General features: G+C 61.3%; 51 protein-coding genes. 24 read left to right on the top strand and 27 right to left on the bottom strand.

What is annotated here, in order from left to right; all coding sequences use genetic code 11:
- The first annotated feature begins 73 nt into the window (after window positions 1-73).
- Together FHL16_RS21615 and FHL16_RS21610 are read left to right on the top strand one after the other, a co-directional pair.
- Complete coding sequence (locus tag FHL16_RS21615; protein WP_077749248.1) at window positions 74-1183, top strand: DUF3182 family protein; 1110 nt, start codon at window positions 74-76, stop codon at window positions 1181-1183.
- Window positions 1173-1931, top strand: coding sequence for an alpha/beta hydrolase family protein (locus FHL16_RS21610; RefSeq protein ID WP_010467301.1), 759 nt, complete (start codon window positions 1173-1175; stop codon window positions 1929-1931). The genes FHL16_RS21615 and FHL16_RS21610 overlap by 11 nt, the downstream gene beginning before the upstream one ends.
- A gap of 65 nt (window positions 1932-1996) precedes the next feature.
- Here the strand turns inward: FHL16_RS21610 and FHL16_RS21605 are convergent, their stop codons facing one another.
- The 5 genes from FHL16_RS21605 to FHL16_RS21585 all read right to left on the bottom strand — a co-directional run bounded on the left by FHL16_RS21605 (window position 1997) and on the right by FHL16_RS21585 (window position 7324).
- Window positions 1997-2998 carry a lysylphosphatidylglycerol synthase domain-containing protein gene (locus FHL16_RS21605; protein ID WP_077749247.1) on the bottom strand — a complete coding sequence of 334 codons (1002 nt, stop codon included), beginning with the start codon at window positions 2996-2998 and terminating at the stop codon, window positions 1997-1999.
- On the bottom strand, window positions 2985-4280 hold the full coding sequence (gene clsB / locus FHL16_RS21600) for a cardiolipin synthase ClsB (RefSeq protein WP_077749246.1): 1296 nt from the start codon (window positions 4278-4280) through the stop codon (window positions 2985-2987). Before clsB ends, FHL16_RS21605 begins: the two co-directional genes overlap by 14 nt.
- A complete protein-coding gene (locus FHL16_RS21595; RefSeq protein WP_077749245.1) occupies window positions 4277-5074 on the bottom strand; it encodes an endonuclease/exonuclease/phosphatase family protein in 798 nt (265 codons plus the stop codon). Before FHL16_RS21595 ends, clsB begins: the two co-directional genes overlap by 4 nt.
- On the bottom strand, window positions 5071-5997 hold the full coding sequence (locus FHL16_RS21590; RefSeq protein WP_010467306.1) for a DUF72 domain-containing protein: 927 nt from the start codon (window positions 5995-5997) through the stop codon (window positions 5071-5073). Before FHL16_RS21590 ends, FHL16_RS21595 begins: the two co-directional genes overlap by 4 nt.
- Window positions 5998-6121: 124 nt before the next feature.
- Complete coding sequence (locus FHL16_RS21585) at window positions 6122-7324, bottom strand: MFS transporter (protein ID WP_077749244.1); 1203 nt, start codon at window positions 7322-7324, stop codon at window positions 6122-6124.
- Window positions 7325-7681: 357 nt separating this feature from the next.
- On the opposite strand from FHL16_RS21585, the gene FHL16_RS21580 reads away from it, so the two are divergent.
- Window positions 7682-9799 carry a mechanosensitive ion channel domain-containing protein gene (locus tag FHL16_RS21580; RefSeq protein WP_010467308.1) on the top strand — a complete coding sequence of 706 codons (2118 nt, stop codon included), beginning with the start codon at window positions 7682-7684 and terminating at the stop codon, window positions 9797-9799.
- Window positions 9800-9896: 97 nt separating this feature from the next.
- Here FHL16_RS21580 and FHL16_RS21575 read toward each other — a convergent pair whose 3' ends face one another.
- Window positions 9897-14222: a DEAD/DEAH box helicase gene (locus tag FHL16_RS21575; protein ID WP_077749243.1), complete on the bottom strand. Its 4326-nt coding sequence runs from the start codon at window positions 14220-14222 to the stop codon at window positions 9897-9899.
- A gap of 308 nt (window positions 14223-14530) precedes the next feature.
- On the opposite strand from FHL16_RS21575, the gene FHL16_RS21570 reads away from it, so the two are divergent.
- Both FHL16_RS21570 and FHL16_RS21565 read left to right on the top strand, forming a co-directional pair.
- The gene (locus FHL16_RS21570; RefSeq protein ID WP_010467310.1) at window positions 14531-15415 is read left to right on the top strand and encodes a sugar nucleotide-binding protein; all 885 of its coding nucleotides are present in this window, start codon (window positions 14531-14533) and stop codon (window positions 15413-15415) included.
- The gene (locus FHL16_RS21565; RefSeq protein ID WP_077749242.1) at window positions 15408-16337 is read left to right on the top strand and encodes an NAD-dependent epimerase/dehydratase family protein; all 930 of its coding nucleotides are present in this window, start codon (window positions 15408-15410) and stop codon (window positions 16335-16337) included. The genes FHL16_RS21570 and FHL16_RS21565 overlap by 8 nt, the downstream gene beginning before the upstream one ends.
- Before the next feature lie 75 nt (window positions 16338-16412).
- Here FHL16_RS21565 and FHL16_RS21560 read toward each other — a convergent pair whose 3' ends face one another.
- The 5 genes from FHL16_RS21560 to FHL16_RS21540 form a co-directional block, all read right to left on the bottom strand.
- On the bottom strand, window positions 16413-17111 hold the full coding sequence (locus tag FHL16_RS21560; protein WP_010467312.1) for an OmpW/AlkL family protein: 699 nt from the start codon (window positions 17109-17111) through the stop codon (window positions 16413-16415).
- Between the two features lie 221 nt (window positions 17112-17332).
- The gene (locus tag FHL16_RS21555; RefSeq protein ID WP_042932995.1) at window positions 17333-17845 is read right to left on the bottom strand and encodes a DUF3299 domain-containing protein; all 513 of its coding nucleotides are present in this window, start codon (window positions 17843-17845) and stop codon (window positions 17333-17335) included.
- A gap of 11 nt (window positions 17846-17856) precedes the next feature.
- Window positions 17857-19122 (bottom strand): ABC transporter permease, encoded by a 1266-nt coding sequence (locus FHL16_RS21550; RefSeq protein WP_077749241.1) that lies wholly within the window; start codon window positions 19120-19122, stop codon window positions 17857-17859.
- 1 nt (window position 19123) lies between these two features.
- Window positions 19124-19834: an ABC transporter ATP-binding protein gene (locus FHL16_RS21545; protein WP_077749240.1), complete on the bottom strand. Its 711-nt coding sequence runs from the start codon at window positions 19832-19834 to the stop codon at window positions 19124-19126.
- A gap of 164 nt (window positions 19835-19998) precedes the next feature.
- Window positions 19999-20577 (bottom strand): DUF2796 domain-containing protein, encoded by a 579-nt coding sequence (locus tag FHL16_RS21540; protein ID WP_077749239.1) that lies wholly within the window; start codon window positions 20575-20577, stop codon window positions 19999-20001.
- Window positions 20578-20712: 135 nt separating this feature from the next.
- On the opposite strand from FHL16_RS21540, the gene FHL16_RS21535 reads away from it, so the two are divergent.
- Complete coding sequence (locus tag FHL16_RS21535; protein WP_010467317.1) at window positions 20713-21060, top strand: hypothetical protein; 348 nt, start codon at window positions 20713-20715, stop codon at window positions 21058-21060.
- Here FHL16_RS21535 and trxA read toward each other — a convergent pair.
- The 3 genes from trxA to FHL16_RS21520 all read right to left on the bottom strand — a co-directional run bounded on the left by trxA (window position 21057) and on the right by FHL16_RS21520 (window position 23233).
- Window positions 21057-21929: a thioredoxin gene (gene trxA / locus FHL16_RS21530; protein WP_077749238.1), complete on the bottom strand. Its 873-nt coding sequence runs from the start codon at window positions 21927-21929 to the stop codon at window positions 21057-21059. The two genes, FHL16_RS21535 and trxA, sit on opposite strands and share 4 nt — an antisense overlap.
- 186 nt (window positions 21930-22115) lie before the next feature.
- Window positions 22116-22772 carry a class I SAM-dependent methyltransferase gene (locus FHL16_RS21525; protein ID WP_077749237.1) on the bottom strand — a complete coding sequence of 219 codons (657 nt, stop codon included), beginning with the start codon at window positions 22770-22772 and terminating at the stop codon, window positions 22116-22118.
- Window positions 22769-23233, bottom strand: a complete 465-nt coding sequence (locus FHL16_RS21520) for a YbaY family lipoprotein (RefSeq protein ID WP_042932997.1) — start codon at window positions 23231-23233, stop codon at window positions 22769-22771. The genes FHL16_RS21525 and FHL16_RS21520 overlap by 4 nt, the downstream gene beginning before the upstream one ends.
- Before the next feature lie 128 nt (window positions 23234-23361).
- Here FHL16_RS21520 and nrdR point away from each other — a divergent pair, with 128 nt between their 5' ends.
- The 12 genes from nrdR (at window position 23362) to FHL16_RS21460 (ending at window position 32170) form a co-directional block, all read left to right on the top strand.
- Window positions 23362-23826 carry a transcriptional regulator NrdR gene (gene nrdR / locus FHL16_RS21515; RefSeq protein ID WP_003228656.1) on the top strand — a complete coding sequence of 155 codons (465 nt, stop codon included), beginning with the start codon at window positions 23362-23364 and terminating at the stop codon, window positions 23824-23826.
- Window positions 23823-24956 (top strand): bifunctional diaminohydroxyphosphoribosylaminopyrimidine deaminase/5-amino-6-(5-phosphoribosylamino)uracil reductase RibD, encoded by a 1134-nt coding sequence (gene ribD / locus FHL16_RS21510; protein WP_077749236.1) that lies wholly within the window; start codon window positions 23823-23825, stop codon window positions 24954-24956. The genes nrdR and ribD overlap by 4 nt, the downstream gene beginning before the upstream one ends.
- 46 nt (window positions 24957-25002) lie before the next feature.
- A complete protein-coding gene (locus tag FHL16_RS21505) occupies window positions 25003-25665 on the top strand; it encodes a riboflavin synthase (protein ID WP_010467322.1) in 663 nt (220 codons plus the stop codon).
- Between the two features lie 16 nt (window positions 25666-25681).
- The gene (gene ribBA, locus FHL16_RS21500) at window positions 25682-26773 is read left to right on the top strand and encodes a bifunctional 3,4-dihydroxy-2-butanone-4-phosphate synthase/GTP cyclohydrolase II (protein ID WP_010467323.1); all 1092 of its coding nucleotides are present in this window, start codon (window positions 25682-25684) and stop codon (window positions 26771-26773) included.
- A gap of 91 nt (window positions 26774-26864) precedes the next feature.
- Window positions 26865-27341, top strand: coding sequence for a 6,7-dimethyl-8-ribityllumazine synthase (ribH, locus tag FHL16_RS21495; RefSeq protein WP_003185938.1), 477 nt, complete (start codon window positions 26865-26867; stop codon window positions 27339-27341).
- The gene (nusB, locus tag FHL16_RS21490; protein WP_077749235.1) at window positions 27338-27838 is read left to right on the top strand and encodes a transcription antitermination factor NusB; all 501 of its coding nucleotides are present in this window, start codon (window positions 27338-27340) and stop codon (window positions 27836-27838) included. The genes ribH and nusB overlap by 4 nt, the downstream gene beginning before the upstream one ends.
- 21 nt (window positions 27839-27859) lie before the next feature.
- Window positions 27860-28825, top strand: a complete 966-nt coding sequence (gene thiL / locus FHL16_RS21485; protein WP_077749234.1) for a thiamine-phosphate kinase — start codon at window positions 27860-27862, stop codon at window positions 28823-28825.
- A complete protein-coding gene (locus FHL16_RS21480; protein ID WP_008033735.1) occupies window positions 28822-29325 on the top strand; it encodes a phosphatidylglycerophosphatase A family protein in 504 nt (167 codons plus the stop codon). Before thiL ends, FHL16_RS21480 begins: the two co-directional genes overlap by 4 nt.
- A 22-nt stretch (window positions 29326-29347) precedes the next feature.
- Entirely contained in the window at window positions 29348-30085 is a 738-nt protein-coding gene (locus tag FHL16_RS21475; RefSeq protein WP_077749233.1) for a substrate-binding periplasmic protein, read from the top strand.
- Window positions 30086-30336: 251 nt separating this feature from the next.
- Complete coding sequence (gene ribA / locus FHL16_RS21470) at window positions 30337-30954, top strand: GTP cyclohydrolase II (RefSeq protein ID WP_027924335.1); 618 nt, start codon at window positions 30337-30339, stop codon at window positions 30952-30954.
- Window positions 30951-31370 (top strand): MFS transporter, encoded by a 420-nt coding sequence (locus tag FHL16_RS21465; protein WP_077749232.1) that lies wholly within the window; start codon window positions 30951-30953, stop codon window positions 31368-31370. The genes ribA and FHL16_RS21465 overlap by 4 nt, the downstream gene beginning before the upstream one ends.
- Complete coding sequence (locus tag FHL16_RS21460) at window positions 31370-32170, top strand: cobalamin-binding protein (protein WP_077749231.1); 801 nt, start codon at window positions 31370-31372, stop codon at window positions 32168-32170. The genes FHL16_RS21465 and FHL16_RS21460 overlap by 1 nt, the downstream gene beginning before the upstream one ends.
- Before the next feature lie 105 nt (window positions 32171-32275).
- Here the strand turns inward: FHL16_RS21460 and FHL16_RS21455 are convergent, their stop codons facing one another.
- The 4 genes from FHL16_RS21455 to FHL16_RS21440 all read right to left on the bottom strand — a co-directional run bounded on the left by FHL16_RS21455 (window position 32276) and on the right by FHL16_RS21440 (window position 37455).
- The gene (locus tag FHL16_RS21455) at window positions 32276-34159 is read right to left on the bottom strand and encodes a TonB-dependent receptor domain-containing protein (RefSeq protein WP_077749230.1); all 1884 of its coding nucleotides are present in this window, start codon (window positions 34157-34159) and stop codon (window positions 32276-32278) included.
- A gap of 163 nt (window positions 34160-34322) precedes the next feature.
- Window positions 34323-36221 (bottom strand): 1-deoxy-D-xylulose-5-phosphate synthase, encoded by a 1899-nt coding sequence (gene dxs, locus FHL16_RS21450; RefSeq protein WP_010467331.1) that lies wholly within the window; start codon window positions 36219-36221, stop codon window positions 34323-34325.
- Window positions 36222-36313: 92 nt separating this feature from the next.
- The gene (locus tag FHL16_RS21445) at window positions 36314-37216 is read right to left on the bottom strand and encodes a polyprenyl synthetase family protein (protein ID WP_010467332.1); all 903 of its coding nucleotides are present in this window, start codon (window positions 37214-37216) and stop codon (window positions 36314-36316) included.
- Complete coding sequence (locus FHL16_RS21440) at window positions 37213-37455, bottom strand: exodeoxyribonuclease VII small subunit (RefSeq protein WP_007894317.1); 243 nt, start codon at window positions 37453-37455, stop codon at window positions 37213-37215. The genes FHL16_RS21445 and FHL16_RS21440 overlap by 4 nt, the downstream gene beginning before the upstream one ends.
- Window positions 37456-37961: 506 nt before the next feature.
- Here FHL16_RS21440 and FHL16_RS21435 point away from each other — a divergent pair.
- The 6 genes from FHL16_RS21435 to FHL16_RS21410 are packed head-to-tail and all read left to right on the top strand — an operon-like array spanning window position 37962 to window position 48140.
- A complete protein-coding gene (locus FHL16_RS21435; protein ID WP_077749229.1) occupies window positions 37962-38753 on the top strand; it encodes a YfaP family protein in 792 nt (263 codons plus the stop codon).
- A 37-nt stretch (window positions 38754-38790) separates the two neighbouring features.
- A complete protein-coding gene (locus tag FHL16_RS21430; protein WP_010467334.1) occupies window positions 38791-40503 on the top strand; it encodes a DUF2138 domain-containing protein in 1713 nt (570 codons plus the stop codon).
- 32 nt (window positions 40504-40535) lie between these two features.
- Window positions 40536-41138 carry a DUF1175 domain-containing protein gene (locus FHL16_RS21425; RefSeq protein ID WP_186353740.1) on the top strand — a complete coding sequence of 201 codons (603 nt, stop codon included), beginning with the start codon at window positions 40536-40538 and terminating at the stop codon, window positions 41136-41138.
- Complete coding sequence (locus FHL16_RS21420; protein WP_077749228.1) at window positions 41135-45700, top strand: alpha-2-macroglobulin family protein; 4566 nt, start codon at window positions 41135-41137, stop codon at window positions 45698-45700. The genes FHL16_RS21425 and FHL16_RS21420 overlap by 4 nt, the downstream gene beginning before the upstream one ends.
- 1 nt (window position 45701) lies before the next feature.
- Window positions 45702-47321 (top strand): DUF2300 domain-containing protein, encoded by a 1620-nt coding sequence (locus FHL16_RS21415; RefSeq protein WP_077749227.1) that lies wholly within the window; start codon window positions 45702-45704, stop codon window positions 47319-47321.
- A 3-nt stretch (window positions 47322-47324) separates the two neighbouring features.
- Window positions 47325-48140 carry a YfaP family protein gene (locus FHL16_RS21410; RefSeq protein ID WP_077749226.1) on the top strand — a complete coding sequence of 272 codons (816 nt, stop codon included), beginning with the start codon at window positions 47325-47327 and terminating at the stop codon, window positions 48138-48140.
- A gap of 407 nt (window positions 48141-48547) precedes the next feature.
- On the opposite strand, the gene FHL16_RS21405 is transcribed toward FHL16_RS21410, so the two are convergent.
- The 9 genes from FHL16_RS21405 to FHL16_RS35090 form a co-directional block, all read right to left on the bottom strand.
- Window positions 48548-49294 (bottom strand): S24 family peptidase, encoded by a 747-nt coding sequence (locus FHL16_RS21405; protein ID WP_077749225.1) that lies wholly within the window; start codon window positions 49292-49294, stop codon window positions 48548-48550.
- 230 nt (window positions 49295-49524) lie between these two features.
- On the bottom strand, window positions 49525-50052 hold the full coding sequence (gene ppa / locus FHL16_RS21400; RefSeq protein ID WP_008052339.1) for an inorganic diphosphatase: 528 nt from the start codon (window positions 50050-50052) through the stop codon (window positions 49525-49527).
- 273 nt (window positions 50053-50325) lie between these two features.
- Window positions 50326-51138, bottom strand: a complete 813-nt coding sequence (locus FHL16_RS21390; RefSeq protein ID WP_010467340.1) for a M90 family metallopeptidase — start codon at window positions 51136-51138, stop codon at window positions 50326-50328.
- 6 nt (window positions 51139-51144) lie between these two features.
- The gene (locus FHL16_RS21385) at window positions 51145-51801 is read right to left on the bottom strand and encodes a DedA family protein (protein WP_010467341.1); all 657 of its coding nucleotides are present in this window, start codon (window positions 51799-51801) and stop codon (window positions 51145-51147) included.
- A gap of 238 nt (window positions 51802-52039) precedes the next feature.
- Window positions 52040-52498 (bottom strand): GNAT family N-acetyltransferase, encoded by a 459-nt coding sequence (locus FHL16_RS21380; protein WP_010467342.1) that lies wholly within the window; start codon window positions 52496-52498, stop codon window positions 52040-52042.
- A gap of 120 nt (window positions 52499-52618) precedes the next feature.
- Window positions 52619-53443, bottom strand: coding sequence for an ethanolamine ammonia-lyase subunit EutC (gene eutC, locus FHL16_RS21375; RefSeq protein ID WP_177346247.1), 825 nt, complete (start codon window positions 53441-53443; stop codon window positions 52619-52621).
- A gap of 8 nt (window positions 53444-53451) precedes the next feature.
- Window positions 53452-54846, bottom strand: a complete 1395-nt coding sequence (locus tag FHL16_RS21370; protein WP_077749223.1) for an ethanolamine ammonia-lyase subunit EutB — start codon at window positions 54844-54846, stop codon at window positions 53452-53454.
- Between the two features lie 51 nt (window positions 54847-54897).
- Window positions 54898-56346, bottom strand: a complete 1449-nt coding sequence (eat, locus tag FHL16_RS21365; protein WP_077749222.1) for an ethanolamine permease — start codon at window positions 56344-56346, stop codon at window positions 54898-54900.
- Window positions 56347-56461: 115 nt separating this feature from the next.
- Window positions 56462-56539: hypothetical protein (locus tag FHL16_RS35090; protein ID WP_369812106.1), on the bottom strand; the 78-nt coding region annotated here is incomplete at its 5' end.

Raw genomic sequence — 56539 nt, 5'->3', positions numbered from 1 at the left:
TATCCAACCCTCAATGGCTTGATCTCTGCACCCCTTCAACTACATTCATCAAAAGCCGATTGAAGGGGGATGCATGACCCCAACAAACCGCAAGAAACTGGTAGTCGCCCACTCAGTCCGCCCCGAGGCGCCCCAGCACGAAGTCGACACCAATCACGCGCTGGCCCGTTGGCTGGCGCACATTCTGGGGCTCAAGTTCGGTGGCAGCTACGACCCCGGACTTCACAACGGCCGAGATCTTTATCTCTTGCCGACCCAGACCCTGGTCGGCGTCGCTGCCGCCCGGGCATTGGGCGTCACCGGGCCGGAAGATCTGTGGGGCGGTTACGTCGACCACGATTTCATCTGCACCAAAGCCATCAGCCACGGGTTGCGCAATAAACATGCGCACGCCCCGCAAGGCTGGTCTCCGTTGTTTTCCGAACGTGTGCGCAACGTCGTGCTCGATGGCCTCAGCGTGTTCTCGCTCGACGATGCGCGGCCGGCCGCAGAGCATTTGCTTTACACCGGCCCGATCCGCATCAAGCCGATTCATGCCTGCGCCGGACGTGGGCAGGAAGTGATCAAAAGCCTCGACCAGTTCGACGTCGTTCTGGCTCGCCCCGATGCCAGGGCACTGTTCAGCGAAGGCGTGGTGCTTGAACAGGATCTCGACAACGTCGTCACCCACAGTGTTGGCCAGAGTTTTATCGGCGATAAGGTGCTGAGTTATTGCGGTGATCAATACTTGACCGAAGACGGTCAGGGCGAGCAGGTTTATGGAGGTTCCAATCTGCTGGTGGTGCAGGGGTATTACGAAGACCTGCTGAAACTGGACCTGCCTGACGATGTGCAACTGGCGATCCGGCAAGCGCAAGTGTTCGACAGCGCCGCGGACGAGGCCTATCCCGGTTTTTACGCCTCGCGCCGCAACTATGACATCGCCCAAGGCCTGGACAGCAGTGGCAAACAGCGCAGCGGCGTGCTCGAACAGTCCTGGCGCATGGGCGGTGCCAGCAGCGCCGAAGTGGCCGCGTTGCAGAGCTTCGTCAACAACCCGGGGATGCGCGCGATTCGCGTGTCTTCAGTGGAAACCTATATCGACCAACCGCTGCCGCCGGACGCCATTGAGGTGTATCGCGGGCCCGCGGAAAACAGTGACTTTCTTCTCAAGTACGTGACGGTCAAATCCTATGACGGCTAGAAGCGAAACCATTCAGATCGACATCGACGATGAACAGATGAGCGGGACCTTTCTGAGCCCCAAATCGAAAGTCCCCGGCGTGTTGTTTGTGCACGGTTGGGGCGGCAGCCAGGAGCGGGACCTGGAGCGGGCCAAAGGCATCGCCGGTCTGGGATGCGTGTGCCTGACGTTCGACTTGCGCGGGCACACCGGCGGCACCGGCATCCCGCTTACTCGCGTAACGCGCGAAGACAACCTGCGCGACCTGCTGGCGGCATACGACCGCTTGCTCGCCCACCCGGCGCTCGACACCTCCGCCATTGCGGTGGTCGGCACCAGTTATGGCGGTTATCTGGCCTCGATACTGACTTCATTGCGCCCTGTGCGCTGGCTGGCGCTGCGGGTGCCGGCGCTGTATCGCGACGATCAATGGCATACGCCCAAGCGTGAACTGGACAAGGCTGATTTGCGCGATTACCGCAACACGCTGGTACGCGCCGACAGCAATCGTGCGCTGCATGCGTGCTCGCAATTCACCGGGGATGTGCTGCTCGTGGAGTCCGAGACCGACGACTATGTGCCTCACGCGACGATCATGAGCTACCGCGCTGCGTGCCAGCAGACGCATTCGCTGACGCACCGGATCATTGACGGCGCCGACCACGCGTTGAGCGAGCCGGTGTCGCAACAGGCCTACACCTCGATCCTGGTGGACTGGATTACCGAGATGGTCGTGGGTGAGCGGTTGAGCATTATTCAGTCGAAATGAGTGGTGGGTTTGCGGACGCTTTCGAAGGCTTGCCCGCGAAAGCGTCATCCGCCTCCCCAACAATCTCAGGAAGGTTTCTTGGCAATCCGCAGCGACTTCGCCTTGGCCTCCACCACCAGATACATCACCAACGTAATCAGCAACGGCAAGATGAAATAGATCGCCCGATAAGCCAGCAATCCCGCCACCAGGCTTCCCCGCGACGCTTCATGTTGCAGCAGTGCCACAAACACCGCCTCCAGGACCCCAAGCCCGGCAGGAATATGGGTAATCACCCCGGCAATCGCACTGATCAGCAACACGCCCAGCACCAATGGGTAATCCAGCTTGTTAGGCAGCAACGTGAAGATCACCGCCGCCATCAGCGACCAGTTCAGCGCTCCGAGGGCCAGTTGCAGCATCGCCATGCGCAAGGACGGCAGGTTGATTTCCACCCCGCGTATCGCCCATTCCCGACGTTTGGAGAACTGGCACGCCGCCAGATATCCCGCGCTCACCAGGAGTAACAACACGCCCACAACTTGCAAGGCACCGCTGCTCAACTTCCAGCCCGGCGGCATTCTGACCAGTCCGCTGCTGAACACGGCGCCCGCAATCACCATGTAGCCGAACCAGTTGGTCGCCAGGCTCAGCCCGAGGATTTTCGCGATGTTGCTTTTGCTCACCCCTAGCCGCGAATACAGGCGATAACGCATGGCAATCCCGCCGACCCACGCGCTCAGGTTCAGGTTGAAGGCGTAGCTGATGATCCCCACCGGCAGGATCTGTTTCCAGGTCAGGTCCTGGCGGATGTAGGTGCGGCCGATCAGATCAAAACAGGCATACACCAGAAAACTCACCAGCGTCAGGCCGGACGCAATGATCAGCGTGCGCACCTTGAAATTGGCCAGGGTGTGGAACACTTCGTCCCATTCGATGCGCTGGGCAAGCATCGTCAACAGCACGATCAGCGCCAGGAAAAACAGCATCGTCAGCGGTTTTTTCCAGCGGCTCCAGCGTGTCTTCTTTTCCGGGGCAGGTGTTGTGCTGCCGTCTTGAGGTGCCGAGTGCGCTTCAACGCGGTTCATGGTGGTCACTCCCGGCCGAATGGGTGAAGGGTTTCAGGCGTGGTTTATGCGCCGGCAGCCAACCGGCCCATGCCGGGAAGTGACGCAGGAAGTGAAACACCAGAAAGCCGACGGTCATGTGCCAGATCCTTCCGCGCGGCGACGTGTCCGCTGACATGGCTTTGCAGTGGTTATTGCTCAGCACTTCAAGGCGTTCGAACAGATCTTGGTTGAAGGCTCGGTCGCGGATCAACACGTTGGCTTCCAGGTTCATCGACAGGCTTAACGGGTCGAGATTGCTTGAGCCGACGGTGCTCCAGTCCTCATCCACCAGCGCGACTTTGCCGTGCAGCGGGCGTTCGCAATATTCGAAGATCTGCACGCCCGACTTGAGCAAATAGTCGTAGGTCATGCGCGCAGCCAGTTTGGCCACCATCATGTCCGGTTGCCCCTGCAGAATCAGGCGCACGTCGACGCCACGACGAGCGGCGTTGCGGATTTCGCGCAGCAAGCGGTAACCCGGAAAGAAATAGGCGTTGGCGATCACGACCCGGCGTTGGGCGCTGCGCAGCACCTGAAGGTAAACCTCTTCGATATCCGTCCGGTGGTCACCGTTGTCGCGGTACACCAGGCGAACCTGGCCGTCGTGGTCGCTGAAGGCCAGTTCCGAGCGTCGCTGCCGGCGGCGTTGCCACCAGTATTTGGCGCGGGCCGGGCGGCCACATTGCAGCAGCGCGAAGTGATGGATATCGGCCACCGCCGGGCCTTGCACTTCAACCGAGTAATCCTGCTTGGCCTCGGGGCCGAAATCGGCCAGATGGTCGGCGGAAAAGTTGATCCCGCCGATGAACGCGATCGTGCCGTCCACCACCACGATCTTGCGGTGCAGACGTCGGAACCAGTTGGTGCGGATCCCCAGAAGCTTGGGCGCCGGATCGAATATTTGCAGGCGAACGCCGGCCTCGCTCAACGTTGCGAGATAGCCGTTGCTCAACTCGCCACAGCCAAACCCGTCGAGGCTGACGGTGACCCGTACACCGCGTTGCGCGGCTTCGACCAGCACTTGCTGCAGCTCGTTGCCGACCTTGTCCTCGAACACAATGAAGGTTTCCAGGAGTATTTCAGTCTTGGCCTGGCGCATGGCTTCGAACACTCGCGGGAAATAGGCTTCGCCGTTTTCCAGCATTTCCACGAGGTTGTTGCCCTGCCAGCCGTATTCGACGTCGACCACGCCGGGCTCACGCACCGGCGGGGTAGTCGGCACGTGTTCAACGGTGGCTTTTTCCATCGGGGCGCTGCTCATAGCTCGATCTCCACCGACAGCGGTGCGTGGTCGGAAAGGTGTGACCAGGGACGTGCCGCCAGCACTTGCGGACGGCTGGCCTTGAGGTTGCGCACATAGATGCGGTCCAGGCGTAGCGCTGGGAGTCGCGCTGGAAAACTGCGCGCCGGTTTGCCGTGGTGCTCGGCGAATACCTCGCGCAGGCCACAGGGCTTGAGCAACGCATCGGCACGCTGGCGCCAGTCGTTGAAGTCGCCGGCGACAATCACCGGGGCGTCGACCGGAAGGTCTTCGAGGCGTCGCGCCAGCAACTTCAGTTGTTCCGTGCGGTGGCTCTCACGCAGCCCCAGATGCACGCAAATGGCGTGCACTTCCAGGCCATCGCCCGGCAGGCGCAGCACGCAATGCAGGATGCCGCGGTTCTCATGGCCGCTGATCGATACGTCGAGGTTGTCATGGCGAATGATCTGGAACTTCGACAGCAGCGCATTACCGTGATCACCCGCCGGGTACACCGCGTTGCGGCCATAGGCAAATTGTGGCCACAGGGTGTCGGCGAGGAATTCGTACTGCGGCATCGTCGGCCAGTTGTCGTACCGCTGCGGATGGTCCTCGTGGGTGCCGTGGACTTCCTGCAAAAACACCACATCGGCAGACACACTGCGCACCGCTTCGCGCAATTCCGGCAGGATGAAACGCCGATTGAGCGCGGTGAACCCCTTGTGGGTGTTGACCGTCAGTACGGTGAAACGGCGCACGGCGGCGAAGACGGGTTGCTGTTCGTCGGTACTGCCGACCGGTTCGGAAATACTCATGACAGCACTCCTTCGGCGACCGGTTCACCTGGACGGGTGGCGAGGTCTTTGTCGAGGTGGAAGTGCTCAAGCAAGCGCCGCGCATCGAAAGGCGCGCGGACTTTGATGTCGTTGTCGAAATAGCAGAACACTTCCCGGGACTTGCGTGCTTTCGGCTTTTGCCCAGGTGCAATCAGCTGCGGATCGGCCGGTTGCTGGCCATGGTTCCAGGCGTCGATCCGTTCGCCCCAGCGTTCCAGCGCCTCAGGGGTGTAGCCGCTGGCGTAGAGTTCTTCGGCACCGTGCAGGCGCAGATAGACGAAATCACTGGTGACGTCTTCGCGGTACGGCCATTTTCCGGCGGTATCGGCGATAACCAAGGCCACGTTGTAGCGCTTGAGCAGGCGCACGAACGCTGGATCAATAAAGCTCTCGTTTCTGATTTCAACGGCGTGGCGCAGGGGCTTTTTCTTGTACGCCTTCATGCTGGCGGGGCCGTGCAGGTGCGAATCGTGCTGGCGGGCGAGGGCGGCTGCTTGCTGGGTGTCGTGGGGTAATTGCTTGAGGAAGCTTTCGAACAACTCGACATCGAATTTGAAGTTGGGCGGAAACTGCCAGAGGATCGGGCCGAGTTTCTCTTTCAGCTCCAGGATCCCGGAGGCAAAGAAATTCGCCAGCGGTGTATGAATGTCCCGCAGACGCTTGATGTGGGTGATGAAACGTGGGGCTTTGACGCTGAACACGAAGTCCGCCGGGGTTTCGGCGTACCACTGGGCGTAACGCTCAGGCCGTTGCAGGGCGTAAAACGATCCATTGATTTCGATGCTGTTGACCGCCCGGGACGCAAATTGCAATTCGCGCTTCTGGGTCAGCCCCTTCGGGTAGAAACCTCCCCGCCAGGGTGTGTAGCGCCAGCCTGAAATGCCAATGTGAATCGCCGCCATGTCGCCTCCCGTCTAATGGTCCTCGGTTGCCTCTGTCTTTTGATGACCGTGGGGCAACCGAGAAAGTTTCGACGGGGCTACGGACGGTGTGCGTTCCGGAAAACCATACCGACCTTCTGTGGGGTTAGTGTCCGGCGACGATGCGGGTCGTGCTTTCGGCGTAGACCGGGCCGAGTCGGTCAAGACGTCCACTCCACGCCGTCAGCGCCAAGGCCGCCAACACCACCAGCCCGCCAATCCAGGCGGTATGGATCAGGCCCATGTGAGCCACGATCAAGCCGCCACCCCACGCGCCACCGGCAATGCCAAGGTTGAAGGCCGCGATGTTCAGCCCCGACGCCACGTCCACCGCATGTGGGGTGTGATGTTCGGCTTGACGCACCACATAGACTTGCAGCCCCGGCACGTTACCGAACGCGACTGCGCCCCAGACCAGCACGGTAGCCAGCGCCAGCCATGGGTTGCCAGCGGTAAAGGTCAACACGAACAGCACCGCCGCGAGCAAGGCAAAGATGATTTTCAGGGCGCTGATCGGGCCGCGCTTGTCCGCCAGTTTGCCGCCCCAGATGTTGCCGACCGCCACCGAGATGCCGTAGACCAGCAACACCAGGCTGACCGTGCTGGCGCTGAAGCCGGAGATGTCCTGGAGAATCGGCGCCAGGAAGGTAAAAGCGATGAACGAGCCGCCGTAACCGACCGCGGTCATGGCGTACACCAGCAGCAGACGTGGCTGCTTGAGCACCTGCAATTGCTGCAACAGCGAAGCCGGTTTGCTGTGGGCGATGTTTTTCGGCACGTAGAGCAGGCTGCCGATAAAGGCGATCACGCCCAAGGCGGACACGGCGAGGAAGGTTTCACGCCAGCCGAAATGCTGACCGATGAAGGTTCCCAGCGGTACGCCGGTGACCAGCGCCACGGTCAGGCCGGTGAACATGATAGCGATCGCACTGGCGGCTTTTTCCTTTGGCACCAGGCTGGTGGCGATGGTCGAGCCAATCGAGAAAAACACCCCGTGGGCGAGGCCGGTGACGATCCGCGCCAGGATCAGCGATTCGTAGCCGGGGGCTTTCCAGGCCAGCAGGTTGCCAAGGGTGAACAGCACCATCAGCGACAACAGCAGCAATTTGCGCGGGACTTTGCCGGTGAGGGCGGTCAGCACCGGGGCGCCAATGGCGACGCCCAGGGCGTAGAGACTGACCAGCAGGCCGGCGGACGGCAGGCTGACGCCGAGGTCGGCGCCGATGGTGGGTAACAGGCCAACGATGACGAACTCGGTCGTCCCGATGGCGAAGGCGCTGAGGGTCAGCGCGAGCAAGGCAATGGGCATGACTGCAACTCCGGTGGGTTTGATTGATGGAGCGCAGTGTCGGGGTTTGGGTTGTGCGGAAAAATAGAGGGGTGGGCATTTGATATTTGCGTGCAGGTCAAATATCTCGCGGGCAAATGAAACCCTGTGGCGAGGGAGCTTGCTCCCGCTCGGCTGCGCAGCAGTCGCAAATGCCATATCGCATGCTGTATCTGAGGAGCCAGGTTTGCAGGTTTTGGGGGGGCGCTTCGCACCCCAGCGGGAACAAGCTCCCTCGCCACAGGGGAACTTGCTGGCCGTTATCTCGGGGTGAAAACCGAACTTGCCCGCCATTTCCCGATCAGTTCCTTACAGACCCTTCCCAAGGAGCTTCCCGTTTTGCTCAAGTTCAAGACCGCGATACTGCTGGGGGCGTTGCTGTTTCTGGGCAGCAACGAGTTGGAAGCCGTCACGCTGCCGGGTGTTCCCGCCGCTGCCGAGGAGCCTGCTACGCCTGAACCGTTGGTCCAGGGCGGCCTGCTCGGGGCCATCAGCTCCAGCATCGACGACGTTCAGGACAAGCTCGACCTCAACGAAGACCTGGTCGATGCCTGGCGCCTGCGGGCGGACCGGGCGGCGAATGAGGTGGACAAACTGGTCAATCGACCTTCTAACCGTTCCGGCTGGAGCGTGATTGGCGACTTCCTGATGTTGTCCGGCGTCTGGCTCGGCAGCTTTGCCTTGCTCACCGTGCTCGGTGGGATACTCGCCAAACGCTTGAACCAGGGCCGCTTTCTGCGAACCCGCCAGCGCAGTCAGGATCTGCTCAATTATGTGTTGCCTTACACGCTACCGGCCCTGATCTGCTTGCCGTTGACCCTTTACGTCAGCCATTTCCTGCCTGCCTCGGTGGGCCGTGCGCTGGCGCTGTGTTTCGCCTACGCCACCAGCAGCGGCATTTTTTCGACCTCGATGCTGCTCTGCGTGATTGTCATGTTCAACACCGGCCACAAGCGCACGGCAGTGCAGATCATCCGCGATTTCTGCCCACGACCGCTGTTCCTGATCGGTTTCCTTGCCGCGCTCAGCGATGCGCTGACCAGCCCGCAGATCGCCCGGCAACTGGGCGGTAACATCACCAGCAGCGCTGCCGTGCTCACCGGTTTTTTCGTCTCGATCATCTTCGGCTTATTGGTGATTCGATTAAGGCGCCCGGTGGCGCATCTGATCCGTAACCGGCCCCTGGCCCAGCGCCTCAAACAGCCATCGCTGCAAGAATCCCTGCGGATCTTTTCCGGGCTCTGGTACTGGCCGATCCTGCTGATGGTGATGGTCTCGGCGATCAACCTGCTCGGCGTCGGCGATGACAATCAGAAGGCGCTGCGCTGTGCGTTGTTCACCACTATCCTGCTGATCGCCACGGTGTTTCTCAGCACGATTTTCCAGCACATGTTCAAGTCGCGCCAGGTTGAAGCGATCCAGCGCAGCAGCGCTTACAAGGAGCGTTTTCTCAGTCTGCTGCATGCGCTGCTACGAATCATCATGGCCGTGGCTTTCATCGAAATCCTTGGGCGGATCTGGGGCGTGTCGCTGTTCGAATTCGCCGAGCAAAACAAGGTAGGGCGGGCGATCAGTGATTCGCTGAGCAGCATGGGGCTGATCTTTCTGGTGACTTGGTTGCTGTGGGTGGTGCTCGATACGGCGATCCAGGAAGCGCTGAAACCGCCGGTCAACAAACGCACGACGCAGCCGAGTACGCGGGTCAAAACCATCCTGCCGCTGCTGCGCAACGCGATCAAAATCATCCTGGTGGTGATCTGCGCAATTACCACCATGGCCAACCTTGGGATCAACGTTGCGCCGTTGCTGGCGGGTGCCGGCGTGGTCGGCCTGGCCATCGGTTTTGGTTCGCAGCAATTGGTGCAGGACGTGATCACCGGGTTGTTCATCATCATCGAAGACACGCTGTCGATCGGCGACTGGGTGGTGCTCGACTCCGGCCATGCCGGGACGGTCGAAGGCCTGACCATCCGCACCTTGCGCCTGCGGGACGGTAAGGGTTTCGTGCACTCGGTGCCGTTCGGGCAGATCAAGGCCGTGACCAACCAATCGCGGCAGTTTGCCTATGCGTTTTTCTCGGTGCAGTTCACCTACGACACCGATGTCGACAAAGCGATCGAACTGATCCGTGAGGCGGGGGATTCGATCCGCGAGGACGCGTTTCTCAAGTACAACCTGCAAGGGCCGCTGGATGTGTTTGGCGTCGACAAAATGGACCTCAACGGCGTGGTGCTGACGGCGCAGTTCCGCACGGTGTCGGGGGGGCAATATGCGGTGAGCCGGGCATTTAACCAACGGTTGAAGAAGCTTGTGGATAACAGCCCGTGCGTGCATTTCGCGCAGACTTATCCACAGCAGGTTTTGATGCCGAGGCAGGCGATGGCCGGGCAGGAAGACGACGGGCCGGCGCCGGAGAATTCGCCGGTGTTGTTACCGGATCAGCCGCGTACTCAATAACACCGCAAACCTTGTAGGCGCGAGGCTTGCCCGCGAAGGGCGCACCGCGGTGTATCAGTAGAACCGTGTCTTCGTTCTTCGCGGGCAAGCCTCGCTCCTACAGGGGATTGTGGCGGATCAGCTTGCTGTGTAATTCAGCAGCCGATTGCTGATCCAGCTCGACCCAGAAAACCTGCTTGCCAGCAATCTCGGCCGCCGCCGGCAACCCATCTCGATACACCAGCCGATTACTCGCCAACGCCGGCACCTTCGCTCCGGGCAGTAACGTCCCGGCAAGGTTCAGCGGATCAACCCCGCACACCGCGATCAAACTCCCGTCATGCGGCCGGCGCCGGACTTCGCGCAGCAATGGAATGGCCTCAGGCAACGCAAATTGCTCGCCAGCCAAACCGCTGACAAACCGTCCACCGCGAATCTCCCCCCTAGCCTCCAGCCGATGGAATGTGCGCAGCAATTCCCGCCAACTCGGCAACCAATCCGCTTCCCGTTCCAGCAAGCGCCAGAACACCACGCCGTAGCGTCTCAGCAACGTCATGGCGATGTGTTCCAGGGTGTCGCTCGGCGTCGGCGTCGGGCGTTTGTTATCCACAACCGGCGCGGCAGGACCGCGTCGCAGCAAGGCCCAGCGCCCGGCATCGTCCATCCCGCCGACAAACGCCCCACGCCCACGTCGGCTGCTGCGGTTCTGTCGCTTGCTGGCCGGGGTGATCAGCGCTCGCAGGCCGGCGAAACTGTCGGCGTTCACCAGTCCGGCGCCGACCAGTTCCTGCAAGGCGATTTCCAGCTCGGTGCGCAGCAGGTGCGCCTCGTGAATCAGCTCATCGAAAAACAGCGCGCCATGTTGGCTGAGTGCTTCGTAGACCTTTTGCGTCTTGGGCGACAGTTCGCTGACCGGGGTCTGCTCGGTCAGGCTGCTCCACAACCCGACCTGGCTGCGCGGTAGCAGCAGAATCGGTGTACTGCGCAACGCCGTGCCGGCCGTCTTGTTGCGCGCGGTCAGGCGGGTCCAGACCAGCTTGCCACTGCGACACAGGTCGTCCAGCCAACTTGCCGAATAGCCTTTGATCCGCATCGGCAGAATGTCGCTGTCCCAGGCTGAAGCGGCAGCGGGATAGCCTTCGAACTGCGCGACGATGGCCGGCAGCACCGCGTTGCCCTGGCCTTGCGTCGCGGCGGACAAGTGCTGCCAGTCGAACAGAAAGCGCATGAAATCCTGCAACGCCACCGGCTCGATTTCCCGTCGTAGACGCTTGACCGTGTAGCGGTGAATCCGCGCCAGCAGGTGCCGCTCACACCATTCGTCCTCAGTGGCGCCAGGGGTGAATTGACCACGCAGCACATAACCTTCGCGCTCCAGTTGCGCCAGCGCTTGGGTGACTTCAATGGCCGGCAATCCCAAAGGTTCGGCAATCGCTTGCAACGGCAGTGGGCCAAACGCACTGAGCCGCGCGCGAATCACTTCCAGCACGGCTTCGTCCGTTTCCCAGACCTCATCAAATCCCGGCAGCGCCTCCAGCGGAGGCAGTAAATCTGCCTGTGGATAAATCGCCCGCAGGCAGGTTAGACGCTCCAACGCCAACCACAGCGATTGCCCGGCATTGAGCTGCAAACGGCTGGTGCGACCGCTTGCAGCGAGGACGTTGAGCCAGTCGAGCCAATGCGCATTGGCCTGTGCCTCGGCATCGGTGATGCACGCCAGGCTCATCAAGGCTTCGTGCATTTCATCGACGCCTGTCGGGGCTGGCCAGGCTTCGTCGCGCACCGCTTGAATCGCTTCGGCATCCAGCGCACCGAGGTCGTCGGTGGACTGCGGGTCGGTCCAGCGCCGGTTGAGCACCGCTTGGGTGCGGCGTTCTTCCAGCGGCGCATCGTCGAGAAAGGTATAGGGGCGGGCGCTGAGGATTTCTGCTGCCAGCGGCGAGGGCGCCGGCAAATCGCGGCTGATCAGTCGGACGTCGCCGCTTTCCATACGCCGCAACAACGCCAGCCAGCCTTCGCTGTCCATGGCCTCGTGCAGGCAATCGTCGAGGGTCTGCTCCACCAGCGGATGCTCGGGCACTTCGCGTTCACCGGCGAGGTTTTCCACGCAGGCAATCTGATCGGGAAACACGCTGGCGATCAGGTCTTCGCTTTTCATGCGCTGGATCTGCGGCGCGACTTTGCGCCCTCCGGTGTAACGCGGCAGCGCCAGTGCGACCCCGGCGTTCCAGCGCCAGCGCACGCCGAACAGCGGCGCATCGAGTATCGCCTGTATCAACAGGTGCTCGGCGGTGTTGCTGTGAACATAGCGCCAGACGTCGTCGAGTTCGAAGCTGTGGCTGGTGGACAGCGACAGCACGATTGCGTCTTCGCTGGCGGCGGCCTGCAATTCGAAGTTGAAGGTGCGGCAGAACCGCTTGCGCAAGGCCAGGCCCCAGGCGCGGTTGATGCGACTGCCGAACGGCGAGTGGATGATCAGTTGCGTGCCGCCGGATTCGTCGAAAAACCGTTCCATCAGCAGCGTGTCTTGCGAGGGCAGGGCGCCCAATGTCAGGCGTGCGCGGGCCAGGTAATCCACCAGTTGCTCGGCGCTGGCGAGGTTCAGGCCGAGGGTGTCGGTCAGCCAGTCGATGGCCGGTTGCAAGTTACCCGGTGTGGCGCCGAGCAGGTCATCGAGCTGCGCTTGCAGGCGCGCGACGGCGAATGACAATTCAGCGCTGCGTCCCGGTGCTTCCCCAAGCCAGAACGGAATGGTCGGCGGCTGGCCCTGAGCATCTTCGACCCGGACCTTGCCGGTTTCGACGCGCAGGATCCGGTACGACGTATTGCCCAACTGGAAGATATCCCCGGCGATGCTTTCCACGGCAAAGTCTTCGTTGACGCTGCCGATGTTCAGCCCCTGAGGCTCCAGCAGCACGCTGTAATCGGCGTTGTCCGGAATCGTTCCGCCGCTGGTCACCGCCGTCAGTTTGCTGCCCCGACGACCGCGCAACGTGCGGGTCACGGCGTCGCGGTGCAGGTAGGCGCTGCGAATCCCCTGGCGACCGTTGTAGCCCTCGGCGAGCATATTCAGCAGCGCCTGGTAATGCTTTTCGTCGAGGTCGGCGTAGGGCGAGGCTTTGCGGAACATCTCCAGTAAGGCCTGCTCCTGCCATTCCTGGCAGCTGACTTCGGCGATGATCTGCTGCGCCAAGACATCCAGCGGCGCCTTGGGAATCTGCAGGGTGTCGAGTTCGCCACGGCGCACGCAGTCGAGCAGGGCGGCGCATTCGATCAAGTCATCGCGGGTGGTGGCGAACAAACGGCCCTTGGGCGTGCCGCCGACCTGGTGCCCGGAGCGGCCGACCCGTTGCAGAAAACCGGCAATCGAGCGCGGCGAGGCGATCTGGCACACCAGGTCGACGTCGCCTATGTCGATCCCCAGCTCCAGCGAGGCCGTGGCGATCAGCACTTGCAGCTCGCCGCGCTTGAGCCGCTGTTCCGCGTCGAGGCGAAACTCCTTGGCCAGGCTGCCGTGGTGCGCGGCGACGGCCTCCTTGCCGAGGCGTTCGCTCAAGTGCCGGCTCAAGCGTTCGGCCAGGCGTCGGGTGTTGACGAAAATCAGCGTGGTGCGGTGTTCGCGGGCAAGGGCAGCGAGGCGGTCGTAGACCCGTTCCCAGACATCGTTGGCCATCACTGCCGAGAGCGGCACTGGCGGCACTTCGATGTCCAGATCCCGTGGGCGGGCGTGGCCGATGTCGATGATTTCGCACTCGCGGTCACGGCCCACAAGGAAGCGCGAGACCGCTTCGATGGGTTTTTGCGTGGCAGACAGGCCTATCCGCATCAGCGGGACCGCGCACAGCGCCTGCAATCGTTCGAGGCTCAAGGCCAGATGGCTGCCGCGTTTGCTGGCGGCGATGGCGTGGATTTCGTCGACGATTACCGTGCGCGTGGTGCCGAGCATCTGCCGGCCGGAGTCGGAACCGAGCAGCACGTAAAGGGATTCCGGGGTGGTCACCAGAATATGCGGCGCTGTTCGGCGCATGGCCGAGCGGTCTTTTTGCGGCGTATCGCCGGTGCGCACGGCGGTGTTGATCTGCAATTCGGGCAGACCCATGACGCGCAATTGCTCGGTGATGCCGGCCAGCGGGTTTTGCAGGTTGATCTGGATGTCGTTGGACAGGGCTTTGAGCGGTGAGACGTAGACCACCAGGGTTTCGTCGGGCAACCCGCCTTCATTTTCCAGGCCGCGATGGACCAGGTCGTCGATGACCGCGAGGAAGGCCGTGAGGGTTTTGCCGGACCCGGTGGGCGCGGCGATCAGGGTCGAGCGGTGCTGGCGGATCAACGGCCACGCCCGGGCCTGGGCGGCGGTGACCGTCGGGAAGGTATTGCTGAACCAGGCGCTGACGGCGGGGTGGAAGCCTGCCAGGGCCGCGTCCGTGGGGATGGGCAGATTCATTGGGTAATTTATGCGGGTGGGGGACTGAAGATGCAAGTACCGCTCAAGACCTTCATTGTTTCCAATGGCCTCATCGCGAGCAGGCTCGCTCCCACATTGGATTTGTGTGCGCCGCAGCCCCCTGTGGGAGCGAGCCTGCTCGCGATGGGGTCGGGACAGGCACCACAAATCCCGGGGATCTACACTTTACGGATGACGGTTGCGCACTAAACCCGCAAAATGCAACGATTCCGGCAACTATCAACGACATCGCCCACGGGCGCTGTCGATAAAGCCATCGTTCCAATCAGACTGGGCCTGCTGACTCTATGCGAATGCGCCTTATGTTACTGGGCGGCGGAAATGCCCTTGGGCAGGCGCTGATTCGCCTCGGTGCGGAGGAAGACATCGGTTTCCTCGCCCCCCGCCCACCGCAAGACGGCTGGGATGCCGCGAGCCTGACGCAACTGCTCGACGACACCCGCCCGGACGCGTTGATCAATCTCGCCTACTACTTCGACTGGTTTCAGGCGGAGACGGTTAGCGAACAGCGTCTGGCCGGGCAGGAGCGGGCGATCGAGCGTCTGGCCGAACTGTGCCAGCATCACAACATCGTGCTGCTGCAACCGTCGAGCTATCGCGTGTTCGACGGCTCCCGGGCGACCGCCTACAGCGAAAAAGACGAACCGGTGCCATTGGGCTTGCGCGGTCAGGCCTTGTGGCGGATCGAACAAAGCGTGCGCGCTACCTGCCCGCAACACGTGCTGTTGCGTTTCGGCTGGCTGCTCGATGACAGCCCCGACGGCACACTCGGGCGCTTCCTCGGTCGCGCCGAACAGCCTGAAGAATTGCTGATGGCCGACGACCGCCGGGGCAACCCGACACCGGTCGACGACGCGGCGCGGGTGATCATTTCGGTACTCAAGCAGCTCGATTGTGCGGCGCCGCTGTGGGGTACCTATCATTACGCCGGGCATGAGGCGACCACGCCGCTGGCGCTGGGGCAGGCGATCCTGACCGAAGCCCGCAGCCTGCATCCGCTGGCCATCGAAGCGCCGACCGCCCAGGCTCACGCCGCGCGCCCGGACGCCGCCGAAGAGCCGCAACACGCGGTGCTGGCCTGCAAGAAAATACTGCACACCTTCGGAATCAAGCCCCGCGCCTGGCGCGCGGCACTCCCGGGCTTACTGGATAGGTTCTATCGCCATGGCTGACGGCCCTGTTTTAATCACCGGCGGCGCCGGTTTCATCGGCTCGCACCTGACCGATGCCTTGCTTGCCAAAGGCCATTCGGTGCGAATTCTTGATGACTTGTCCACCGGCAAACGCAGCAACCTGCCGCTGGACAATCCCAAGGTCGAACTCATTGTGGGTGACGTCGCCGATGCTGCGCTGGTGGCCCAGGCCATGCTCGGTTGCAGCGCCGTGGCGCATCTGGCCGCGGTGGCGTCAGTGCAGGCCTCGGTGGACGATCCGGTGAAGACTCACCGCAGCAATTTCATCGGCTCGCTGAATGTCTGCGAAGCCATGCGTCAGGCTGGCGTCAAGCGAGTGCTGTACGCCTCCAGCGCGGCGGTCTACGGCAACAATGGCGAAGGCGAGTCGATCGATGAAGACACGCCCAAGGCGCCATTGACACCGTATGCGTCGGACAAACTGGCCAGCGAGTATTACTTCGATTTCTACCGTCGCCAGCATGGTCTGGAGCCGGTGATTTTCCGCTTCTTCAACATTTTCGGACCGCGTCAGGATCCATCCTCGCCGTATTCCGGCGTGATCAGTATTTTCAGCGAGCGCGCGCAGAAAGGCCTGCCGATCACCGTGTTTGGCGATGGCGAGCAGACACGCGATTTCGTCTACGTTGAAGATTTGGTGGATTTGTTGGTGCAAGCCATCGAGCAACCGCAGGTCGAAGTCGGCGCGGTCAATGTCGGCTGGAACCAGGCAACTTCTCTCAAGCAAATGCTTGAGACGCTGGAGGTGGTGGTCGGTCAATTGCCCCCGGTGAGTTACGGCCCGGCACGTTCCGGTGACATCCGCCACTCGCGAGCGAACAATCGGCGGTTGCTGGAGCGGTTTACCTACCCTGAGCAGACGCCGATGAATGTTGGCTTGGCGCGGTTGTTGGGACGATAGATCGTTCCCACCACGGAGCGTGGGAACGATCATGAAAAAGGCGCCTTTCGAGGCGCCTTTTTTTTGTGCGTGGGTTTAGAACTTGTAACCCAGGCCAACCATGTAAATGAACGGGTCGACGTCCACATCGACCTTGGCACGAGTGCCCGGCGCCACGGCGTTGTTTTCCACGGTCGCCGTGGTGTCGATGTCGATGTAGCGCACCTGGGCGTTGAGCATGATGTTGTCGGTGATCATATAGTCAGCACCAACCTGAAACGCCATGCCCCAAGAGTTATCCGCCTTGAAATTGCTGAAGCCGTTGGCTTGTGCTTCGCTGCCGACGTGCTCGTCGTAGATCCAGGTGTAGTTGATGCCGGCGCCGACATATGGCTGGAATACAGACTTCGCGTCCAGTGGGTAGTACACAACGCTCAGGGTTGGCGGCAGGTGTTTCAGGGTGCCGAGTTTGCCGTTGGCTGCGCCCAGGGCGGTGCCTTTGATCTTCACGTCATGCTCGAATGGCGAGGCGGCGAGCAGTTCGATCCCCCAGTGGCTGTCGATCATGTAAGCGAAGTTCAGACCCAGTTGCGTGTCGCTGCTCATGGTCGCCTTGCCACCCAGGTCGGCGCCGGCCAGAGGGCCTTGATCGACCTTGACGCTGGAGCTGTCGGCTTTCGGGTTGACGGTGATTGCACCGGCACGAACCAGGATGTCACCGGCTTCGTGGGCGTAAGCGAGCGGGGCTGCGAGCGCGACGGCAAACAGCGAAGCGCTGAGCAAGGACTTGTGCATAGGAGCTCCAAAGGACGTTAAAAATATTCGATGTCCAATGGTACGGAGGCGTCTGATACGGTCTTTTGACTCAGCTCAATGAAACAGTGATGGCCTTGTTTTTGTGGTGCGGCAGATGGCCTCATCGCGAGCAGGCTCGCTCCCACAGAGATTAGGTGATCCCCTGTGGTAGCAAGCCTGCTCGCGATAGCTATCGATCAAGCAATACAGAATCGCCGGATTCACTCCGGCAATTCATACACGTAAATCTTGTCCGCCTCCATTTGATACCCCGCGTCCGCCAACTCGCTGGTCGACGCTTTGACCTGCAACGCGCCCTCGATCCAGTACGGCTGATACAGCTCATCCAGCTTCACGCCCACTTCGCTTTTCACGTGCACGATCTGGTTCGACGGCGGTGGCGGCACATGGATGCAGGCGCCGAAATACGGCACCAGCAAAAACTCCGTGGTGCGACCTTCCTCGCTCACTTCCAGCGGCACGATGTAACCCGGCAAGCGAATGTTCTGCCCGTCGAGGTTTTTCACCACAGGTGCATTGGGCATGTCTTGTCTGGCGGCGGGCGCCGATTCCAGCGCGCTGCTCATCTGCGACAGGTCGTGCAGCGGTGTCATGTTCGGCACTTCCGGTGCGGCGTCCGGCGGGATCATTTCCGACCAGGTCAGCTCTTTCGGCTCGGCCGCCCACAGCGGCAGGGCGACCAGCATCAACAGCGCAAGCAGAGCGCGGGGCATCATTAACGTCCTCATAGTCGGATCGACAGGCCATCGGCCAGGGATTGGCGATACGCGCGCCACGCCGGCACGCTGCCCATCAGCAACGCGGCGATCAGGATGCCACCGAGCAGCGTCCATTCATACTCGCTGGGCCAGGCGAGTGGCAGGTACAAACCGTAATTGGCTTGCACATAGCCTTGGGCCAGGGCGATGCCCACATACAAAAGCCCCAGCCCGGCCATTACGCCGGCCAGCGCCAAGGCAAACGCCTCCAGCACCAGCAACGTCGCAATGTGCCAGGGCCGGGCGCCGACCGAGCGCAGAATCGCCATCTCGCGCCGTCGTTCGTTGAGGCTGGTGAGAATCGCCGTGAGCATGCCGATCAAACCGGTCAGCACCACAAACAGCGACACCACGAACAAGGCTTTTTCCGCCGTGCTCATCAAACTCCACAGCTCTTGCAGCGCCACACCGGGGAGGATCGCCAACATCGGCTCGCCACGGAATTCGTTGATCTCGCGCTGCACGGCGAACGTCGAAATCTTGCTGTTGAGGCCGAGCATGAAGGCGGTGATCGCTTGTGGCGTCAGGTCCATGTTGCGTGCCTGATCGGCGCTGATCCGGCCTTTGCCCTGGGCCGGCACGCCGTTGTGCCAGTCGACGTGAATCGCTTCCATGCCGCCGAGGCTGATGTGCAGCGTGCGGTCCACCGGGGTGCCGGTGCGTTTGAGAATGCCGACTACGGTGAACGGTTTGTCGTCGTGCTTGACCAGGCTGATCACTGCCACGCCGTGGGCCAGAACCAGTTTGTCGCCGAGTTTGTAATGCAGCGCATCGGCCACTTCGGCGCCGAGCACCACTTCGAACGGATCGCTGGCGAAGGCGCGGCCATCGGCCACTTCGAGGTGCTGTTGATGGCCGTATTGGTAGTGCTCGAAGTACGCCTCGGTGGTGCCCATCACGCGATAACCGCGATGGGAATCGCCGAGGGACATCGGGATCGCCCACTTCACTTTCGGGTTGTTGGCGAAGTGTTCGAAGCTGTCCCAACGAATGTTGTTGGTGGCGTTGCCGATGCGGAACACCGAGTACAGCAACAGGTTCACCGAACCGGAACGCGCGCCGACGATCAGGTCGGTGCCGCTGATGGTGCTGGCGAAACTGGCCTTGGCCTCGGTGCGTACCCGCTCCACGGCCAGCAGCAGGCAGACCGACAGGGCGATGGCGAACGCGGTGAGGATCGCGGTGAAGCGACGGTTAGCCAGACTGGCCATGGCTAGACGAAACAAATACATCTCAGACCTCGGACGGGGTGGCGGCGCGATTGAGATCGGCCAGCGACAGGTGGCGATCGAACAGCGGCGCGAGACTCTGGTCATGGCTGACAAACAACAGGCTCGAGCCGGCTTCACGGCATTCGGCGAACAGCAGGCGAATGAAGTTTTCGCGAGCGTCGTAGTCCAGGGCCGAGGTCGGTTCGTCGGCGATCACCAGCTCCGGCTGACCAATCAACGCGCGCGCGGCGGCGACCCGTTGCTGCTGGCCGATGGACAGCGAATCGGCGCGGCGGCTGAGGAGGCTTTCATCCTTCAGACCCAAGTGAGCCAGCAAAGTGGCGGCGGCCTGGTCGACGCTGCCGTGGCGCTGTTTCGCCCGCTCGGCGCGCAGTTTGGAAAAGTGGCAGGGCAACTCGACGTTCTCGCGCACCGAGAGAAACGGCAGCAGGTTGAACTGCTGGAAGATATAGCCGGTGTGATCGACGCGAAAGCGGTCACGCGCGCCGGCGCCGAGTTCGGTCAGCTCCTGGCCCAGCAGGCGGATGCTGCCGCGATCGGGTTTCTGAACGCCCCCAAGCAGGCCAAGCAGGGTGGTCTTGCCACTACCGCTGGGGCCTTTGAGGAACAGGGTTTCGCCGGGCTCCAGGCGAAACGCCGGGATGTCCAGCAGCGGCGGGTGACCGGGCCAGCTGAAGCCCAGGTCGGACAGTTCGATGAGTGCTTGGGTCATAGCGCCGATTTCATGGGTTTTGGGTACTTGTCTCAATGTCACATCCAACACCGATCCCTGTAGGCGCGAGGCTTGCCCGCGAAGAGGCCATCTCATTCAACAGAGATGTTGACTATTAGATGCCTTCGCGGGCAAGCCTCGCTCCTACAGGGGCGGTGGTGAATTCAGAACTTGAGAGCGGCAGCCTTGGCCGTCACTTCAACCCCTTGCTGCCCGCTCGGGCTGATCAGCTGTACCTGAATCTTCTGAGTGGCTGGGAAAGTATTGAAGATATTGGCCAGGTCCAGGGTTTTCAGCGCGCCCGGGGCTGAGCAGGTGAATTGGTAATGGGCGTGGATTTCGCTGTGGTCGTGATGATGTTCGTCTTTGGCATCGTGATCGTCATCAGCATCCGGCTTGTCACCGAACAACGGGCTTTCCAGTTCCTGGGTCGCCACTACGCAACCGGCGGCTTTCGGCAGGTTGAACAGTGCCAACGGTTTCTCAAGCTGCGCACGAGCGGCGGCCACTTTGGCCTTGTCGGCGTCAGTGGTGGCAGCGTGTTCGAAGCCCACCAGGTTCATCGCCGGGCTTTCCAGCTCCAGCTCCAGGGTCTGACCGTCCAGCGCTGCATTCAGGCGAGCGACGCCATGTTCGTGGGCGCTGAGGCTGCCGTGTTCATGGTCATGATCATGTTCTTCAGCCGCGTGGGCGACGGTCAGCGGCAACAGGGCGAACGGCAGAGCGAGCAGCAGACGGCGCATGGCGGGTCTCCGAAAGTAAAATGAAGAGTTTGTTATGTAATCTTATAACGAAAGTGCGGGGGAGTTTGACCGTCTGCTTGGCGTTGCGCAAGTCACATGGGAGCATGCTCGTCAGAAATGTGCAGGAGCAGACTTATGTTGCGTATACGCGGAAGCATCGGCGACTGGCCGGTGGATTTGACGCTGGAGATGGACGACGGCGATTGGGCGCGGCTTGGTGCGCAGTTGCAGGTGGTCAAGCCTGAGGCCAGTGACGCCCCGGCCAAGCCGGTGAATCAGGATGATGCGCTGTGGCAAATCGCCAAGGATTTGCTGCGCAAGGCCGGGCAATTGAGCGGGCCGGATCTGCTGGATCAGTTGGAAGGACTGACCGGCAGCGCGGCGTCGGGCAAGCGCTTGCTGGTGCGTTTGCGTCATTGCGCGGATGTGAAGGTGTCGAGCGGCGGGGATACGCCGCTCTATAGCTGGATCAACGCAGGTTAATAAAGCGCAGCAAACAACTTGCGGCGGTAGGTGGTCACCAACGGGTGATCATTGCCCAGCAGTTCGAACACCTGCAGCAAGGTCTTGTGCGGCAAGCCTTCGCTGTAGCTGCGATTGCGGACGAACAGCTTCAGCAGCGCATCCAGCGCGGCGTCGTACTGCTGGCGGGCCAGTTGCTGGATCGCCAGTTGATACACCGCTTCATCGTCCTGCGGGTTTTTCGCCAGGCGCGCTTTCAGGTCTGCGGCATCCGGCAAATCCTTGGCTTGGCCAAGGAACTGGATTTGCGCCTTGGCGCCGGCCAGTGCCGCTTTGTGCTCGTCGCTTTTCACTGCGTCGAGCACGGTTTGCGCTTCGCCCAGTTCGCCCCGTTCCGTCAGGCAACGGGCGTAGAGGATCAAGGCGGCAGCGTTGGTGTTGTCTTCGCCCAGCAGCACTTTGAGCGCGGCTTCGGCATCGGCGAAACGGCTGTCGTCGAACAGGGCCTGGGCGTGTTCGAATGGATCGGCCGCTGCGGGTGGCGGCATTTGCACATGAGGCTCAAGCATCGCCCGCACGGCGGACTCAGGCTGCGCACCGGCAAAACCGTCCACTGGCTGACCGTCCTTGAACAACACCACGGTCGGCAGGCTGCGAATGCCGAAGCGGGCGACGATGTCCTGTTCGAGATCGCAGTTGACCTTGGCCAGCAGCAATTCGCCCTGGTAGCTCTCGGCAATGGTTTGCAGCAGCGGCATCAGCGATTTGCACGGCGCACACCATTCGGCCCAGAAATCCACCAGCACCGGTTTGTGGAAAGAGTTCTCGATCACCGACTGGTCGAAATCGGCGGTCGTGGCGTCGAAGATGTACGGCGTTTCCTGACTCATGGGGGATCTCGTAAAAGCGTGAATGGGGCAACTATAAGGCTTGGCAGGGTATCGCTGAAAGTGTGGGCGGTCTGACAGGGCGCTTTCGCGGGCAAGTCGGATCGTCGCACCGCTCGTTCCTACAGGCCCACGCCGATTTGAAGACCGACGCCGAACCTGTAGGAGCGAAGCTTGCTCGCGAAGCTTTTAGCCGCGCCGCGCGTGGTAGAGGCTCACATGCCGAAACTCTTCAGGCTCGGCCAGATCCGGCAGGGTCATCGCTTCCAGCATTTCGATACGTTGATAGAGCGGATGCCTGAAATCTCTCACCCGCGAATCCGCCACCAACGCTTCCTGGCCCCGGCTCAAAAACTCATCAAGCAACGGCAGGTTAGCCCGGTCATACAAAACGTCGGCCACCAGAATCAGATCAAACCGATCCGCTTCGGCGAAAAAATCCGTCGAGTAGTTGAGGTGTACGCCATTGAGTTCGGCATTCGCCCGACACGCGGCAATCGCCAGCGGGTCGAGGTCACAGGCCACCACTTCCAGCGCGCCGGCCTTTACTGCCGCAATCCCCGCCACCCCGGAGCCAGCACCGAAATCCAGCACCCGCTTGCCTTCGACCCATTCAGGGAATGCGGCGAGATAGCGGGCAACCGCCAGGCCGCTGGCCCAGCAGAAACTCCAGTAGGGCGGTTCATGCAGAATCCGCCGGGTTTCTTCCGGGCTGAACGCGCGGTCCATGTTATCGCCGTCGATCAGCCAGAGTTTCAGCTCGGTATCGGGCAACGCAACAGGCACAAGCTGCGCATCACCGAGCAATTCACCCAACGCCCGTTGCAGGTCGAGCGGTGCAATCATGGGGCTTTGACGAATTGCAGCTGACCCAAGGCCTGGGTCGTCGGCTGGGTAATGACCTGCGAAGGCAGGTGCAAAATCAACTGGCCGGACTGGCTGGCGCGACCGCGCAATTCAACGCGAACGCCGGCAGGGAACGATTCCGGGTTGAAGCGCAGGTGAAACGGCAGAAGCTGATTGGTGCCGATCAGGCTCGAACTGGCGAGCAATTGTTGCGGGCGGTCCTGGGCATCGATCACCAGCAGCGCCAGTTCAACTTCGGCGCCGGCCGGTATGCCTTGCAGGGTGCCGCTCAATTCACGCTGATAGGCGGGCAGCGGGCCGAGGTTGGCGGACTCCTTGGCTTTTTTCTGCGCGGCCTGTGGGGCTGGCCCTGGTGTTGGCGGCTGGGGCTTGGGCGCATCGCTGCTGCAGGCCACCAGCAGGCTGAAAACACTGAGCAATACGAGTGGTCTTAGGGACATTTGCGGCTCCAGCAAGGTGAAATCCATGGATCAAGCTCTATAGCCAGTCTGTATACCGTAAACCCTATGTCTTGTCTTGCCACGGGGATGCGCTACCATGGCCCTCCCTTTTTTTGTTGCCTGCCACCATGCACTGTCCCTTCTGCGGTGCCAACGACACCAAGGTCATCGACTCGCGTCTGGTCGCCGAGGGCGAACAGGTGCGCCGCCGGCGTGAATGCCTGGCCTGCGGCGAGCGTTTCACGACGTTCGAGACCGCCGAACTGGTGTTGCCGCGCCTGATCAAAACCGACGGTAGCCGTCAGCCCTTCGATGAAGAAAAACTTCGCGCGGGCATGCAGCGTGCGCTGGAGAAGCGCCCGGTGAGTGTCGAGCGCCTCGAATCGTCGCTGGTGCATATCAAACACAAACTGCGCGCCACCGGCGAGCGCGAGGTCAAATCCCTCGTGGTCGGTGAACTGGTGATGGCCGAGCTGCAAAAGCTCGACGAAGTCGCCTACATTCGTTTCGCCTCCGTGTATCGGCGCTTCCAGGACCTCAACGAGTTCCGGGAAGAGATTGATCGCCTGGCCCGTGAGCCGGTGAAAGAATGACCACGTCCCCCGAACAAGCCATCCTCGACGCCCATTACATGGCTCGCGCCCTGGAACTGGCGCGCAAAGGCCATTACACGACACACCCCAACCCTCGCGTTGGCTGCGTGATCGTGCGTGACGGGCAGATTGTCGGCGAAGGCTGGCATGTGCGCACTGGCGAGCCCCACGCTGAAGTCCACGCCCTGCGTGCCGCAGGCGACAAGGCCCGAGGTGCCACCGCTTACGTGACCCTCGAACCGTGCAGCCACCACGGCCACACGCCGCCTTGCGCCGATGCGCTGGTGAATGCCGGCCTCGCCCGGGTTGTCGCAGCGATGCAAGACCCGAACCCGTCGGTGGCCGGTCGCGGCCTGCAGCGCCTGGCCCAGGCCGGCATCGCCATCGAAAGTGGCGTGCTGGAAGGCGAGGCGCGCAAGCTTAATCAAGGCTTCCTCAAACGCATGGAACACGGCTTGCCGTTCGTGCGGGTCAAGTTGGCCATGAGCCTGGACGGTCGCACGGCGATGGAAAGCGGCGAGAGCCAATGGATCACCGGCCCGGCCGCACGTTCGGCGGTGCAACGCCTGCGGGCGCAGGCCAGCGTGGTGCTGACCGGCGCCGACACGGTGCTGGCGGACAACGCCCGCTTGACCGTGCGTGCCGATGAGCTGGGCCTGGACGCCGAGCAAACGGCCCAGGCCATGAGCCGTCCGCCGCTGCGCGTGCTGATCGACGGCCGTCTGCGAGTGCCGCTGGATGCACCGTTTTTCAAGGCCGGGCCGGCATTGGTCGCCACCTGCATGGCGATTGAAGAGCAGTACGCGAACGGCCCGGAATGCCTGATCGTGGCGGGCGACGATGGTTTGGTTGACCTGCGAAAATTGCTGGTCGAACTCGCTGCACGCGGGGTCAACGAAGTGTTGGTTGAGGCAGGCCCGCGTCTGGCCGGGGCTTTTGCCCAGCAAGGTCTGGTGGATGAGTTCCAGATTTTCATCGCCGGCAAGTTCCTCGGCTCCTCGGCTCGGCCGCTGCTGGACTGGCCGATCGCGCAAATGAAGGATGCGCCTGAGCTCAAAATCACCGAAATTCGCGCGGTTGGCGATGACTGGCGAGTCATCGCCATTCCTGCGCCAGCGGCGAGCGTATAATTCCCGGCCTGCGCCACGCGACGGCCCTGTTCTCGAGGAGAACTCCATGTTTACCGGCATCATCGAATCCATCGGCAGTATTCGTGCATTGACCCCAAAAGGCGGTGATGTGCGGGTCCACGTAGAAACTGGCAAGCTTGATTTGAGCGACGTCAAACTGGGCGACAGCATCGCGGTCAACGGCGTGTGCCTGACGGCGGTTGAGCTGCCGGGTAACGGCTTTGCGGCGGACGTCAGTCGCGAAACCCTCGACTGCACCGCCATGAACGACCTGAAAAGCGGCAGCCCGGTGAACCTGGAAAAAGCCCTGACCCCGACCACTCGCCTCGGCGGGCACCTGGTCAGCGGTCACGTCGATGGCGTGGGTGAAGTGGTTTCCCGTACCGAGAATGCGCGCGCCGTGGAATTCCGCATCCGTGCGCCGAAAGACCTGGCCAAGTACATTGCCCATAAAGGTTCGATCACCGTCGACGGCACCAGCCTGACCGTGAACGCGGTCGATGGCGCCGAGTTCATGCTGACGATCATTCCGCACACCCTGAGCGAAACCATCATGGCGTCATACCAGCCAGGTCGCCGGGTAAACCTTGAAGTTGACTTGCTGGCACGTTATCTGGAGCGCCTGTTGCTGGGCGACAAGGCCGCAGAGCCAACCTCCGGAAACATCACCGAAAGCTTTCTGGCCGCCAACGGCTACCTCAAATCCTGACCCAAGGGGGTGCCTTGTGGCGCTCAATAGCATCGAAGAACTGGTTGAAGACATCCGCCAAGGCAAGATGGTCATCCTCATGGATGACGAAGACCGCGAGAACGAAGGCGACCTGATCATGGCCGCCGAGTGCTGCAAGGCCGAACACATCAACTTCATGGCCAAGCACGCCCGTGGCCTGATCTGCATGCCGATGAGCCGCGAGCGTTGCGAGCTGCTCAAGCTGCCCTTGATGGCGCCGCGCAACGGTTCCGGCTTCGGCACCAAGTTCACCGTGTCCATCGAAGCGGCCGAAGGCGTGACCACCGGTATTTCCGCTGCCGACCGCGCACGCACCGTGCAAGCGGCTGCGGCGAAAGACGCCAAGGCTGAAGACATCGTCAGCCCCGGCCACATTTTCCCGCTGATGGCCCAGGCCGGCGGTACCCTGGCCCGCGCTGGCCACACCGAAGCGGCGTGCGACCTGGCGCGCATGGCCGGTTTCGAGCCAAGCGGCGTGATCTGCGAAGTGATGAACGACGACGGCACCATGTCCCGTCGCACCGAGCTCGAAGCCTTCGCGGCCGAACACAACATCAAGATCGGCACCATTGCCGACCTGATTCACTACCGGATGATCCACGAACGTACCGTTCAGCGGATTGCCGAGCAGCCTTTGGACAGCGAACTGGGCCAGTTCAACCTGGTGACCTATCGTGATTCCGTGGAAGGTGACGTGCACATGGCCCTGACCCTGGGCACCGTGTGCGCCGAAGAACCGACCCTGGTTCGCGTACACAACATGGACCCGCTGCGCGACCTGTTGATGGTCAAGCAACCGGGCCGCTGGAGCCTGCGCGCCGCCATGGCTGCGGTGGCCGAGGCCGGCAGCGGCGTGGTGCTGTTGCTCGGTCACCCGCTCGATGGCGACGTATTGCTGGCGCACATCCGTGAAACCGCGGATCAGGCCATCGTGAAAAAACCGACCACCTACAGCATCGTCGGTGCCGGTTCGCAGATCCTCCGGGACCTGGGCGTGCGCAAAATGCGCTTGATGTCTGCGCCAATGAAATTTAATGCGATATCCGGTTTCGATCTGGAAGTTGTAGAATACGTGCCCTCCGAATAATGACCGGTTGTTTCCAGTCCTTGATTCGCGGCTAACACATCACCGAGGGATGCGTAGAAAACGCGTCCCGGCTCTTTAAGAGATCTAACGAATGACCCTGAAGACCATCGAAGGTACCTTCATCGCCCCTAAAGGCCGCTACGCTCTGGTAGTGGGCCGCTTCAACAGCTTCGTCGTTGAAAGCCTGGTCAGCGGTGCAGTTGATGCCCTGGTTCGCCACGGCGTGAGCGAAAGCGACATCACCATCATCCGCGCGCCTGGCGCCTTCGAAATCCCGCTGGTTGCGCAGAAAGTCGCTCAGAAGGGCGAGTACGCGGCAATCATCGCCCTGGGCGCGGTCATTCGTGGCGGTACTCCGCATTTCGAATACGTGGCTGGCGAATGCACCAAGGGCCTGGCCCAGGTGTCCATGGAGTTTGGCGTTCCAGTCGCATTTGGCGTGCTGACCGTTGATTCCATCGAGCAAGCCATCGAACGTTCCGGCACCAAGGCCGGTAACAAAGGCGCCGAAGCTGCCCTGTCCGCTCTGGAAATGGTCAGCCTGCTGGCGCAGTTGGAGGCCAAGTGATTAGCGACGAAAGTGATCGTTTCAACCCGCGCGATCCAAAGCCTGCGGATGCCGGCAAGCCATCGAAAAGCGTCAAGCGTCGCGAAGCCCGTCAGCTCGCGACCCAAGCGCTGTACCAATGGCACATGGCCAAGCAGTCGCTGAACGAGATCGAAGCGCAGTTTCGGGTCGATAACGATTTCAGCGATGTCGATGCCGCGTACTTCCACGACATCCTGCACGGCGTTCCGGCCAACAAGCCTGAAATCGACGCTGCACTGACGCCGTGCCTGGACATCACCATCGAAGAGCTGGACCCGGTTGAACTGGCTGTTCTGCGCCTGTCGACCTGGGAACTGCTCAAGCGCGTCGATGTGCCGTACCGCGTTGTGATCAACGAAGGTATCGAGCTGGCGAAAGTCTTCGGTTCCACCGATGGCCACAAATTCGTCAACGGCGTACTCGACAAGCTGGCCCCGCGTCTGCGTGAAGCTGAAGTGAAGGCGTTCAAGCGCTAATCGGCGCTTGATAGCTGCCACATGGGCGAGTTTGAGCTGATCCGCAATTTCTTCGCCGCCGCGCCTTGTGCGCAAGGCGGCGAAGGCGTTGCCCTCGGGATCGGTGATGACTGCGCCTTGCTCGCTGTTCCCCCCGGGGAGCAGTTGGCCATTTCCACCGACACGCTGGTTACCGGCGTGCATTTCGCAGAGCCTTGCGACCCTTTTCTGCTCGGTCAGCGTTCGCTGGCTGTGGCCGTCAGTGATCTGGCCGCCATGGGCGCCACCCCCGTTGCCTTTACCCTTGCCCTGACCTTGCCGACGGTGACCGTCGATTGGCTGGACGCTTACGCCCGTGGTTTGAACGTCATGGCGCAGCACTGTGGCGTGGCGCTGGTGGGCGGTGATACCACGCGCGGGCCGCTGAGCCTGACCATGACCGTGTTTGGTCGTGTGCCGGCCGGCAAGGCGTTGACCCGCAGCGGTGCGCAGCCCGGCGATTTGCTCTGCGTGGGCGGTGAGTTGGGTAATGCAGCGGGTGCCTTGCCGCTGGTGCTGGGGCAGCGGACGGCTGACGCCGCCATCGCTGATCCATTGCTGGCCCATTACTGGTCGCCGCGGCCGCAGCTGGCGTTGGGCCAGGCACTACGCGGCAAAGCCACGTCGGCGCTGGATATCTCCGACGGCCTGCTCGCTGACTGCGGGCATATTGCCCTGGCGTCGAAGGTCGGCATTCAAGTTGAACGGGACCGATTGCCGCTGTCGAACGCTTTAGTGGCCTTCCTCGGCCAATCGGGTGCCGAAGCGGCAGCGTTGAGCGGCGGGGACGATTACGTGCTGGCCTTCACCCTACCGTCCGTCGAGTTGCCCGCGTTGCTGGCCGCCGGCTGGCCGATCCATGTGATCGGCAGGGTAGAGGCCGGGCAGGGCGTGGTACTGCTGGACGCCGATGGACAGGACATCACCCCGCAAACCCGGGGCTATCAACATTTTCGGGAGACACCGTGACAGATCATCCCAAACAGGTCCCGGCGGAATTCGTACCGCCTTCGGTCTGGCGCAATCCCTGGCATTTCCTGGCGTTCGGCTTCGGCTCGGGCACCTTGCCAAAGGCACCGGGCACCTGGGGTTCGTTAGTTGCGCTACCCTTTATCCCGTTGTGGCAGATGCTGCCCGACTGGGGTTACTGGCTGATGCTCGGCATCACCATGCTGTTCGGCTTCTGGCTGTGCGGCAAGGTTGCCGACGATTTGCGGGTGCACGATCACGAAGGCATCGTCTGGGACGAAATGGTCGGGATGTGGATCACCCTGTGGCTGGTGCCGGAAGGCTGGTACTGGTTGCTGGCGGGGTTCCTGGTGTTCCGCTTCTTCGACATTCTCAAGCCCTGGCCGATTCACTGGATCGACCGGCATGTGCACGGTGGCGTCGGGATCATGCTCGATGACGTATTGGCAGGCGTGTTTGCGTGGTTGGCCATGCAAGGGCTGGTGTGGATTTTCGCCTGACGGGCGAGACAGGGGACTAGGGATGGCTCGGCGCTGGTGGGTTGTGATGGTGTTCGCCATGTTTTGCTCGATCGTCCGAGCGGGCGATGCCACGACGACGCCGTCCGTGATTCATCTGGCCAGCGAAGACTGGGAAGACTACACCGCCGCTGACGGTCATGGCCTGGGTTGGGACGTGCTGCGGGAAGTGTTCGAGCCGGCCGGTGTAAAACTGGACATCCGCACCGAGCCTTACACCCGCTCCGTAGGCCTGGCGCAACTCCGCGAAGTGGATGCCTGTGTCGGCTCCTACCGCGACGAAAACAGCGATCTGCTTTATCCGCGCTGGAACTTCGATACCGATCACATCTACGCCCTGGGCCTGGCGAGCAATCCGGCACCGACCCTGGAGACGCTGGGCAACTATCGACTGGCCTGGGTCCGTGGCTACGACTACCAGGATTACCTGCCCAACGTGCAGCGCTATAACGAAGTCATCCGGCGCACCGGGATTCTGTCGATGCTGACCCACAACCGCGCCGACTACTACATCGATGCGCTGACCGAAGTCGACTATGTCCTCAAGTGGGCCAAGGATTCTTCGCAGTTTCGTCGCACCCACATCGCGGAATTGCCGCTGTACCTGTGCTTCGCCGATACGCCCAAGGCTCGGACGTTGATGGCGCTGTTCGATGAGCGCATGGAGTTGCTGGTGAAAAGCGGCCGGTTGAAACCGATCTTCGAACGCTGGAAACAACCCTATCCGTTCGATTCGAAATGAACACAAGTCCCTGTGGCACTGATGATTTCCTGTGGGCGTGAGCCTGCTCGCGATGGCGACTATCTGTTAAAGATCGGTGTTCCGACACACTGCTGTCGCGAGCAGGCTCACTCCCACAGGGTGCTTGGACGGACCTGAGATCTAACTTTTTGATCGTTATGCCCCATAATTCAGCCTAAGCGTCTGTAGGAACCTGCTGTTACAATGCCGCCTCTGCGAAACTCCAGTACTCATTGATCAGGAGCACACCGGTGCCTGTCGTTTTTGTCGCCGCTTCCAAGCTGCCAACGCCTTTTGCGCAATTCACCATGCACGGCTTTCTCGATGAAGAGAACGGGCGCGAGCACGTGGTGCTGAGCCTGGGTGAGTTCGCCGACGGTGCTCCGGTACTGGGTCGGTTGCACTCCGAATGCCTGACCGGCGACGCCTTGTTCAGCCAGCGTTGCGACTGCGGCTCGCAGCTTGAGGCCGCCTTGCAGGCCATCGCCCGTGAAGGTCGTGGCGTGTTGCTTTACCTGCGCCAGGAAGGCCGTGGCATCGGCTTGCTGAACAAGATCCGCGCCTATGAGTTGCAGGATGGCGGTGCCGACACCGTTGAAGCCAACGAGCGTCTGGGCTTTGCCGCCGACCAGCGTGACTACGCCATGTGCCTGCCGATGCTGGAACACCTGGGCGTGAAATCCCTGCGCCTGATGACCAACAATCCGCGCAAGGTCAAAGCCTTGACCGACATGGGCATCGTGGTCGCCGAGCGTGTGCCGCTGCACACCGGTCACAATCCGCACAACAAACTCTACCTGGCCACCAAGGCCAGCAAGCTCGACCACATGATGGGCAACGAGCATCAGGGCGAGGCAGACCGGGCGTGACGCGCGGTCAAGTACGGCGGCGATTGTCCTTCAACTGGTGGCAATACCTGGCTCTGGCCCTGCTGCCCCTGTTCGTGATCAATGGTGTGTTCGGCCAGGGCGAGGCGCTCCTGCCGGTGCTGGCGATGCCGTTTTTCATCGCTGGTGTCGCCTCGATGTTTGTCAGCCTGAAGTTTTTTGGTGGCTACAAGCACGCATTGATCGCCACCCAGAAAGCCCTCGACACCCCGGAAGAACCCGCCGCCTGGATTACCCTGGCCGCCAAGCGCCGCACGGCGTTGCTGGTTGCGAGCCTGCCGGCCTGGATCGGCGCGTTGGCGGTGTTCGTCGGCCTTGAAGCGGTGCCGTTGGTGCTGCTGGCGCTGTCGACCACCGTGCTGTTCTACCTCTACCGTATCCCGCGTCAACTCGGCTGATGTATCGCTTCTGGCTGGCGCTGATGCTGCTGGCCGGCAGCGGCATGGCCTGCGCTGTTGAGCGCGTTGTCAGCCTCGCGCCGTCTCTGTCTGAAATCGTTGTCGAACTGGGCTCCGCGGACCTTCTGGTCGGCGTGCTGGATGCCGGTGAACGTCCTGCCGAACTCAACGGGCTTCCATCGGTTGGCCGCTATGGCCAGTTGGATATGGAGCAGTTGCTCAGCCTGAAACCCGATTTACTTCTGCTCTGGCCCGGCAGCGTTGGCCCGGCCCAGCGTGAACAACTCAAGCGCCTGAACATCCCTACGTATGTCGCCGAACCCCACAACCTCGAACAACTGACTGCGCAGATCGAAGCGATTGCCACGCAACTCGGTCGGTCTGAGCGTGGCGTTTCATTGGCCGCGCAATTACGCCAGCGCCTGGATGTGCTGCGCCAGCGATATCGCCGGGATCAACCGTTGCGGGTGTTTTATCAGGTGTGGGATCGGCCGCTGTACACCGTTGGCGGCGGGCAGATCATCAGTGATGCGCTGGAGGTGTGCGGGGCGCGCAATGTATTCGCCGACCTGACATTGCCGGCGCCGCAGGTCAGCGTCGAGGCGGTGTTGCAGCGTAATCCCGACGTGATTCTGGTCAGTGATCAGGCGCAGCTGGAGGCGTGGAAAGCCTGGCCGCAGGTGGCGGCGGTGGCGCAGGGGCGGTTGCTGTTGGTGACGGACAAGGGGTTGGAGCGGCCGAGTGGGCAGATGATCGAGGCGACGTCCAAACTTTGCCAGGTCATCGCGCCCGACCGCTAAGACCAAGGTGCGTCCTTCGCGGGCAAGCCTCGCTCCTACAGGTCCGGGGTGATCCTTGTAGGAGCGAGGCTTGCCCGCGAAGAGGCCCGCCCGAACACCATACATTCAGAGTCCAGGCGTCCAGGTCACCCCAAACATCCACGCCCGACCTTCCTCGCGATACCCATACTGACTGCCATCATGGGTGTACAACGCCCGGCTATAGCCCTTGTCCAGCAGGTTATCGACTTTCAGCTCAAGCTTGACCTCGCGATTCAATTCCCAGCTGCTGCGCAACCCCAGCAGGGCATAGCCACCCAACGGCTGTTGATTGTTCAAGTCGTCATAGCTGCTGCTCACCGCTTGCCAGCTGGCGCCGAGGCCGAACCGGTCGAACTGACGATCCAGGTCCAGGCTCAAGGTGCGCCGCGCACGACGGGCCAGGGTATGGCCGCTGTCGCGATCCCTTGGGTCGATGATCGCCACGCCGAGGTTGCTCTGCCAGCCGAACAGTTCTTGTTTCAGAGCCGCTTCGAACCCGTTGATCCGAGCCGAAGCCACGTTCTGTGGCCGTGAGTTGCTGCCAAAAATAATCGCGTCTTCAAGGTCCGTGCGATAAAGCGACGTTTCGAGACGACTGGTCTCGGTCAACTGACTGCGCCATTGCAGCTCGTAGCTTTTCGAGGTTTCAGGCTTGAGGTCCGGGTTGCTGAAATCCGGGTAGTACAAGTCATTGAAGGTCGGTGCGCGGAAACCTTCGCTGTAGGTCAGTAATACGTCGTTGTCCGGGTTCAGCGGCAGGGTGAAGGTGCCGCTCCAGCTGTTCTGGCCGCCAAACTGCTGGTTCTGGTCCCGGCGCAGACCCAGTTCCGTGGAGAAACTGTCCGCCTGGTAGCGATGCTGGATAAACGCTGCGCGGTTCCAGCGGCTGTCCTCGTCGAACGGGGTGCTGCTGTTGATCCGGTCTTCGTACCAGTCGGCGCCGAGAATCAGGCTGTTGCGCTCATTGAGCGTCAGGTCGTTCTGCCAGTTCACCGAATCACGGTACGTGTTGAACACGCTGCGTTCATCGCTGAGTTTGTCGAGGGTCTTCTCGCGGTTTTCGCTGTGACCGAATTCGACGCGGGTTTTCCAGATGTCGTTGACCCGGGCATCGACATAGCTGCTGATGCTGCTCACGGCAAAGTCGCTGTAAGGCTGCTGCTGGAGCGATTCGAAGGTCGTCGTGTCGAAGCGCCCGAATGGATTGTCGAACTCGCTTTTGCCGCGGTTATCCAGCAGGTTGGCGCCGATTTCGATGTCGTCGGTGAGGGCATGGCTCAGGCTCAGACTGACCGATTTGTTGCGGTATTCGTCATGATCTCCGTCGCTGGGATAGGACTCGTGGGTGCGGTTGATCCCGGCGGTTTCATCGAGGCTGGCGCCGAGGTTGAAGCGGGTTTTCTCATCGCCACCGGATAATCCGAGGCTGCGCTCCCAGGTCTGATGGCTGCCAAACCCCATGTGCATACGTGGTTGCAGGCCTTGTTCGCCACCACGGCGAGTGAAAATCTGGATCACGCCGCCAATCGCATCACTGCCATAAATCACCGAACGGGAGCCGCGTAGCACTTCCACGCGCTCGACCTGGTCGATGTTGATGTGTTGCAGGTTGCTGTCGCCGGAGGTTGAGTTGCCGATGCGTTGGCCGTCCACCAGCACCAGGCTCTGCGCTGACTGGGTGCCGCGAATGTAGATCCCCGGCAGACTGCCGCGCCCGCCGGTTTGCACGACTTGCACACCGGGTACACGACTCAGCAAGTCCGTGACGCTGCCCGGTTGCAGGCGGTCGATGTCGTCGCGGGTGAAAACGGTGTTGGCGGCGCTGCTGTCGTTACGCGCTTCGACCTGACGGTTGGCGCTGATCAGCACTTCAGGGAGTTTCAGGGCTTGATCGCGTTCGAAGGTGTCGGCCAGGAGTTGGCCGGCCGGCAGCAGGGTCAGCGTCAGGGCGAGGGGGGAGAGTTTCATCGGTAATCCGTTGGCGCTTTAAAGCGAACACAAATTTTGAAAGGCACAGAAAACCAATGTGGGAGCGAGCCTGCTCGCGATGAGGGTGTGTCAGTCAAAGAAGAGGTGACTGGCAGACCGCTATCGCGAGCAGGCTCGCTCCCACAAGGGGTTTTGCATTTGTTCAGATGTTGAGTAGTTGCAGGCGTTGGCGAACCGAAGCCTCGATCCCGGCCTCATCCAGCCCGCACTCGGCCAGCATCTGCGCAGGCTTCGCGTGCTCGACGTAACTGTCCGGCAAGCCCAGATGCAGCATCGACTTGAGGATGTTTTCACGTGCCAGGAACTCGCTGACCGCGCCACCGGCGCCGCCCATGATCGCGTTCTCTTCGATCGTCACCAGTAACTCATGGCTGCCGGCAATGTCGCGAACCAGGTCTTCATCCAGCGGTTTGACGAAACGCATGTCGACCACGGTTGCATCCAGCGTCTCGGCGACTTTCAGCGCCTCGGCCAGTTGCACGCCGAACACCAGCAGGGCGACTTTGCTGCCCTGGCGACGAACCACGCCTTTGCCGATTTCAATCGGTTGCAAGTCTTTCTCGATCGTTGCATTCGGGCCGGTGCCGCGCGGATAACGCACCGCCGCCGGGCCGTTGAACAGGTGACCGGTGGTGAGCATTTTGCGCAATTCGTTTTCGTCGCTCGGGGTCATCACCAGCATGCCGGGGATGCAACGCAGGAACGACAGGTCGAAGCTGCCCGCATGGGTCGGGCCGTCTTCACCCACCAGCCCTGCGCGGTCGATGGCGAACAGCACGTCGAGGTTTTGTACCGCGACGTCATGGATCAGTTGATCGTAACCGCGTTGCAGGAAGGTCGAATAAATCGCCACAACAGGTTTCGCGCCTTCGCAGGCCATGCCGGCGGCGAGGGTCACGGCGTGTTGCTCGGCAATCGCCACGTCGAAGTAACGCAGCGGGAAACGCTCGCTGAACGCCACCAGGTCGGAGCCTTCTTTCATCGCCGGGGTGATGCCCACCAAGCGCGGATCAGAGGCAGCCATGTCGCATAGCCATTCGCCGAACACACCGGAATACTTCGGCCCACCGGATTTCTTCGGTGCAGCGGCCGGCGCATCAACGGGCTCAAGCTTGGTGATGGCGTGGTAACCGATCGGGTCGATTTCCGCCGGGGCGAAGCCTTTGCCTTTCTTGGTGACGACGTGCAGAAACTGCGGGCCTTTCAGATCGCGCATGTTGCGCAGGGTGGCGATCAAGGTCGGCAGGTCGTGGCCATCGATCGGGCCGATGTAGTTCCAGCCCAGCTCTTCGAACAGCGTGCCGGGAACCAGCATGCCTTTGGCATATTCTTCGGTGCGACGGGCGATTTCCCAGGCACCGGGCAGGCGCGACAGGACCTTTTTGCTGCCTTCACGCATGCTGGCGTAAGTGCGGCTGGAAAGGATCTTCGCCAGGTAGTTCGACAGCCCGCCGACGTTGCGCGAGATCGACATGTCGTTGTCGTTGAGGATCACCAGCATGTTGGCGTTCACTTCCGGCGCATGGTTCAGCGCCTCGAAGGCCATGCCCGCGGTCAGTGCGCCGTCGCCGATCACGGCAATGGCCTTGCGATCACTGTTCTGCAGGCGGGCGGCAATGGCCATGCCCAGCGCTGCGCTGATCGAAGTGCTGGAGTGGCCGACGCCAAAGGTGTCGTACTCGCTCTCGGAGCGACGCGGGAAGGCAGCGACGCCGTCCTTTTGGCGCAGGGTGCCCATGCGCTCGCGACGGCCGGTGAGGATTTTGTGCGGATAGGCCTGATGACCCACGTCCCACACCAGCCGGTCGTCCGGGGTGTCGAAGACGTAATGCAACGCGATGGTCAGCTCGATGACGCCCAGGCCGGCACCGAAATGCCCGCCGGTCTGACCGACCGTGTAGAGCAATTCCAGGCGCAACTCATCGGCCAGGGTTTCCAGCTCGGCTTCGCCTAACCGGCGCAGGCCGTCCGGCGTGTTGGCACGGTCGAGCAGGGGCGTGGTCGGGCGCTTGCGGGGAATCTCATGAAACGTCGTGGGCATCAGGCGAATCGTTATAGGTATAAAAGATGCGGCAGTTTACCTGATGCATCGCCCCCTGCCCACGCGTTGCTTTTAACTTGGCGGATACGCCGTCAGCTGCGTCGCTCGACGATGTAGCGGGCCAGATCGCGCAATGGCTCGGCTGCCGCGTCAAACGGTCGCAGTGCGTGCAGGGCCTGATCGCGCAGTTCCAGGGCGTAGGCCTTGGCCGCGTCGAGGCCGAGCAGGGCCGGGTAGGTCGGTTTGTCGCGCGCGATGTCGGCACCCTGGCGTTTGCCGAGGGTTTCGGTATCGCTTTCGACGTCGAGAATGTCGTCCTGCACCTGGAACGCCAGGCCGATGGCCTGTGCATAAGTCTGCAAGGACTTCAGTTCGTCCTTCTCGGCACGGCCGCTGGCCAGGGCGCCGAGTTTGACGCTGACCTCGATCAGCGCGCCGGTCTTGTGCCGGTGCATGGTTTCGAGGGCTTTTTGGTCAAGTTTCAGACCGACCGAACCAAGGTCGATGGCCTGACCGCCGACCATGCCGGCCGGGCCTGCCGCCAATGCCAGGGCGCTGACCATCTGCAGGCGGAGGTGGTCGGAGGTGAGAGCAGCGTCCGACGTGCTCAGGCGCGGGTCGAGCAGGGCGCTGAACGCCAGGCTCTGAAGGCCGTCACCGGCAAGGATCGCGCAGGCTTCATCGAATTTTTTGTGAGTGGTCGGCTGGCCGCGACGCAGATCGTCGTCGTCCATGGCTGGCAGGTCGTCGTGTACCAGGGAATACGCGTGAATCAGCTCCACCGCGCAGGCCGCGCCGTTGGCTTGCTCAGCCTTGCCACCGAGCGCTTCGCACGCGGCGTAGGCCAGGAGCGGGCGAACCCGTTTGCCACCATTCATCACGCTGTAGCGCATGGCTTCGTACAACCGCGCGAGCTCAGGGCTCGGCGCGTTGAACAGGGTTTCCAGTGCAGCGTTGACGCGGGCCTGGCTGGTCGCCGAATACGCAGCAATCATTCCGGCTGATCCGCGTCGAAGGGTTCCTCGGCCAGCTCGCCATCACGCTCGAGCAGCACTTGAACCTTTTGCTCGGCCTGGGCCAGCGCCGCCTGGCAATCGCGGGTCAGACCGATGCCTTGCTCGAAAGCCGTCAGCGAGTCTTCCAGCGACAATTCGCCGTTCTCCAGTCGCTCCACCAGCGTTTGCAGGTCAGCGAGGGATTGTTCGAAATCCAGTGCAGCTTTTTTGCGGGCCATGGCGGCTATTTCCGGTTGACGTTAAACCGGCGCGACACTAGCAGACATGGGGGGTATGGGCAAATGAGGGCGGGTTTTTGAGCCTTGATCGCAAGTTGAAAACACCCCTTGTGGCGAGGGAGCTTGCTCCCGCTGGGTCGCGCAGCAGCCCAAAAACCATTTGCCCAGGGTTTCAGGAATACCGCATTCAGCCATTTACGACTGCTGCGCAGCCGAGCGGGGGCAAGCCCCTCGCCACAAAGGAATGTCGCTTCCGTGAGTGATGGGGATTATTCGGCTCATTTCGTGAGCCGAATAAACGCGCTATTCGGCTCACGGCCCCAAATGAGCGTGATTCCTACCGCAAATATAGATGTATCCGATTGTTAAAAAACCGCCAAATGGCTAACCTTCGCGCCTTCTACGACCCGATAGTCACGGGTCTTTCTGACGAAACGCAGTTTTAGGATCTGTAACGCGCCGAGGATCGGGTGCAAGGTTTCGTTATGCATGGCAGGAGGCGTCACATGCGTTCATTTCTTCTGGTGCTGATGGCGTTGGTCTGCGCGACCGCTGCCTGGGCCGAGCCGACGGCTGAGTTGTCGGAGCCGGTCGGCGGCTGGCGCTTCAACGGCCTGCTGGACCGCAGCGAATATCCTCAAGTCGCCTATCCGACGCCGCCCATCGACCGGGGCGTGCAGCGCAATCGCACGATGATCCAGGGCCAGCTCAAGGCCATCGGCACGCAACGCGGGCCTCATACGCTGGCCGTCAACGGCAATCCCCTGAATCTGTACACCGACGACCAGGGGCGATTCGCCCGGCCGTATGCGTTCGGCGCCGGTTCCAACAGCGTTGAAGTGCGCAGCTCTGAAGGCAAGTCCCTCAAGCGCGTTCAATTCTATGAAGCCAACAACCTGCGCACCCCGGCGCGGATTCGCGTGGTGCTGGGTTGGGATGACCCGAAAGCCGAACTCGATCTGCACATCATTACCCCCGACGGCCAACACGCGTTCTGGGCTCGCCCAGCGATGAGCAATGGCGGCGGGTTGGATCCGGACGGCGTCGATGGCCCCGGCCCGGAAATGTTCACCATGACCGCGCCGATGCATGGCACCTATCTGGTTTACGTGAACTATTGGGGCAACTTCGGCAGCGGCGGCTATAACTTCGAGGAGACCAGCAACCAGAACGAGGTGATCACCTCGCAGATCAACCTGGTGCTCAACGAAAACACCGTCGACGAAAAACGCGAGACCTTCATCGTGCCCCTGCGGGCCATCGGTGACCTGCTGCTGGTCAAGACTTTCAACTATTAAGCATCCCGCTCCACGGATGACATCGGGTTTTGTGAACATGAGCGATAACACTGTTTCTCCGGCCGCCGAAACGCCAGCTGCCAAAACTCCTCGCCGCTGGCCGGCGCTACTGGTCGGGCTGATCCTGGTGGCTGGCGTCGCGGCCGGCTTGGGCTGGTTCATGCACAAACCCAAGGCGCCACCGGCCGAACTGGCCAGCGACAAGCTGGGCATGAGCCGCCCGGACGGTCTGCTCGAAACCCATTCCCTGAGCCAATTGCCCAAAGACTTGCTGGCGGTGCCGTTCCTCAAGGAAACCCTGACCGAGGATTTCGTCTTCTATTACGAAGCGCATGCGGATCGCCTCGGCCTGATCGGCAGTCTGCGGCGGATCATTTACGAACATGACCTGAAGTTGCAGGACAGTTTGATCGAGCAGCTCTTCGATCAACCGGCGGATGTGGCGTTGTGGCGTGGGGCGGACGGCCGGCTGAAAGACTTTTTGTTGGTGATGGATCGCGGTGGGCTGGCCAAGGTGCTGGAGCCGCTGGCGAAAGTGGCGCTGGATGATTCGCAGCTGACCACCGTCGCCACAGTGAAAGTCGGCACCGACGATGTGACGCTTTATCAACTCACTTACAACGCCAGCAAGGCGCTGCTGTTCGCCTCCCATGGCGACAAACTGGTGGTGCTGTCCAACCCGACCAAACTCTACGATTCAGAAGGCGGAGCTTCGGAAGAACCGGGCAGCGTCTCGACCCAGTCCATCGCCGCGTTGCTCAACGGTGACAAACTGTTCCCCGAAGCCTTCGGCCTGCCACCGCGTGCGCCCGAGGTGAAACAACGCCTGTCGGTCAACGCGAGCGTCCTGGCCATGGGTTACCAGCGTTTCATCCCGAATTTCGCCGGCCTGCGCTTCGACATGGACGACAAGGGCTGGCACAGCTTCCTCGCCATGGACGAACTGGACAACCAGCCGGACTTCGATTTCAAACCGATCTGGCAAGCCATGCCAATGGGCGCCAGCGCTTGCGTGGCCCTGCCGCTCGCCGCCGAACAGCAGAAACCGCTGCTGGTGAAACTCGGCGCCGAAGAATCCGTCGCCCAGGCGCTGACCGAACACATGGCCGGGGCCGCCGGGCTGTGCTGGTACGCCGATTCGCGGTTGTACACGCCGTTGCTGGTGGCCAGCCTGAATGACGACGACAGCGCCAAACTCGACGGTGACTTGGGCAACCTGTTCGGCTCGATGGTTGGCGCCTATGAAGGCAACGTCGAAGAACACGCGTTCCCGGTGGTCGAGAAACAGGAAGGCCAAAGCCATCAGTGGCAGCGCCAGGTCAGCTCCAACTTCGGTCCCTACAAAGCCAAGGACGCCGAGAACCCTGACGCGATCACCGGCAAGGCGTTCATGAAAGTCAGCCTGGCGCGTCACGGTTCGACGTTGCTGTTCTCCCTCGATGACAAGCTCGTGGACAAGGCCCTCGGCACCCTCGACAAACGTTTCCCGCCGATGGCTGATGTGGTACCGAAAGACCTGCTGATGCCGGTCTACTTCGGCCCGGAATCCATGGCGCAACTGATGCAGCAGGAAACCCTCGATAGCCTGCCGCAGGACATGGAGCCGGTGTTCTACAACGCCGCGCAAACCTACCTGATCCCGAAACTGCGCAAGCTTGGCGGCTATGGCAAGTACGCCCTGACTTTGCCCGAAGGCAGCGAGCCTGACGGCCATTGGCAGTGGCTGCCGCTGGAGTGGAAAGCGCTGTGACCGCACTTATCCGAGGCCTCGGCCTGCTGGCGATGTTGCTGGGCAGTCGCGCGTTTGCGGGAGAAGCCGCAGCGCTGGATCCGCAGCAATCCCAGGTGTTCCGCGCCTGGTTCGTGCGCATCGCCCAGGAGCAACTGACCCAAGGCCCCAGCCCGCGCTGGTATCAGCAGGACTGCGCCGGACTGGTGCGCTTCGCCGCCAACGAAGCGCTGAAAGTCCATGACGACAAATGGCTGCGCAGCAATGGCCTGAGCAACCGCTACCTGCCGCCGGAACTGCAATTGAGCGAGGCCCAACGCAGCCTCGCCCAGCAGTGGCAGCAGGGCGGCGGAAAGGTCGGGCCCTACGTCAACGCGATCAAGTTGATTCAGTTCAACAGCCATCTGGTCGGTCGCGATCTGGCGCAAGCCCGACCCGGCGACCTGATGTTTTTCGATCAGGGCGACGACCAGCACCTGATGATCTGGATGGGCCGCTTCATTGCCTATCACACCGGCACCACCACCCCCACTGACAACGGCATGCGTTCCGCGAGCCTGCAGCAACTCATGACATGGAAGGACACCCGATGGATACCCGACGCAGCCAACCCCAACTTCATCGGCGTCTATCGACTGAACTTTCTCTCCCAATGATCGGTGCCCGCATGTTGCGTTTCCTGCCTCTGCTGTTGGTTTTGGTGCTGCCGTTTACGGCGGTCAACGCCGAAGACACCGTCGAGCCGAGCGGCTACACGCCGGTGGCCGGTGAAAGCTTTTTCCTGCTGGCGGACAGCAGTTTCGCCAGTGACGAACAGGCGATGGTGCGTCTCGAAGCGCCGGGTCGCGATTACCGTCGTTTCCGCATGGAGCCCTATGGCGGCGCCGACATTCGCGTGTACCGCATCGACAAACCGCTGGATTTCCTCAAGCGCCAGAAGAACCTGCACCGCGTGGTCAGCGACGGCCAGTTCAAGGGCGAAGGGTTGTCGAATACGCTCGCGTACCTGTGGGACAACTGGTACCGAAAATCCCGTCGGGTGATGCAGCGGGCGTTTTCCTACGAGTCCCGTAAACAAGTCACCGAGGAAGTGCCGGAGCTGAAGATGGGCAGCGCGATTGCCGCGCCCACGCCTTACGACGCTCAGCCGCAATTCGCGCTGATTCCGGGTTTGCCGGTGGTCAGCCAGTTCCGTTATCCGCTGTGGCAAGCCAAACCGATCCAGCCACCTACCGGTGTGAATCTGGCCGGTTCTTCCAGTGAGTTCGTCAGCGTCGCGCCGGGCAACGTTTACATTCCGCTGGGCAATTTGAAACCCGGTCTGTACCTGGTGGAAGCGCTGATCGGCAAGTACCGTGCGACCACCATGGTGTTCGTTTCCAACACTGTGGCCGTGAGCAAGATTGCCGGTGATGAACTGGTGGTCTGGGCTGCGCGCAAGCACGAAGGCAGTTCGGTGCCGAAGGTCAATGTGCTGTGGACCGATGGCCTCGGCGTGATGAGCAGCGGCGCCACCGATGCCGATGGTTTGCTGCGCCTGAAACACGTCAGCCCCGAGCGTTCGTTCGTGATTGGCGAGGACGAAGAGGGTGGGGTGTTTGTCTCCGAGAACTTCTATTACGACAGCGAAATCTACGACACCAAACTCTATGCCTTCACCGACCGGCCGCTGTATCGGCCGGGGGATTGGGTGTCGCTGAAAATCGTCGGTCGCGAGTTCAAGAACGCCCGGGATTCCGTGGCACCGACCGCTGCCGACGTCAACGTGACGGTACTCGATGCCACCGGCACGGCGCTGCAATCGCTGGCGCTGAAGCTTGACTCCAAGGCTGGCACCCAAGGCCGATTCCAGTTGCCGGATAACGCCGTGGCCGGCGGTTATGAACTGCGTTTCAGCTACAAGGACCAGGCCTACAGCAGCGCTTTCCGCGTGGCCGAATACATCAAGCCGCACTTCGAAATCTCGCTGAACCTGGCCAAGCAGGATTACCGAACCGGCGAACCGGTCAAGGGCAGCCTGGTGCTGCTGTACCCGGACGGCAAACCGGTGGCGAACGCAAAATTGAGCCTGAGCCTGCGCGCCCAGCAACTGTCGATGGTCGACAACGAACTGCAATACCTCGGGCAATTCCCGGTGGAGCTGACCAGCACCGAACTGACCACCGACAGCAAAGGCAACGCGACCCTCGACCTGCCGGCCGCCGAGAAACCGAGCCGTTACATGCTCACCGTGTTTGCCAGCGATGGCGCGGCGTACCGGGTCAAGACCACCAAGGAAATCCTCATCGACCGTGGCGCCGCGAGTTTCCGCTTGAGTGCTCCACAGCGCTTCAGCGCAGTGGGTGACAAGGTTGCGTTCAGCTATCTGAATGAAGGGGGCAGCGAGCAGGCCAGAGCCCTCACACCGGGCAGCTACGTTTGGGTACGTCTAGAGGATCAGAGCACAGGCGAAGGCAAACTCGCCGCGACGGATAAAAGCTTCACCTTGGCCTTCGACCGTCCAGGCACCTACAACCTGACGTTGAAGGATGACCATGGCCGGGTCGTCGGCGCCACCGGCCATTCGGTGACCGGCGATGGCGTCAAAGCCGTGCCCGGCACCGTGGAAATCGTTCTCGACAAACCCGAGTACAAGGCGGGCGACGAAGCCCTGGCGTTGATCACTTTCCCTGAGCCAGTCAGCGATGCATTGCTGTCGCTGGAGCGTGACAAGGTCGAGTCCACGGCGTTGCTGTCCAAGGGCGGCGACTGGCTGAAGATGGAAAAACTCAGCGACACCCAATACCGCGCGCGCATCCCGGTGAAGGACACTTTCGCGCCGAACCTGACCTTCTCGGTGCTGTACACCAAGGGCGGTCAGTACAGCTTCCAGAACGCCGGCATCAAGGTGATCGCGCCGCAGATCGACGTGGCCATTGCCACTGATAAAGAGGCATATCAGCCGGGCGATACCGTGTCGGTGGACCTGACTACCCAGTTCGCCGGCAAGCCGATTCCGGCACACCTGACGGTCAGCGTGGTCGATGAAATGGTCTACGCGCTGCAACCGGAAGTCGCGCCGACCATCGACCAATTCTTCTACCACCCACGCCGCAACAACGTGCGTACCAGCGCCAGCCTGTCGTTCATCAGCTACGACGTTGCGTTGCCGGGCAGCCCTGGCGCACCGGGTAAAGCCAACCGCAGCGAGCGCGGGGTGAAAGTGCTGGAACGGCCGCGCCGTGAAGACGTCGACACCGCCACGTGGGAACCTGAGTTGATCACCGACGCCAACGGTAAAACCCGCTTCACCTTCAAGATGCCGGACTCGCTGACCCGCTGGCGCATCACTGCCCGAGCCATCGCCGATGACGGGCAGGTCGGGCAGAAGAAGCAATTCCTGCGCTCGGAGAAACCGCTGTACCTGAAATGGAGCGGCCCGACCCAATTCCGCAATGGCGACAAACCGGATCTCGGTGTGTTCGCCTTCAGTCAGGCGGAAAAACCGGTCAAGGCCGAGTTGGTGATCCATTACGGCGGCGCCGAACAGCGCGTGCCGGTGACCCTGAACAATGGCATCAACTACATCGCACTGCCGGCGTTCGCGTTGACCTCCGGCGAGTGGACCGCCGAACTGGTGCAGGACGGCAAAACCGCCGACGCCCTCGCCGTGCGCCTGACCGCGACCGGCGAAGGCTGGCAGGTCACGCAAAGCCAAAGCCTGGACGTGGCCAGCGGTGACACGCCGTTGACCTTGCCGGTGGACGCGACGGATATTCGCTTGCGTCTGGATGACAGTCCGCAAGCGCTGTTCCGCTCGGCGCTCGATGATCTCCTGAGCTATCCATACGGTGGCGTCGAACAAACCGCGAGTCGTTTGCTGCCATTGAGCATTGCGTACCCGACCTTGTCGTCGAACCCGCAGATCCGCGATCGCTTGCGCCTGATCATGCAAAACAGCCGTCTGCGCCTGGTGCAAATGGCCGGGCCTTCGGCGAGTTTCACCTGGTGGGGCATGGCCGGCGAGCCGGATGCGTTCCTCACTGCCTACGCCTATTACGCCGACTGGCACGCCAGCAAAGCGCTGGAACTGAGCCTGCCGCCGGAGCATTGGCAGCGGGTGCTGGAGGTGTATTCCAAGCAGGCGAAAAACACGCCGTTGCTGCAGCGGGCGCTGATTCTTTCGTTCGCCAAGCAGATGCAATTGCCGGTCAACACCTTGCTCAGTGGGTTGATGGATGACCTGGCGAAAGCAGGCGAGGGCAGCGCGGCGAATCTGATGGAAGATGGCGAGGACAGCCTTGTCATGAGCGATCCTGATTCGGCGCTTGGCTTCGCGGCTGCTCGTACGCTGACTGCCTCGTTGGCGAAGCAATCGAAGGTGACTCTGCCGGACGCATTCAATCGTCAACTGCCGGATGCCCAGCAGCGTTTGGCGGTCAGTTCTCAGCCATTTGCCGAAGCCTTGAACCTGTCGCTACAGCCCTTCGATCAGGCTCGTGCGCAAGCGTTGTTGCAGCGTTTGCTGCCGCAGCAATCGACCCTGGAGCGCGCTTTGGCGCTGACCTGGTTGCAACGCAGCATCGAGCAGGCCTCGCCCACCATCGCACTGGCGCCGGGTGAAGGCTGGAAAAAACAACACGGTGCTACCGGTGAAATGTACTGGACGTGGCAGGGCGCTTCACCCGTACCGGCGGTGTTGTCGCTGACCGGGACGCAAGAACGTCCGTTGCGAGCGGCATTGAGCTTCCAGAGCAAACAACCACCGGTCGATCCGATGGCCGTGACCATCACCCGTCGCCTGTCGCGTCTGGTGCCGGGTGACGAAGCCTTCACCTTCAAACTGGAAGCCGTCGGCCCCCAGCCGTTGTCCAGCGACAGCCTGTACCTGGACGAAGTGATCATCACCAGCAAAGCCGCGAAACCGCTGCGCTACGGCATGCTCGAAGTGCCGCTGCCACCGGGCGCCGATGTCGAACGCACGACGTGGGGCATCAAGTTGATGGGCAAGGCCGGCACGGAAGCTACCGCGTTGGAGAAAGCGCGTTTCGAGCCGGGCCAGATGGCTTATGCGATTCCGGTCGATGCCTTGAGCGGCGAACTGCGCCTGCGTCATCTGGTGCGCTTCTCGCAGAAAGGCCAATTCAACCTGCCGCCGGTGCGTTTCACTCAGGTCTACGCGCCGCAGCATCAAGCCCAGGAACAGAAACCGGCCCTCGGCCAGGCCACGGTCAACTGACATGACCCGACCGCTGGTCTGGTGGCTGCTGTGTTTGATCCCTGCGCTGGCGACAGCGCAGGAGGAGCCGCTGCGTCTGGGCTTCAAGGGCGAGTTGATTTCGTTAAGCCAGACTCAAGTGATTTCACGTGAGCCATTGCCTGCTGATGTGCAGGCACCGCTCGGCAGTTTGTGGAAGTTGTTTGTGTACGGCTGGCTGGTGGACACCGGCGCTCGTGAGCCCGCTTACGAGTGTCGCGGGCAGTCGAAAGAGGAAGTGTATTGCTGCGCTGCTGGCGGCAAGATCGAGCGCGATCAGGCGTTGGTGAAGTCATGTGGCTTGTACTTTGAGCCTGCGCGATTGGGTATTTCTGAGGCTGGCTGGCGGGAATATTGGCAAGCACGGCAGGCGCCGGAATGGTTGCTGAACCTTCCTTCGTTGCAGCCTTCTACGCGAGTTTCCGTGGCTGAATTGCTGAAAGTGCTGGCCGTGATGCCGGCGCAGGATCAGGCGCGGCGGGTGTTGCTCGATGTGGTGCTAAGCGCCGCTGACGGCAATGTTGTCGGCGAACTCGGTGGCCGGTTGCGGGTGAAAACCTGGAGCTGGTTGGGCGATCAGGACCCTGCGTCGCGTCAGGGCGGGTTTGCCGGATGGACGGCGGACGGTACGCCGATCTGGGCGGGTGGCCGGGGGACCAGTCAAATGGTCTTGCGTCACTACGGTGGGGTGTTGGCTTCTGTGTTGCCGGTTGAGTGGCCTTTGGATGCGGGCCGTTGCGTCGAAGTCGGTCTGTTTTCCCGTTATCCGATCGGGCGTGTTCTTGCGGGGGATCGGGTTGTTTCTTCCGGGCCTCTGCTGGGCGACTATCGCGTCGAATTCGCCAATGGCAATCAACTGGATATCCACAGCGACGGCGAACTGTTTTTGCTGAAGGGCAAACTCGTCGCTCGACTCGACCGTGAAGAATACGTCGCCCGCGTCCTGCAAAGGGAAGCCAAACCCGAACCCATTGAAGCCGCCAAAGCCCTGGCCATCGCGATCAGAACCTATCTGCTGCAAAACGCCACCCGTCATGGCGACTGCCTGAGCATCGACGACAGCAGCAACCGCCAACGCGTCGCCCCACGCCCGGCCACCGCCGAGTCACGCCACATCGCCGCCTGGACCAGCGACCTCGTCCTCGCCGGCAGCACCGTCACTTACCACTCCGACCAACCCGGTCCGGACAAACTCTCCTGGCAGCACGCCATCGAACAAGCCAACGCCGGCCAGCGCTACGACGCCATCCTGCTGCACGCCTACCCACGCGCCAGCCTCAGCCGCTGGGACAACCCCGTCGCCTCCTGCGAAGCTCTGCCCGCCGCGCAAGACTGGCTACTAAAGCAACGCCGCGGCTGGCGTGCGCAGTTGGAAAGCGAGGTCGGCTACAACGACGTCAGCACTTTCGCCGTCTGCCGCCTGGCCTTCGGTCGCCCCTACGTCGACCGCGAACGCCAGCGCATCTACGTGCGCGGCGTGCTGTCACTGCAAGACCGTCTCGACCTGACCCACGAATACCTGCACCTGGCCTTCGAAGCACACCCCAACGGCCAGGATGAAACCTACATCGAAGGGCTCGCCCGCCACCTCTTGCTGGAATAGGCCATGAAACTCCGTTATCCACAGGTCTTCCTGTTCCTTTGTTCTTTTTGTGTATTGCCCGCAGTTTTTGCGGCTGAGAGTGGTGTGAAACTCAATACGCCCGTTGGTGGTTGGCGCACTGGCGCGTCCGAAGGTGAAGGTGAAAACTTTCGTCAAACCGTTAACTATCCAGCCTCCTCGGTGAACACGCCGGTCGGCCAAGCCAATACCGCCCGTATCACCGGGCAGATCAAAGCCACGCCAAAGTCCAGTGAACCTGGGCGGTTGATCGTCAACGGCGTCAGCATGCCGCTGAAGATTGATCCGTCTGGGCGTTTTGATCGACCGTTCTCGTTTCCCAATGGCAGCAACAGCGTTGAAGTTCGCAGCCCTGATGGGCTGCAACGGTCTCGGACGCAGTTTCTTAATGTCAGTGGTGGGGCTACGCCGGCCAAGTTGCGCGTGCTGCTGGCCTGGGACAGCGATGGGACGGATTTGGACCTGCACCTCATCACGCCTGATGGCGCCCACATCTGGTACGGCGACCGCGCTGTTCCCAATGGCGCTGCGCTCGATGTCGACGTGACGACGGGATACGGCCCGGAAATCTTCGCCATGCCGGCGCCAATCAAGGGGCAGTATTTGGTGTATGTGAATTACTTCGGGGGTGGGTATCGGAGTGATGAGGACGGGCAGGAGGAGGCGGTTCAAGCGCTGACCACGGCGCAGGTGACGGTGATTACGGAGGAAGGGACGCCGAACGAGAAGATGGAGACTTTTCTGGTGCCGATGCGGGCGGTGGGGGAGTTGACGTTGGTTAAGGGGTTTAGTTATCCGTGAGGAATTGTGCAGCAGCTTGCTGCACTATTTACTTTTTCCGGGCATTAAAAAGCCGGCTTGTGGCCGGCTTCTCGGGGACTGGCTTGGTTCATTTTTGGTAAACCTCACCAGCCTTCAAAACGTACACCCGGATCTTGCGTCCGGCTGTGGGACTCGGCGAGAAAGTCATCTGCCGTGTCGGTGCGATCAGAGCCGCGGGGCGGGGTGATGCGCAAATGTGGGGCGCAGCATACTGATTTTTTTGGGGAATTCCCAGTGCGGTGTGCGCCTTAGAGCTATCGGAGCTCGGGATTAAGTGACCCGGACGGAATTTTAGCGTGAATGTTCCGCCCTCATCGCGAGCAGGCTCGCTCCCACATGGCTTGCGCAGTACCTGTGGGAACGCTCGCGATGAGTACGGCGCGGTGCTACAAAAACGGCACCGCCGGCCGCCGTTTGTTCAGGGTCGACCACCAGAACACCCACCCCAACACCCTGATGTTCTGCTTATCAATCTGCTCGGCATTGAAGATTTCATCCGGGTGTTCAGCTTTGTTGTAGCTGCGCAGCCGCAGGGCGTTGCCCGGCATCCGGTGCAGGTATTTGATTCGCAGCATCCCGTCGTGCTCGATGGCATAGATTTCCCCGTCAATCACTTTGGTCAGTCCTCGGTCGATGGCGAGGGTGGAGCCGTCCTCAATGCGCTCGCCCATGCCGTTGCCGATCATGTGGACGCAGAAGACATCCGTGTATTTGATTTCCAGAGAGTCGAGGTGGCTTTTGGGCAGGCGGATGAATTGGCCGGGGTCTTCGGCGACGTGGGTTTTACAGGACCCCGGGGCGATGGGGATTTCCTTGAAGAGGGGCAGTTTGACGTCGGTGGGCTCGACCACCGTGTAGATGCCGCGAATGGCCTGGGCGTCGAAGGTGTTGCCGGCCTCGTCGAGAAGGCGCAGGTGTTTGGAGTCTTGTGGGCCTTCACCTGTTTTGAGCCAGTCACTGTTTACCGAGAGTAATCTGGAGACCTCTTCCATGCGGTAGGCGGGCACACCGCGGGTGTACCAGTTATGGATATTTTGCGGCTCCGTGTCGAAGAAAGCGGCAAAACCTGTCGTCGTTATTTTCGCTTTTTCGAGGAGCGCTTTAAACCGTGGGCCGCTAGTGTTCTTTTTCATAAACACGAGTCTACGGCTGCTGCGCCGGGCTTTGAATAAACGAGCCGTTCAAATTTCGAGGGAAATTTACGACCGGATGTAAGACGTATTTGGAACAAATTAAACAAGAAAAAACGTAGCGTTCTGAAATTAAACGCTGCGTTTAAAAGGCCCTTGATAGACGCCCACAAAAAACCCCGGATCAACCGGGGTTTTTTTCAAGTCGTCACAGGCGCGAGGCCAGTGGCGTCTCAGCCTTTGTAGGCAGCAACCGACTTGGTGATGGCGTCGCGAGCGGCATCTGCACCGGCCCAGCCTTCGATCTTCACCCATTTGCCTTTTTCGAGATCTTTGTAGTTCGCGAAGAAGTGCTCGATCTGCTGAATCAGCAGGGGTGGCAGGTCGGTGTATTCCTTCACGTCGACGTACAGCTGGGACAGCTTGTCGTGTGGAACCGCGATGACTTTGGCATCGCCGCCGCCGTCGTCGGTCATGTTCAGGATGCCGACCGGACGAGCGCGGATCACCGAGCCTGGCGCTACCGGGTAAGGGGTAACGACCAGCACGTCGAGGGGGTCACCGTCGTCGGCCAGGGTGTTCGGGATGTAACCGTAGTTGGCCGGGTAGAACATCGGGGTGGCCATGAAACGGTCAACGAACAGGCAATCGCTGTCTTTGTCGATTTCGTACTTGATCGGCGCGTGGTTGGCCGGGATCTCGATCGCGACGTAGATGTCGTTCGGCAGGTCTTTGCCAGCCGGAATCTTGCTGTAGCTCATTGGGCGGTGCCCCCGTTAGTTGACCAAAAACACTTGGCCGGATTGACCAAAAAGTGGCGGCGATTATAGGCATATTCCGCCACCGTTGCTATGTGCCAGAGGTCGTGTAGACCCGAGTGCCCAGCCTCACCGATACTGTTGCTTTTTGACGGCGTCCGTTGCGGTCATGCTGCGTTGCCGCTCCTCGCCATAGCCAGCTATGATTCGTCGCGGCGCCTTGCCTGACCACAACGACCACTCGTCAAAAGAGCAACGTATCGGTGAGGCTGGGCACTAGTCGTGTGCCTGATAGACCGGGTTCTCGGCCAGAAGTTGCCGTAGCCGGGCCAGCGGGTCCTGGCGGTAAAACAGCTTCAGTTGCTCGTAGACCTGAGGATACGCCTCGTGCAGCAAATCTGGAGCGCTGAAGAAGTATTCGCTGGTGACGGCGAAGAATTCGGCGGGGTTTTCCGCCGCATAGGGATCGATGGCCGTTTCGGCGTCCGGATTGCGGTCAAGGTGCCGATTGAGGTCGTCGTAGGCGTGTTGCATGACCTTGGCCCACTCGCTGACCCGCATGTCGGGGTGCAGCGGCGGCAAGCCGTTGGCGTCGCCGTTGAGCATGTCGAGTTTGTGCGCGAGCTCGTGGATCACCAGGTTGTAGCCTTCCCAGCCGCCGCTGGCCATCACGCCGGGCCAGGCCAGGATGATCGGGCCTTGCTGCCAGGCTTCGCCGCTGTGTTCGCCGTCCCACTCGTGTTCGACACCGCTGGCATCGCGATGCCGTTGGGGGCTGAGGAAGTCGTCGGGGTAGAGGACGATTTCGTGGAAACCCTGATACCAGTTCAGATCGCCCAAGTGCAGCAGTGGCAGTTGCGCTTGAGCGGCGAGCAACAGGCGTTGTTCCTGATGGAGTTCGACGCCGGGCAGGGCGGTCAGGTGTTTATCTTCCAGGAACAGCACGCAGGCTTCACGCAGCCATTGGTCTTCGGCGGCGCTGATGCCGTCAAGAAAACTCAAGTGATGGCGCACCCGCTGCCACACGTCGTCGGCAATCGGGTGTCTGGCCAGGATGCGCCGGCGACGCCAGGCGCTCAGGGACCACATCGCGGGTCAGCGCGATTGGGTTTTGGATGCGGCGTTGCCGAAACGGCTGCGGACCACGCCGATGATCATCGGTACCAGCGACAGCAGGATGATGGCCACCACCAGCAGCGAAAGGTTTTTCTTGATGAACGGCACGTTGCCGAAGAAGTAACCCAAGGTCACCAGACCGCCGACCCACAGAATGGTGCCGAGGACACTGAAGGCAAAGAAACGTGGGTAAGGCATTTTGGCGACGCCGGCGACGAACGGTGCAAAGGTGCGGATGATCGGCAAGAAGCGCGCCAGGGTCACGGTCTTGCCACCGTGCTTGTCATAGAAATCGTGGGTCTGTTGCAGGTAGTCGCGACGGAAGATTTTCGAGTTCGGGTTGCTGAACAGGCGTTCGCCCGCTGTTCGGCCGATGACATAGTTGGTGCTGTCACCGAGGATCGCTGCGAGCATCAGCAAACCGCCCAGCAACACCGGGTCCATGCCGCCGCCGGCCGCAACGGCGCCCGCGATGAACAGCAGCGAATCGCCCGGCAGGAAGGGCATCACCACCAGACCGGTTTCGCAGAAGATCACCAGAAACAGGATGGCGTAGATCCATGGCCCGTAGTTGTTCACCAGCAAATCGAGGTAAACATCGAGATGCAGGATAAGGTCGATCGGGTTGAAATCCATGGAGGGGCACCTGTGGTGACGGCCGGACTCAGCAGGCCTGTGCGGATGACTTCGCGAAAGCCTACAGACGAGTGTAGTTTTTCTTACAAGCCGAAAAGGCCGGCATTATACGGGCTGAGTGGTGAAACGCGCGTCGAGATTGTAGCGGGGGATGTCTATGGCGCGGCCGGAAGTCTGGTGACAATAAATAACCCTTTCTGTGATGAACGAGCGCGCTCCCTCATCACAGAAGTCAGGATCAGAGCTCGTCGCTGATCGGCAATACGTAGTTCTTGAACTCGGTGTCTTCCTTGAACCCGATGGATTCGTAGGTTTTCTGCGCCACTTCGTTGTTGCTGCTGGTGGAAACGCGCATGCGCACGGCATTGGTTTCCTTGGCCATTTTCTTCGCGGTGCGAATCAGGTTGTCGGCCACCAGCTGGCGGCGGGCGTCTTCGGCGACATAGATGTCGTTGAGGATCCACACGCGCTTGAGCGAAAGGGAGGAAAAGCTCGGGTACAACTGACAGAAACCCATCAGCTTGTCTTTGTCATCGGCCAGCGCCAGATAGATCACCGATTCCTTGCGGCGCAGACGTTTCTCAAGGAATGCCCGGGAGGAGTCTGGATAAGCCAAGGAGCCATAAAACTCGCGATATTTGACGAACAACGGGGTCAGCAGGTCCAGGTGTTCGAGGGTCGCTTGAATAATCCGCATCGATAGGTCTCGTCTTCAAGTGGCTGTCTTCACGTGCTCTGACGGCGAACGGTTCTTCACTCGGGCAGCCGTGCATCGATCCTGCCTGAAACCGGAACAGAAACGCAATGCGGAAACGGTTCAGGCATTCGGCGGGCTCAGTAGGAAATTACCTTTCATGTCCGCACCTGCGTCCGACTCCAGCGTCTGAACCTGGGCTTCGTCCTTCAGATTGACCCCCGACAGCTGGCGGCGGCAAGCCTCGCGCATCAGGTACAGCAAGCGGTGTGCCGCCATTGCGTAGCTCAGGCCCTCGAGCCGGACATTGGAGATGCAATTGCGGTAGGCGTCCGTCAGCCCGACCTTTGGATTGTAGGTGAAATATAAACCCAGGCTGTCCGGCGAACTGAGACCCGGGCGTTCACCGATCAGGATCACCACCATTTTTGCGCCGAGCAGTTCGCCAATCTCGTCGGCCACCGCGACCCGCCCTTGTTCCACCAGCACCACCGGTGAAACGGACCAGCCTTCAGCCTCGATTTGCTCCTGCATCCGCGCCAGAAACGGCAAGGTATGGCGATGAACGGCCAGCGCCGACAAGCCATCGGCGACCACGATCACCAGATCCACGCCACCCGGGTTCGCCTGCGCGTATTCGCGCAGGGTCTGCGCCGATTCATCGCTCAACTTTCGCCCCAGATCAGGGCGCTGCAAGTAAGTGTCCCGGTTCGTGGCGGCGCTGTGCAGCAGCAAACTCTCGCGTCCAGCCTCGGCCAGTTGCGAGCTGAGCCCGGCATGATCGAACGGCAAGTGCACCGCGTCCCGGGCTTGTGCGTGGGCGTACTGGAAATCCAGTTGCGCGCTGGTCGGCATGCTGGTGCCGGTGCGGCCCAGGGCAATCCGCGCCGGGGTCAGGCGACGCAGCTCCAGCAACGGATTCTCTGGGTCAACAGGTGGTTTATCCATTTCAACGCTCATCCCAATTGCGCCATGGCTTGACGGAAGGCCGGCGGCAGGCTGTCGCCGAAGTGAATCTTGCCATCCGCCTGGGTCAGGATGCCCATTCTCGCCAGCCATTGTTCGAACTCCGGCGCCGGTTTCAGGCCCAGGGTCTGGCGGGCGTAAAGGGCGTCGTGGAACGAGGTGGTCTGGTAGTTGAGCATGATGTCATCGGAGCCGGGGATGCCCATGATGAAGTTGATCCCGGCGACGCCCAGCAGGGTCAGCAACGTGTCCATGTCGTCCTGATCGGCTTCGGCGTGGTTGGTGTAGCAGATGTCGCAGCCCATCGGTACGCCGAGCAGCTTGCCGCAGAAGTGATCTTCAAGGCCGGCGCGGATGATCTGTTTACCGTTGTAGAGGTATTCCGGGCCGATGAATCCTACGACGGTGTTGACCAAAAACGGCTTGAAATGACGCGCCACAGCGTAGGCACGGGTCTCGCAGGTCTGTTGATCGATGCCGTGGTGGGCATTGGCTGACAGGGCACTGCCCTGGCCGGTCTCGAAATACATCAGGTTCTGGCCCAGGGTGCCGCGATTCAGGCTCAGCCCGGCGTCGTAACCTTCCTGCAGGACATTCAGGTTGATGCCGAAACTGGCGTTGGCCGCTTCGGTGCCGGCGATCGACTGGAACACCAGGTCCAGCGGAACCCCGCGATTGATCGCCTCGATGGAGGTGGTGACGTGGGTCAGCACACAGGCCTGGGTCGGGATTTCGTAGCGCTGAATGATTGCATCGAGCATTTCCAGCATGGCGCAGATCGACGCGATGCTGTCGGTGGCCGGATTGATGCCGATCATCGCGTCCCCGTTTCCATACAGCAGGCCGTCGAGAATGCTCGCCGCAATGCCGGCCGGTTCGTCGGTGGGATGGTTGGGTTGCAGGCGCGTGGATAAACGCCCGCGCAAGCCCATCGTGCCGCGGAATTTCGTGACCACGCGAATCTTTTGCGCCACCAGCACCAGATCCTGCACACGCATGATCTTCGAGACAGCGGCGACCATCTCCGGGGTCAGCCCGGGCGCCAGGGCGCGCAGGCTCTGTTCGTCGGCCGCGTCGCTCAGCAGCCAGTCGCGGAAGTCGCCGACGGTGAGGTGGCTGACGGCCATGAACGCATGTTTGTCGTGAGTGTCGATGATCAGTCGGGTGACCTCATCAGCCTCATAGGGAATCAGTACTTCCTGCAGGAAGTGAGTCAGCGGAATGTCAGCCAGGGCCATTTGCGCCGCTACGCGCTCGCCATCGTTGAGGGCGGCGACGCCGGCCAGAAAATCCCCGGAGCGCGCCGGACTGGCCTTGGCCATGACGTCCTTGAGGCTGTCGAAACGGAAGGTCAGGGCGCCGACCGTGTGAGCAAAACTTGCCATACAGATTCTCCGTGACGGCGCAGACAGGGCCTGCGCCGTAATTTCTGGCCGTTAGTGCAGGGCTTTTTCAGCGTTCTGAATGGCCGCGAATTCTTCTTCGGGCGTGCCTGCTACCAAGTGATGCCGACTGTAGAAAGCAAAGTAAGCAATTAACACTCCATAGATGATCGCAGCGCCAATCACCACGCGTGGGTCTACCAGAAAACCCGCTACTACGGCGATGCAAGCCAGCACCAACGCTACACCGGAGGTGAAAATACCGCCGGGCGTGCGATAGGGCCGATCCATTTTGGGGCGTCGAATGCGCAGTGTGATGTGCGCCGCCATCATCAGGACGTAGGAAATGGTCGCACCGAACACCGCTACCAGAATCAGCAAGTCACCCTGACCGGTCAGTGATAAGCCGAATCCGATGATGCCGGGAATAATCAGAGCCAGTACGGGCGCCTTGCTCTTGTTGGTTTCTGACAGTTTGCGCGGCAGGTAGCCGGCGCGGGACAGTGCGAAGATCTGTCGCGAATAGGCGTAGATGATCGAGAAGAAACTGGCAATCAGCCCGGCCAGGCCCACCAGATTGACGAAGTGGCCCATCCAGGTCGAGCCGCCATAGGCCTTGCTTAATGCTTCGACCAACGGATTGCCCGAGGTCAGCAGTGCATTGGCACCCGCACCGCCCGGGCCGATGACCAGAATCAGCAGGGCAAAGCTCACCAGCACCAGCATGGCGCCGATCAAGCCGCGGGGCAGGTCGCGTTTCGGGTTTTTGGTTTCTTCTGCTGCCAACGGCACGCCTTCGACAGCGAGGAAGAACCAGATCGCGTAAGGAATTGCCGCCCACACGCCGACGTAGCCGAAAGGCAGGAAGCTGCTGGCGCCCTTGGCGTCAGTCACCGGGATGTCGAGGAGATTGGCGACGTCGAAGTGCGGCACCATCGACACTAGGAACACGCCCAATGCCAGCGCGGCGATGGCGGTGATAACGAACATCAGTTTCAGGGCTTCGCCGACCCCGAAAATGTGAATGGCGATAAAGATGATGTAGAACGCCAGGTAAATCATCCAGCCACCAATGCCGAACAGTGACTCGCAATAGGCGCCGATAAACACCGCGATCGCCGCCGGAGCGATGGCGTATTCGATCAGGATCGCGGTGCCGGTCAGAAAACCGCCCCACGGTCCGAATGCGCTACGGGCAAAACCATAGCCGCCACCTGCGGTAGGGATCATCGACGACAGTTCCGCCAAGGAGAAGCACATGCACAGGTACATGGTCGCCATCAGTAACGTAGCGAGAAACATGCCGCCCCAGCCACCCTGGGCCAGGCCGAAGTTCCAACCCGCGTAATCGCCGGAGATGACATAGGCCACGCCCAGACCCACCAGCAGGACCCAGCCTGCTGCACCTTTTTTCAGTTCCCGTTGTTGGAAATAGTCGGAGCCGACTTTTTCAAAGTCGACCGAGGAGGTAGCCGGCTGCACGCTGGCTTGATCGCTAGGCATAGGTTTCACCTGTTCTTATTGTTTTTGACCGGCGTGGTTGCCGGGTGGGAGCGAAGGCCCAATGTGCAGGCAAGCCCACTCCCACAAGGAGAGTGGCTTGCCTGCGACAGTCGGTTTAGAAGAAGCCCAACGGATTGATGTCGTAGCTCACCAGCAGGTTTTTGGTCTGCTGATAGTGATCGAGCATCATCTT

This window comes from Pseudomonas sp. FSL W5-0299 (genome assembly GCF_005930655.1).
GTDB classification, from domain to species: Bacteria; Pseudomonadota; Gammaproteobacteria; order Pseudomonadales; family Pseudomonadaceae; genus Aquipseudomonas; species Aquipseudomonas mandelii.
This window is presented reverse-complemented; position numbering and strand designations above follow the sequence as displayed.

What these genes read in the sequence shown, in the direction of transcription:
- FHL16_RS21525 (WP_077749237.1), bottom strand. Translation starts at nt 22,772, where the DNA reads ATGATTGCACCGCTCGACCTGCAACGGGCGTTGGGTGAATTGCTCGGT.
- FHL16_RS21385 (WP_010467341.1), bottom strand. Translation starts at nt 51,801, where the DNA reads ATGGATTTCAACCCGATCGACCTTATCCTGCATCTCGATGTTTACCTC.
- FHL16_RS21410 (WP_077749226.1), top strand. Translation starts at nt 47,325, where the DNA reads ATGAAACTCCGTTATCCACAGGTCTTCCTGTTCCTTTGTTCTTTTTGT.
- FHL16_RS21445 (WP_010467332.1), bottom strand. Translation starts at nt 37,216, where the DNA reads ATGATTGCTGCGTATTCGGCGACCAGCCAGGCCCGCGTCAACGCTGCA.
- FHL16_RS21555 (WP_042932995.1), bottom strand. Translation starts at nt 17,845, where the DNA reads ATGCCCCGCGCTCTGCTTGCGCTGTTGATGCTGGTCGCCCTGCCGCTG.
- FHL16_RS21475 (WP_077749233.1), top strand. Translation starts at nt 29,348, where the DNA reads ATGGCTCGGCGCTGGTGGGTTGTGATGGTGTTCGCCATGTTTTGCTCG.
- FHL16_RS21420 (WP_077749228.1), top strand. Translation starts at nt 41,135, where the DNA reads ATGATCGGTGCCCGCATGTTGCGTTTCCTGCCTCTGCTGTTGGTTTTG.
- FHL16_RS21370 (WP_077749223.1), bottom strand. Translation starts at nt 54,846, where the DNA reads ATGGCAAGTTTTGCTCACACGGTCGGCGCCCTGACCTTCCGTTTCGAC.
- FHL16_RS21415 (WP_077749227.1), top strand. Translation starts at nt 45,702, where the DNA reads ATGACCCGACCGCTGGTCTGGTGGCTGCTGTGTTTGATCCCTGCGCTG.
- FHL16_RS21390 (WP_010467340.1), bottom strand. Translation starts at nt 51,138, where the DNA reads ATGTGGTCCCTGAGCGCCTGGCGTCGCCGGCGCATCCTGGCCAGACAC.
- FHL16_RS21595 (WP_077749245.1), bottom strand. Translation starts at nt 5,074, where the DNA reads ATGAGTATTTCCGAACCGGTCGGCAGTACCGACGAACAGCAACCCGTC.
- FHL16_RS21440 (WP_007894317.1), bottom strand. Translation starts at nt 37,455, where the DNA reads ATGGCCCGCAAAAAAGCTGCACTGGATTTCGAACAATCCCTCGCTGAC.
- nrdR (WP_003228656.1), top strand. Translation starts at nt 23,362, where the DNA reads ATGCACTGTCCCTTCTGCGGTGCCAACGACACCAAGGTCATCGACTCG.
- FHL16_RS21570 (WP_010467310.1), top strand. Translation starts at nt 14,531, where the DNA reads ATGCGAATGCGCCTTATGTTACTGGGCGGCGGAAATGCCCTTGGGCAG.
- FHL16_RS21615 (WP_077749248.1), top strand. Translation starts at nt 74, where the DNA reads ATGACCCCAACAAACCGCAAGAAACTGGTAGTCGCCCACTCAGTCCGC.
- FHL16_RS21560 (WP_010467312.1), bottom strand. Translation starts at nt 17,111, where the DNA reads ATGCACAAGTCCTTGCTCAGCGCTTCGCTGTTTGCCGTCGCGCTCGCA.
- FHL16_RS21435 (WP_077749229.1), top strand. Translation starts at nt 37,962, where the DNA reads ATGCGTTCATTTCTTCTGGTGCTGATGGCGTTGGTCTGCGCGACCGCT.
- FHL16_RS21455 (WP_077749230.1), bottom strand. Translation starts at nt 34,159, where the DNA reads ATGAAACTCTCCCCCCTCGCCCTGACGCTGACCCTGCTGCCGGCCGGC.
- FHL16_RS21430 (WP_010467334.1), top strand. Translation starts at nt 38,791, where the DNA reads ATGAGCGATAACACTGTTTCTCCGGCCGCCGAAACGCCAGCTGCCAAA.
- FHL16_RS21380 (WP_010467342.1), bottom strand. Translation starts at nt 52,498, where the DNA reads ATGCGGATTATTCAAGCGACCCTCGAACACCTGGACCTGCTGACCCCG.
- FHL16_RS21540 (WP_077749239.1), bottom strand. Translation starts at nt 20,577, where the DNA reads ATGCGCCGTCTGCTGCTCGCTCTGCCGTTCGCCCTGTTGCCGCTGACC.
- FHL16_RS21575 (WP_077749243.1), bottom strand. Translation starts at nt 14,222, where the DNA reads ATGAATCTGCCCATCCCCACGGACGCGGCCCTGGCAGGCTTCCACCCC.
- clsB (WP_077749246.1), bottom strand. Translation starts at nt 4,280, where the DNA reads ATGAGCAGCGCCCCGATGGAAAAAGCCACCGTTGAACACGTGCCGACT.
- ribD (WP_077749236.1), top strand. Translation starts at nt 23,823, where the DNA reads ATGACCACGTCCCCCGAACAAGCCATCCTCGACGCCCATTACATGGCT.
- eat (WP_077749222.1), bottom strand. Translation starts at nt 56,346, where the DNA reads ATGCCTAGCGATCAAGCCAGCGTGCAGCCGGCTACCTCCTCGGTCGAC.
- eutC (WP_177346247.1), bottom strand. Translation starts at nt 53,443, where the DNA reads ATGGATAAACCACCTGTTGACCCAGAGAATCCGTTGCTGGAGCTGCGT.
- FHL16_RS21425 (WP_186353740.1), top strand. Translation starts at nt 40,536, where the DNA reads ATGTTGCTGGGCAGTCGCGCGTTTGCGGGAGAAGCCGCAGCGCTGGAT.
- FHL16_RS21550 (WP_077749241.1), bottom strand. Translation starts at nt 19,122, where the DNA reads ATGTATTTGTTTCGTCTAGCCATGGCCAGTCTGGCTAACCGTCGCTTC.
- FHL16_RS21605 (WP_077749247.1), bottom strand. Translation starts at nt 2,998, where the DNA reads ATGAACCGCGTTGAAGCGCACTCGGCACCTCAAGACGGCAGCACAACA.
- ppa (WP_008052339.1), bottom strand. Translation starts at nt 50,052, where the DNA reads ATGAGCTACAGCAAGATTCCGGCTGGCAAAGACCTGCCGAACGACATC.
- FHL16_RS21585 (WP_077749244.1), bottom strand. Translation starts at nt 7,324, where the DNA reads ATGCCCATTGCCTTGCTCGCGCTGACCCTCAGCGCCTTCGCCATCGGG.
- FHL16_RS21460 (WP_077749231.1), top strand. Translation starts at nt 31,370, where the DNA reads ATGTATCGCTTCTGGCTGGCGCTGATGCTGCTGGCCGGCAGCGGCATG.
- FHL16_RS21545 (WP_077749240.1), bottom strand. Translation starts at nt 19,834, where the DNA reads ATGACCCAAGCACTCATCGAACTGTCCGACCTGGGCTTCAGCTGGCCC.
- thiL (WP_077749234.1), top strand. Translation starts at nt 27,860, where the DNA reads ATGGGCGAGTTTGAGCTGATCCGCAATTTCTTCGCCGCCGCGCCTTGT.
- FHL16_RS21610 (WP_010467301.1), top strand. Translation starts at nt 1,173, where the DNA reads ATGACGGCTAGAAGCGAAACCATTCAGATCGACATCGACGATGAACAG.
- FHL16_RS21405 (WP_077749225.1), bottom strand. Translation starts at nt 49,294, where the DNA reads ATGAAAAAGAACACTAGCGGCCCACGGTTTAAAGCGCTCCTCGAAAAA.
- dxs (WP_010467331.1), bottom strand. Translation starts at nt 36,221, where the DNA reads ATGCCCACGACGTTTCATGAGATTCCCCGCAAGCGCCCGACCACGCCC.
- trxA (WP_077749238.1), bottom strand. Translation starts at nt 21,929, where the DNA reads ATGAGTCAGGAAACGCCGTACATCTTCGACGCCACGACCGCCGATTTC.
- FHL16_RS21505 (WP_010467322.1), top strand. Translation starts at nt 25,003, where the DNA reads ATGTTTACCGGCATCATCGAATCCATCGGCAGTATTCGTGCATTGACC.
- FHL16_RS21535 (WP_010467317.1), top strand. Translation starts at nt 20,713, where the DNA reads ATGTTGCGTATACGCGGAAGCATCGGCGACTGGCCGGTGGATTTGACG.
- FHL16_RS21590 (WP_010467306.1), bottom strand. Translation starts at nt 5,997, where the DNA reads ATGGCGGCGATTCACATTGGCATTTCAGGCTGGCGCTACACACCCTGG.
- FHL16_RS21520 (WP_042932997.1), bottom strand. Translation starts at nt 23,233, where the DNA reads ATGTCCCTAAGACCACTCGTATTGCTCAGTGTTTTCAGCCTGCTGGTG.
- ribH (WP_003185938.1), top strand. Translation starts at nt 26,865, where the DNA reads ATGACCCTGAAGACCATCGAAGGTACCTTCATCGCCCCTAAAGGCCGC.
- FHL16_RS21565 (WP_077749242.1), top strand. Translation starts at nt 15,408, where the DNA reads ATGGCTGACGGCCCTGTTTTAATCACCGGCGGCGCCGGTTTCATCGGC.